Origin of the sequence: Butyrivibrio sp. NC2007, assembly GCF_000421405.1 — a bacterium.
GTDB lineage: Bacteria > Bacillota > Clostridia > Lachnospirales > Lachnospiraceae > Butyrivibrio.
Genome location: NZ_ATWY01000012.1, coordinates 57672 through 114959 on the forward strand (window position 1 = coordinate 57672; position 57288 = coordinate 114959).

The 57288-nt window shown below is 40.4% G+C and carries 67 protein-coding genes and 1 riboswitch (2 of these 68 running past the window's edge); of the genes, 26 read left to right on the forward strand and 41 right to left on the reverse strand.

The genetic code is table 11. The features are described from left to right. The 6 genes from G632_RS21230 to G632_RS0110670 form a co-directional block, all read left to right on the forward strand. On the forward strand, positions 1-1392 hold the 3' portion of the coding sequence (locus G632_RS21230) for an AAA family ATPase (RefSeq protein ID WP_022769132.1). 678 nt of this gene lie to the left of the window's left edge; only the last 1392 of its 2070 coding nucleotides appear in the window; its start codon lies beyond the left edge, outside the window; it ends in the stop codon at positions 1390-1392. A 63-nt stretch (positions 1393-1455) separates the two neighbouring features. After that, positions 1456-2397, forward strand: a complete 942-nt coding sequence (locus G632_RS0110650; RefSeq protein ID WP_022769133.1) for a hypothetical protein — start codon at positions 1456-1458, stop codon at positions 2395-2397. A gap of 76 nt (positions 2398-2473) precedes the next feature. Beyond that, positions 2474-2568, forward strand: a riboswitch (SAM riboswitch). Between the two features lie 109 nt (positions 2569-2677). After that, positions 2678-3283, forward strand: a complete 606-nt coding sequence (locus tag G632_RS0110655; RefSeq protein WP_022769135.1) for a hypothetical protein — start codon at positions 2678-2680, stop codon at positions 3281-3283. A gap of 146 nt (positions 3284-3429) precedes the next feature. Further along, complete coding sequence (locus G632_RS21235; RefSeq protein ID WP_022769136.1) at positions 3430-4245, forward strand: helix-turn-helix domain-containing protein; 816 nt, start codon at positions 3430-3432, stop codon at positions 4243-4245. Between the two features lie 11 nt (positions 4246-4256). Next, on the forward strand, positions 4257-4685 hold the full coding sequence (locus tag G632_RS0110665; RefSeq protein ID WP_022769137.1) for a hypothetical protein: 429 nt from the start codon (positions 4257-4259) through the stop codon (positions 4683-4685). Positions 4686-4766: 81 nt separating this feature from the next. Further along, entirely contained in the window at positions 4767-5213 is a 447-nt protein-coding gene (locus G632_RS0110670; protein WP_022769139.1) for a flavodoxin domain-containing protein, read from the forward strand. 47 nt (positions 5214-5260) lie between these two features. On the opposite strand, the gene G632_RS0110675 is transcribed toward G632_RS0110670, so the two are convergent. Both G632_RS0110675 and G632_RS0110680 read right to left on the reverse strand, forming a co-directional pair. After that, positions 5261-5638, reverse strand: a complete 378-nt coding sequence (locus G632_RS0110675; protein WP_022769140.1) for a type II toxin-antitoxin system death-on-curing family toxin — start codon at positions 5636-5638, stop codon at positions 5261-5263. Beyond that, the gene (locus tag G632_RS0110680) at positions 5635-5877 is read right to left on the reverse strand and encodes a type II toxin-antitoxin system Phd/YefM family antitoxin (RefSeq protein ID WP_022769141.1); all 243 of its coding nucleotides are present in this window, start codon (positions 5875-5877) and stop codon (positions 5635-5637) included. The genes G632_RS0110675 and G632_RS0110680 overlap by 4 nt, the downstream gene beginning before the upstream one ends. Positions 5878-6184: 307 nt before the next feature. Here G632_RS0110680 and G632_RS0110685 point away from each other — a divergent pair, with 307 nt between their 5' ends. The 17 genes from G632_RS0110685 (at position 6185) to G632_RS0110765 (ending at position 17700) form a co-directional block, all read left to right on the forward strand. Beyond that, complete coding sequence (locus G632_RS0110685) at positions 6185-7870, forward strand: hypothetical protein (protein WP_022769143.1); 1686 nt, start codon at positions 6185-6187, stop codon at positions 7868-7870. A 103-nt stretch (positions 7871-7973) separates the two neighbouring features. Then, positions 7974-8147, forward strand: a complete 174-nt coding sequence (locus G632_RS21995; protein WP_022769144.1) for a hypothetical protein — start codon at positions 7974-7976, stop codon at positions 8145-8147. Positions 8148-8234: 87 nt separating this feature from the next. Next, positions 8235-8933 carry a metallophosphoesterase gene (locus G632_RS0110695; protein ID WP_022769145.1) on the forward strand — a complete coding sequence of 233 codons (699 nt, stop codon included), beginning with the start codon at positions 8235-8237 and terminating at the stop codon, positions 8931-8933. Between the two features lie 17 nt (positions 8934-8950). Next, positions 8951-9748, forward strand: coding sequence for an NAD-dependent protein deacylase (locus tag G632_RS0110700; protein ID WP_022769146.1), 798 nt, complete (start codon positions 8951-8953; stop codon positions 9746-9748). 107 nt (positions 9749-9855) lie between these two features. Further along, positions 9856-10200: a DUF6465 family protein gene (locus G632_RS19685; RefSeq protein WP_022769148.1), complete on the forward strand. Its 345-nt coding sequence runs from the start codon at positions 9856-9858 to the stop codon at positions 10198-10200. Between the two features lie 118 nt (positions 10201-10318). Beyond that, positions 10319-10597, forward strand: coding sequence for an HU family DNA-binding protein (locus G632_RS0110710; protein ID WP_022769149.1), 279 nt, complete (start codon positions 10319-10321; stop codon positions 10595-10597). Between the two features lie 285 nt (positions 10598-10882). After that, on the forward strand, positions 10883-11134 hold the full coding sequence (locus tag G632_RS0110715; protein ID WP_022769151.1) for a helix-turn-helix domain-containing protein: 252 nt from the start codon (positions 10883-10885) through the stop codon (positions 11132-11134). A 29-nt stretch (positions 11135-11163) separates the two neighbouring features. Then, positions 11164-11583, forward strand: coding sequence for a hypothetical protein (locus G632_RS0110720; RefSeq protein WP_022769153.1), 420 nt, complete (start codon positions 11164-11166; stop codon positions 11581-11583). Between the two features lie 171 nt (positions 11584-11754). Further along, positions 11755-11964 carry a hypothetical protein gene (locus G632_RS0110725; protein ID WP_022769154.1) on the forward strand — a complete coding sequence of 70 codons (210 nt, stop codon included), beginning with the start codon at positions 11755-11757 and terminating at the stop codon, positions 11962-11964. A 16-nt stretch (positions 11965-11980) separates the two neighbouring features. Then, positions 11981-12988 carry a helix-turn-helix domain-containing protein gene (locus G632_RS0110730; RefSeq protein WP_022769156.1) on the forward strand — a complete coding sequence of 336 codons (1008 nt, stop codon included), beginning with the start codon at positions 11981-11983 and terminating at the stop codon, positions 12986-12988. Positions 12989-13016: 28 nt separating this feature from the next. After that, on the forward strand, positions 13017-13943 hold the full coding sequence (locus tag G632_RS0110735) for a hypothetical protein (protein ID WP_022769157.1): 927 nt from the start codon (positions 13017-13019) through the stop codon (positions 13941-13943). 160 nt (positions 13944-14103) lie between these two features. After that, complete coding sequence (locus G632_RS0110740; protein ID WP_022769158.1) at positions 14104-14355, forward strand: hypothetical protein; 252 nt, start codon at positions 14104-14106, stop codon at positions 14353-14355. After that, positions 14333-14866, forward strand: a complete 534-nt coding sequence (locus G632_RS0110745) for an RNA 2'-phosphotransferase (protein ID WP_022769160.1) — start codon at positions 14333-14335, stop codon at positions 14864-14866. The genes G632_RS0110740 and G632_RS0110745 overlap by 23 nt, the downstream gene beginning before the upstream one ends. Before the next feature lie 18 nt (positions 14867-14884). After that, positions 14885-15028, forward strand: a complete 144-nt coding sequence (locus G632_RS22000) for a hypothetical protein (protein ID WP_022769161.1) — start codon at positions 14885-14887, stop codon at positions 15026-15028. Further along, positions 15025-15516 (forward strand): flavodoxin family protein, encoded by a 492-nt coding sequence (locus tag G632_RS0110755; protein WP_022769163.1) that lies wholly within the window; start codon positions 15025-15027, stop codon positions 15514-15516. Before G632_RS22000 ends, G632_RS0110755 begins: the two co-directional genes overlap by 4 nt. 109 nt (positions 15517-15625) lie before the next feature. After that, a complete protein-coding gene (locus G632_RS0110760; protein ID WP_022769164.1) occupies positions 15626-16525 on the forward strand; it encodes a hypothetical protein in 900 nt (299 codons plus the stop codon). Between the two features lie 119 nt (positions 16526-16644). Continuing rightward, positions 16645-17700, forward strand: coding sequence for a tyrosine-type recombinase/integrase (locus G632_RS0110765; RefSeq protein WP_022769165.1), 1056 nt, complete (start codon positions 16645-16647; stop codon positions 17698-17700). Here the strand turns inward: G632_RS0110765 and G632_RS0110770 are convergent. The 4 genes from G632_RS0110770 to G632_RS19690 form a co-directional block, all read right to left on the reverse strand. Further along, positions 17677-19428 (reverse strand): putative bifunctional diguanylate cyclase/phosphodiesterase, encoded by a 1752-nt coding sequence (locus G632_RS0110770; protein ID WP_022769167.1) that lies wholly within the window; start codon positions 19426-19428, stop codon positions 17677-17679. The two genes, G632_RS0110765 and G632_RS0110770, sit on opposite strands and share 24 nt — an antisense overlap. A gap of 85 nt (positions 19429-19513) precedes the next feature. Then, positions 19514-20788 carry a PcfJ domain-containing protein gene (locus G632_RS0110775; RefSeq protein WP_022769168.1) on the reverse strand — a complete coding sequence of 425 codons (1275 nt, stop codon included), beginning with the start codon at positions 20786-20788 and terminating at the stop codon, positions 19514-19516. A 25-nt stretch (positions 20789-20813) separates the two neighbouring features. Next, the gene (locus tag G632_RS22580) at positions 20814-21044 is read right to left on the reverse strand and encodes an HTH domain-containing protein (protein WP_022769169.1); all 231 of its coding nucleotides are present in this window, start codon (positions 21042-21044) and stop codon (positions 20814-20816) included. Between the two features lie 13 nt (positions 21045-21057). Continuing rightward, the gene (locus G632_RS19690) at positions 21058-21774 is read right to left on the reverse strand and encodes a lecithin retinol acyltransferase family protein (RefSeq protein ID WP_022769171.1); all 717 of its coding nucleotides are present in this window, start codon (positions 21772-21774) and stop codon (positions 21058-21060) included. A gap of 94 nt (positions 21775-21868) precedes the next feature. Here G632_RS19690 and G632_RS0110790 point away from each other — a divergent pair, with 94 nt between their 5' ends. Further along, a complete protein-coding gene (locus tag G632_RS0110790; protein WP_155828877.1) occupies positions 21869-22456 on the forward strand; it encodes a hypothetical protein in 588 nt (195 codons plus the stop codon). Here G632_RS0110790 and G632_RS0110795 read toward each other — a convergent pair. From G632_RS0110795 to G632_RS0110915, 25 genes are all read right to left on the reverse strand, one after another. Beyond that, positions 22453-22755, reverse strand: coding sequence for a hypothetical protein (locus G632_RS0110795; RefSeq protein ID WP_022769173.1), 303 nt, complete (start codon positions 22753-22755; stop codon positions 22453-22455). The two genes, G632_RS0110790 and G632_RS0110795, sit on opposite strands and share 4 nt — an antisense overlap. Before the next feature lie 57 nt (positions 22756-22812). After that, a complete protein-coding gene (locus G632_RS19695) occupies positions 22813-23820 on the reverse strand; it encodes a helix-turn-helix transcriptional regulator (protein WP_022769175.1) in 1008 nt (335 codons plus the stop codon). Between the two features lie 60 nt (positions 23821-23880). Continuing rightward, positions 23881-24615 carry a hypothetical protein gene (locus G632_RS0110805; protein WP_022769176.1) on the reverse strand — a complete coding sequence of 245 codons (735 nt, stop codon included), beginning with the start codon at positions 24613-24615 and terminating at the stop codon, positions 23881-23883. Then, on the reverse strand, positions 24596-25054 hold the full coding sequence (locus tag G632_RS0110810; RefSeq protein ID WP_022769177.1) for a hypothetical protein: 459 nt from the start codon (positions 25052-25054) through the stop codon (positions 24596-24598). The genes G632_RS0110805 and G632_RS0110810 overlap by 20 nt, the downstream gene beginning before the upstream one ends. After that, positions 25047-25439, reverse strand: coding sequence for a hypothetical protein (locus tag G632_RS0110815; protein WP_022769179.1), 393 nt, complete (start codon positions 25437-25439; stop codon positions 25047-25049). Before G632_RS0110815 ends, G632_RS0110810 begins: the two co-directional genes overlap by 8 nt. A 13-nt stretch (positions 25440-25452) precedes the next feature. Next, complete coding sequence (locus G632_RS0110820) at positions 25453-26325, reverse strand: hypothetical protein (RefSeq protein WP_196802288.1); 873 nt, start codon at positions 26323-26325, stop codon at positions 25453-25455. Beyond that, a complete protein-coding gene (locus G632_RS0110825; protein WP_022769182.1) occupies positions 26286-27320 on the reverse strand; it encodes a TRAFAC clade GTPase domain-containing protein in 1035 nt (344 codons plus the stop codon). Before G632_RS0110825 ends, G632_RS0110820 begins: the two co-directional genes overlap by 40 nt. Then, the gene (locus tag G632_RS0110830) at positions 27310-27864 is read right to left on the reverse strand and encodes a YcjF family protein (protein ID WP_022769183.1); all 555 of its coding nucleotides are present in this window, start codon (positions 27862-27864) and stop codon (positions 27310-27312) included. The genes G632_RS0110825 and G632_RS0110830 overlap by 11 nt, the downstream gene beginning before the upstream one ends. A gap of 184 nt (positions 27865-28048) precedes the next feature. Continuing rightward, on the reverse strand, positions 28049-29317 hold the full coding sequence (locus tag G632_RS0110835; RefSeq protein WP_022769184.1) for an RNA-splicing ligase RtcB: 1269 nt from the start codon (positions 29315-29317) through the stop codon (positions 28049-28051). Then, entirely contained in the window at positions 29292-29888 is a 597-nt protein-coding gene (locus G632_RS0110840; protein ID WP_022769186.1) for a hypothetical protein, read from the reverse strand. The genes G632_RS0110835 and G632_RS0110840 overlap by 26 nt, the downstream gene beginning before the upstream one ends. Further along, a complete protein-coding gene (locus tag G632_RS19700) occupies positions 29885-30811 on the reverse strand; it encodes an ADP-ribosylglycohydrolase family protein (protein WP_081647141.1) in 927 nt (308 codons plus the stop codon). Before G632_RS19700 ends, G632_RS0110840 begins: the two co-directional genes overlap by 4 nt. 138 nt (positions 30812-30949) lie before the next feature. Continuing rightward, positions 30950-32812 (reverse strand): vWA domain-containing protein, encoded by a 1863-nt coding sequence (locus G632_RS0110850; protein WP_022769189.1) that lies wholly within the window; start codon positions 32810-32812, stop codon positions 30950-30952. Continuing rightward, the gene (locus G632_RS0110855; RefSeq protein ID WP_022769190.1) at positions 32796-33881 is read right to left on the reverse strand and encodes an AAA family ATPase; all 1086 of its coding nucleotides are present in this window, start codon (positions 33879-33881) and stop codon (positions 32796-32798) included. The genes G632_RS0110850 and G632_RS0110855 overlap by 17 nt, the downstream gene beginning before the upstream one ends. Beyond that, complete coding sequence (gene prfH / locus G632_RS0110860) at positions 33878-34507, reverse strand: peptide chain release factor H (protein WP_022769192.1); 630 nt, start codon at positions 34505-34507, stop codon at positions 33878-33880. Before prfH ends, G632_RS0110855 begins: the two co-directional genes overlap by 4 nt. After that, on the reverse strand, positions 34504-35352 hold the full coding sequence (locus G632_RS0110865; protein ID WP_022769193.1) for a hypothetical protein: 849 nt from the start codon (positions 35350-35352) through the stop codon (positions 34504-34506). Before G632_RS0110865 ends, prfH begins: the two co-directional genes overlap by 4 nt. Further along, entirely contained in the window at positions 35349-36446 is a 1098-nt protein-coding gene (locus G632_RS0110870) for an RNA-splicing ligase RtcB (protein ID WP_035782557.1), read from the reverse strand. The genes G632_RS0110865 and G632_RS0110870 overlap by 4 nt, the downstream gene beginning before the upstream one ends. 358 nt (positions 36447-36804) lie before the next feature. Further along, positions 36805-37281, reverse strand: a complete 477-nt coding sequence (locus G632_RS0110875) for a hypothetical protein (protein WP_022769196.1) — start codon at positions 37279-37281, stop codon at positions 36805-36807. Positions 37282-37480: 199 nt separating this feature from the next. Continuing rightward, positions 37481-38659, reverse strand: coding sequence for a replication initiation protein (locus G632_RS0110880; protein WP_022769197.1), 1179 nt, complete (start codon positions 38657-38659; stop codon positions 37481-37483). Positions 38660-38773: 114 nt separating this feature from the next. Then, entirely contained in the window at positions 38774-39235 is a 462-nt protein-coding gene (locus tag G632_RS0110885) for a hypothetical protein (protein ID WP_022769199.1), read from the reverse strand. Positions 39236-39384: 149 nt separating this feature from the next. After that, the gene (locus G632_RS0110890; protein ID WP_022769200.1) at positions 39385-40380 is read right to left on the reverse strand and encodes an ATP-binding protein; all 996 of its coding nucleotides are present in this window, start codon (positions 40378-40380) and stop codon (positions 39385-39387) included. A gap of 26 nt (positions 40381-40406) precedes the next feature. Next, positions 40407-41756 carry a replicative DNA helicase gene (gene dnaB / locus G632_RS0110895; protein WP_022769201.1) on the reverse strand — a complete coding sequence of 450 codons (1350 nt, stop codon included), beginning with the start codon at positions 41754-41756 and terminating at the stop codon, positions 40407-40409. Positions 41757-41782: 26 nt separating this feature from the next. Next, entirely contained in the window at positions 41783-42301 is a 519-nt protein-coding gene (locus tag G632_RS0110900) for a DnaA ATPase domain-containing protein (RefSeq protein ID WP_022769203.1), read from the reverse strand. Positions 42302-42303: 2 nt separating this feature from the next. Further along, on the reverse strand, positions 42304-43692 hold the full coding sequence (gene dnaA / locus G632_RS0110905; protein ID WP_022769204.1) for a chromosomal replication initiator protein DnaA: 1389 nt from the start codon (positions 43690-43692) through the stop codon (positions 42304-42306). Positions 43693-43709: 17 nt separating this feature from the next. Beyond that, a complete protein-coding gene (locus tag G632_RS0110910) occupies positions 43710-48170 on the reverse strand; it encodes a PolC-type DNA polymerase III (RefSeq protein WP_022769205.1) in 4461 nt (1486 codons plus the stop codon). Beyond that, positions 48167-48451, reverse strand: a complete 285-nt coding sequence (locus G632_RS0110915; protein ID WP_022769207.1) for a hypothetical protein — start codon at positions 48449-48451, stop codon at positions 48167-48169. The genes G632_RS0110910 and G632_RS0110915 overlap by 4 nt, the downstream gene beginning before the upstream one ends. Before the next feature lie 224 nt (positions 48452-48675). On the opposite strand from G632_RS0110915, the gene G632_RS21240 reads away from it, so the two are divergent. Beyond that, complete coding sequence (locus tag G632_RS21240) at positions 48676-49173, forward strand: SLOG family protein (RefSeq protein WP_022769208.1); 498 nt, start codon at positions 48676-48678, stop codon at positions 49171-49173. A 48-nt stretch (positions 49174-49221) separates the two neighbouring features. Here G632_RS21240 and G632_RS0110925 read toward each other — a convergent pair whose 3' ends face one another. The 10 genes from G632_RS0110925 to G632_RS21250 all read right to left on the reverse strand — a co-directional run bounded on the left by G632_RS0110925 (position 49222) and on the right by G632_RS21250 (position 56286). Then, positions 49222-49842, reverse strand: a complete 621-nt coding sequence (locus G632_RS0110925) for an HTH domain-containing protein (RefSeq protein WP_022769209.1) — start codon at positions 49840-49842, stop codon at positions 49222-49224. A 72-nt stretch (positions 49843-49914) separates the two neighbouring features. Next, a complete protein-coding gene (locus G632_RS0110930; RefSeq protein ID WP_022769211.1) occupies positions 49915-51015 on the reverse strand; it encodes a hypothetical protein in 1101 nt (366 codons plus the stop codon). Positions 51016-51070: 55 nt separating this feature from the next. Then, positions 51071-52426 (reverse strand): MBL fold metallo-hydrolase, encoded by a 1356-nt coding sequence (locus tag G632_RS0110935; protein ID WP_022769212.1) that lies wholly within the window; start codon positions 52424-52426, stop codon positions 51071-51073. A gap of 11 nt (positions 52427-52437) precedes the next feature. Further along, positions 52438-52890 carry a hypothetical protein gene (locus G632_RS0110940; RefSeq protein ID WP_022769213.1) on the reverse strand — a complete coding sequence of 151 codons (453 nt, stop codon included), beginning with the start codon at positions 52888-52890 and terminating at the stop codon, positions 52438-52440. A gap of 102 nt (positions 52891-52992) precedes the next feature. Next, the gene (locus tag G632_RS0110945; RefSeq protein WP_022769215.1) at positions 52993-53388 is read right to left on the reverse strand and encodes a hypothetical protein; all 396 of its coding nucleotides are present in this window, start codon (positions 53386-53388) and stop codon (positions 52993-52995) included. A 152-nt stretch (positions 53389-53540) separates the two neighbouring features. Further along, complete coding sequence (locus G632_RS0110950) at positions 53541-54017, reverse strand: hypothetical protein (protein WP_022769216.1); 477 nt, start codon at positions 54015-54017, stop codon at positions 53541-53543. A 16-nt stretch (positions 54018-54033) separates the two neighbouring features. Next, the gene (locus tag G632_RS0110955; RefSeq protein ID WP_022769217.1) at positions 54034-54681 is read right to left on the reverse strand and encodes a hypothetical protein; all 648 of its coding nucleotides are present in this window, start codon (positions 54679-54681) and stop codon (positions 54034-54036) included. Between the two features lie 109 nt (positions 54682-54790). Further along, complete coding sequence (locus G632_RS0110960; RefSeq protein WP_022769219.1) at positions 54791-55342, reverse strand: hypothetical protein; 552 nt, start codon at positions 55340-55342, stop codon at positions 54791-54793. 94 nt (positions 55343-55436) lie between these two features. Next, positions 55437-55865 (reverse strand): ImmA/IrrE family metallo-endopeptidase, encoded by a 429-nt coding sequence (locus G632_RS21245; RefSeq protein ID WP_022769220.1) that lies wholly within the window; start codon positions 55863-55865, stop codon positions 55437-55439. Then, positions 55843-56286: a helix-turn-helix domain-containing protein gene (locus G632_RS21250; RefSeq protein WP_022769221.1), complete on the reverse strand. Its 444-nt coding sequence runs from the start codon at positions 56284-56286 to the stop codon at positions 55843-55845. The genes G632_RS21245 and G632_RS21250 overlap by 23 nt, the downstream gene beginning before the upstream one ends. A gap of 163 nt (positions 56287-56449) precedes the next feature. Here G632_RS21250 and ftsZ point away from each other — a divergent pair, with 163 nt between their 5' ends. Then, positions 56450-57288, forward strand: the 5' portion of a protein-coding gene (gene ftsZ, locus G632_RS0110975) for a cell division protein FtsZ (protein WP_022769223.1). It continues 340 nt past the right edge of the window; only the first 839 of its 1179 coding nucleotides appear in the window; the start codon lies at positions 56450-56452; the stop codon falls past the right edge of the window.

Below are 57288 nucleotides of genomic sequence, written 5' to 3' on the forward strand. Positions count from 1 at the left end.
AACAACAGACTTCTTGGAAACAGGGTGAATAAGATCTATGAGATTACAGAGGGCTGTTACGACGAGGAGGAGTTCGTTCACACAGTTGATCATGCACAGGGCGGAGTTGTAGTGATAGACATGTCTGGGACGGAAGAAGACCATGGCAGCTATGCGTCAGCGTACCATGAAGTCATTCACTTTTTTGACAAGCAGATTGAGAAGTATCAGGTAAACACCCTGTTTATCTTTGTTGAGCTCACTGAAAATCCAGGGTTTTCAAAGGCTCTAATGAGTACAATCCAGGAAGATGTTGATATAGTCGAGCTAAGAGAAGGAACGGTAAATCGCGACCTTGCTGCTGATTTTATTAAGAAACAGATGAAGGAAAAGGGAATGAAGGTCACTGATGCTGATATTGACGTGGCGCTGCCTGATAAGCAGCTCTTTTCCGTAGGAGAGGCATACTCAACAATCAACAAGATCTATAAGGACAGCCTCAAAAAGATGCATTACCTGGCTTATGAAAAGGTCAACTACTATGACGTCAAGGAGAAGAAGTGTGAGATCGAGCCATATAAAGAACTTATGGGAATGATCGGCCTCACAGAGGTCAAGAAGACTGTTAATGACATTTTGAATTCTGCAAAGGTCAGAAAGATCAGAAGCGAGATGGGGATTGATAACTACAAGCCTTCCATGCACATGATCTTTACTGGAAATCCTGGCACTGCAAAGACAACTGTTGCAAGGCTGCTGGCGGACATTTTATATAAGGAAGAAGCCCTGGATGGAAATAGATTTGTTGAGTGCGGGCGTGCGGATCTTGTTGGAAAGTATGTGGGCTGGACAGCTAAGACCGTGAGGGCTAAGTTCGGGGAGGCCAAGGGCGGAATTCTTTTCATCGATGAGGCTTATGCATTGGTTGATGACAGTAACAGCTTTGGCGATGAGGCTATAAATACTATCGTTCAGGAGATGGAGAATCACAGGGATGATGTTATCGTGATCTTTGCCGGATATCCTGAGAAGATGAAGGCTTTCCTGGATAAGAATGAAGGCCTGAGAAGCAGAATAGCGTTTCATATTGATTTCCCAGATTATAAGGCTGAGGAACTGGGTCAGATTCTGGACCTTATGGCAGGTAAGAAGGGATATTCTCTTGCGGATGGTGCAGCAGATAAGTGCATGGAGATATTCCGTAATGCTTCTCAGAAGAAGGAATTTGGTAATGGCAGGTTTGTAAGAACACTTCTTGAGCAGGCAGAGATGGCCCAGGCCGGAAGAATAATGACGGAGAATGCAGGACAGAAAATCGACAGAGAGGCCCTGAAGGTGTTGACGGCAGAGGATTTTGAAGTCAATGCCGGAAAGGTCGGCAAGGAAGAGAAGAAGATTGGGTTTGCGATATAAGTGCCACAGAACCTGGATGTTGATTAATAATTTATGATAACATGGTAATAGGAGGTGGATCTTATGAGAGGTAATTCATATAACGATACTTTTTCTGTAACTGAGGCTGCAAACCTCATTAGGAGCACTTGTGGCTGCTTAGATGTTCAGATGGCAGACCCAATAAGTGAATTCCTTGATGATAATCGCAGAGACGAAAAAATAGAAGACATCATTACTGCACTTTCTGAATTTCCGGAAAAGCTTAAAGATTATGGCTTTAGGCATGAATTGAGTGTTATCCCTACAAAAGCCCGGAAAAAAACACCTTGTAACAACCTCTTGTGTTTTGGCTTGGAAGAAACTAAGCTTTCTCCGGTTTTCTCAAAAATTGATAAAGCAACAGATGACATGAAAGATGTCTCCGGTTTAAAGAACGTTATACTATTTACTGATAAGTGGAATGAAAAGGCTTTCGAAAAATATGAGGAAGTATTTCTGGAAAAAGCTAAAGATAACGATATATGGTTTGTGTTCTACATGATATCAGAAGAGGGGCTTACTCAGATTCCATTTTTGCCGAATGTGAGATATACGTTTGATGGTATAGAGGAAGCAAAAGAAGAACGATTAAAGATTAAAAATGTACATAAAAAGAGGGAAGAGGTCATATATCCATACAGTCTGTCCCTTCATGTCAACGACTCATGGAAACCTATGGATGGATACGAATATGAGTTTTATTGCGAAAGGTTTGAATGGGTAGAAATACCGTATTCAGGGGAAACTAAGCATGGTTCTTTTTCTAAATCTGCTTTAGACACATTTCTTCGAAGCATTTACCACATTTTTAACGAAAGCGATGAAAATTTCGCATCTTTGAATTATGCCTCCGACGGAATTGTTTATGAGCTTAAGATAAATGGTGAATCGAAATTATGGCATTTTAGTGATTTAGAAAACAAGGACACCCCGCGTGGGCGGCTGGGTCACGCGGTATTAAGGTTTATTAGTAAATGTAAATAAAACATAATAAACATGAATAAAATATAATGTCAGTTGAAACCGGCAGAAAGTAATGTTATATTCTAATCAAATAAGAAACCTATGAAGAGTGCGCGAGGGACAAGCCCAATGACCGCACGACAACCTGCCACGAATACTAGTGGTAAGGTGCCAAAGCTTGATCGATGGGTACAGACTACTTCGTAGTAAGGACTCATCGAGACGATGGGTCTTTTTTGTTGGTTCACCAACGAAAAAGATGTCTTTTGTAGCCTCTTTATAGTAGATAAGGAGGCTTTTTATGTCTAATGAAAGAAGATTGAAAGAAGGAACATCAGCATTTTACATTTATGATGAAAAGATCACATTCTCTAGTGAAGATCCGTTTATTAAGTGGCTACGTGAGGAAGGGTTTGAATACGAAAGTTTTGGTCATGGGAACGGCCCACATGCTTTATATGTAAACATCAATTCCAAGGTTTACACTAGAGGGATGGCAGGCGTTGGATTAGCTCCTGTGGTGGGTAATCATGCAATACATATTGATGAGTTTAAGCAGATATACTTCATCTTTAAGAAGTACGAAGGACTAGCTATGGGGTATTATTCCTGGGAGCAGCAACGTAAGTTAGATGAGTATCTGAAGAATAAGGATGCGATTGAGGCGGAGAATAAAAGAAAAAGAGAAGAACGAGACGCAGCATATTTCGGTGCCGATCCTTCTTTTGAGGAGTACTGTAAAGATTTAAAGACAGCATTGCTGGATGATTCATGGTATAAAGAGCATTATACAGAAGAAGAAATTGAATCTGAAATCGAATATTTTGAAAAAGATGTCAAGCACTGTTTTGAAAGGGAAGAGCATCCGAATAGTGTGGCTGCAAAATGGTGGATAATTACATTTTGATTGGGTAGCCAGGTAAGATTCAAGTTCAGCTTGAATCTTTTCTTGAAACATAAATCTGTACTCGCTAGAATTAAGGTGGATTCGGCAATAAGATGAAGATGTAAGGAAGAGATCTCTTTTACCAAAGCAACTTATGGAGGAATCAAATGAGTATAGGAACAAATATCAAAAGCCTCAGGGAAGATAGAAAACTCACACAGAATCAGGTGGCAGATGCATTGGGAATAACTTTTCAGGCTATTTCTTCCTGGGAAAGAGATGAGTATAAACCGGATACAGACAAGCTGATAAAGCTGGCAGAATTCTTTGATGTATCAGTGTCAGCTATTGCTGAAGAAAAGAGCAATACCTTCAAAACCAAGGAAGTTATCTATGACTGGGAGCATATGAAAACCTATGTGAAGACAACTGCCAGGAATTTCAAACTTTCCAATACCTTGAAAGCTGTTGATTATGCAGTGGATGCTCACGAAGGACAAAAGCGTAAGCGTTCTTCAACTCCATATATTTATCATCCGCTCAATCTGGCCTGTCATGCACTGGCAATGGACATAAGGGATGATGCAGTGGTAGCTGCCTGTCTTCTTCATGATGTCATAGAGGATTGCTCTTCAAAACTTGAGGATCTCCCGGTTGATGACGAGGTAAAAGAGCTTGTGCAGTTGCTCACTTGTGAAAAAACCAATGATAAGAATCGGGAAGCAATAATAAAACCTTATTACAAAGCTATCGCTGGAAATCCTAAAGCTGCATTGATAAAGTGCATGGACAGATGTAACAACCTTACTACGATGTCCTGGGGATTAAGCAGAGATAGAATCTACAGGATGATCAAAGAGACAGAAGAGTATTATCCTGAGTTACTAAAAACAATTAAAGACACCACTGAGTATAACAATGCTGCGTGGCTTCTTAAGTATCAAATGGAGAGTATGCTGGATATTTATAAGAGACTGATGTAAGGAGGTGACCTATGATCGTACGCGGTAGCTATGATTGGAAACCTGCCGACAGAAAGCTTTCGGTGCAACGGCATATAAATTGGCTTGATGATAAAGCTGATATCGTTTGGATGGATTATGATGAATGGCGCAAAGATCCTATTATTGTCAGCGAGAATGCGGAAAACGTTCCAAAAGAGATAAAGGCCTTTATACCAAAATGGAGGGAAAGAGCGGCCAGTGTGCTTAATGGGCCAATATCGTATTTCTGCCCTATAAAATGGGCTTGCTCAGATGTATATTACAAAGGTGAAAAGTACCGTGTTGATACTGGGGTTATAGGTGGAGTAACTGATCACCTGACAATTGACTGGTTATTTGAGTACATTGAAAGAGATATAGCCGCAGATCTATATTCCATCGGTGCTCTTTATGTTGAATACAGGGGAATGGTCGATTAGTAGCTGCGACAAAATTATGTAGAGCCGTGTTACTGTCATGTGATATCATTAACCTATCATTTTAGGGGAGTGAAAAGTGTTTTGAGCAGTTGTATTATCTATTATTCCAAGCATCATGAGAATACCAAGAAACTTGTTGATGCCATTAAAGCGGAGCGTCCAGAGGTTGATCTTATTGATGTGACGCAGAAGCGCGAGCAGGATCTTCATGGATATGATGTAATCGGTTTTGCCAGCGGTATTTACTATGGAGAGTTCGCTGAGCAGGTTTTAAACTTCGCCCGGGTAAACCTTCCACCACAGAAAAAGGTCTTTTTCATGGCCACTTGTGGGAATCCGATGAAGAGCTATTTCAAGGGAATAAGCAAAATCGCGGCTGATAAGCAGTGTGTTGAGGTTGGAAAGTATCTTTGTAAGGGATTTGACAGCTTTGGGCCTTTCAAGCTTGTTGGTGGAATTCAGAAGGGGCATCCTACGGATGAAGAGATAATGAGTGCGGTAGAGTTTTATAATAGTATTGTTTTATAGAGAGCATAAGTGTGGGCGGTGCGTTTGAACGTACCGCCCATTATTCATTAGATTTGATGGTCCATTACCCACTGCAAAAGATCTTCATATTCCTTCTTGCTTGCAGCAATATCGAGGATGATCTCATAAAGTTCTTTCTGCGTGTATTGGAGCTCAATTCCGTTAAGTGCCAGGAAAACGAGCATGGTATGAGCGCCAATTCTTTTGTTTCCGTCCTCCATGCAGTGGTTCTTGATAAGTCCGTATCCTAATCGGGCAGCTTTTTCCTGGATGGTAGGATACAGCTCTTTTCCATCAAAGGTCTGAAATGGATTTTCGAGAGCTGAGTCCAAGAGGTCATAATTCAAAACCTTGTCGCTGCCACCAGTTTGTTCAACAAGCTGCTTGTGCATCATGAGGATCTGTTTTTGAGTAAGTCTTTTCACTTTGCCAGTACCTCATATGCTTCTTTGTTTTGTGCCATGAGCTTCTGTGAAATGGCAAGAACATCTTTATCAAAGGCTTCGCTGGTTTCTTCTGTTTTTCTTATGTCTGTGATGAGAAAGCAGGGAGTATTATTCTTGAGAATAAGCGCTGCGCCTTTTTCCTCTACAAGTTTAGCTACTTTTGAAAAATTACGGTTGGCTTCTGTAATGGAAACCATGATACTTGTATCTACTGTCATAGGAAGTACCTCTCTTTCTATGATTAAATTATAAACAAATAGTAGGTATAATTCAACCTACAATTATTTGACAATGCTTCGAATGTGTTCAATACATAAATTAAGCCGTAGCTCTTTTTGCTGAGAGTTACGGCGTTGTTTTAGGGAGGAGCCACCTGAAGGGGGATTCAAGTGGCGTGTGTTATGAAAAAGTTGTTTTCTTATGAGGGGGCCAAGAGGTTTTGTTCCTCTTGATGTATTTATCTTATAGCTTATACTTAAAACCAGATTAAAAATCATATTAACAATTTGTAAAGAAGGAAAATAGATGAGGTTTAAGAGCATTTTATGCGTATTTGCTACGGTGTTGATGGTTTCAGCCTGTGGCAATACAAATGTTTCAAGTGATAATGAGGCTGCTGATTCAGAGTCTGCCCAGTCGGAAGTTAGCGAGGCAAATGAAGAGGGAAGCCTTGAAATAGCCGAGGAGGCAGTTTCGATAGAGGTATCCGACGATGAGTTAAGGGAGTTTACAGCTCTTTTCAATACAGCAGAGTACAACGGATTTCTGACAGAGTCATTTAACTCGCCGGAGGAGATCAACTGGGAAAGCGTTCTGGAGTTTGGCGCCGGGCTATCTGTAGAGGGTATTAACGAAGAAGAAATTAGCGATTATCTGGAAGCAACCGACCAGAAAGAGCTGTATGGAGATCTTTTTGTAATAAGGAAGAAAGACTTTGAGGATTATGTTGCAAAGCACACTGGATTGAGCAGCATTCCAGAAAATGCACTTACCTGGGATTATGTTGAGAAACATGAGTCATACTATAAGGAACACTGGGCAGCCTATCAATCTACATACACATGTGTTTCCGGGGAAAAGAACGGCGACCATTATGTGCTGAGGTTCAAGGTCAATTCCGAGGACCTTCCGGGATCTAATGCGGGAAAAAACTATGGTAAATGGGCTGACAGAGTTCTGACGCTTACAAAGTCTGGAGAGAATGCAGTGGTAGAATCAAACGCTATCCAGTGGGATGACTATAGCGATGAAGAACAGTCTTTTGAGGTAGAACTTCCGCAGTTCGATGGGCCTGTACGCTTTATTACATATTCTGCAAACCCTGATGAGTCGGATATTGTCATTGTCAAGGATGGGAAGTATCTGATGGATCTTTATACCTCGGTATATACGGATGATGGCAATGGTTATTTGAACAAGATTCTTGCAATCGGATTCCTGGATCTAAACTGTGATGGCATGAAGGATATTGCCATCGTGGGAGACTCAGATTACGGCAAGCACGTACTGCTATATGAGGCTGTTTCTACAAAGTACTTATTTGAGTATTTCGCAGATTTGAATGAAAAGAAGATGTCGGAGCTTGGGGCAGAATTCACTATACCAAGTCTTAAGGCTGCGCTTCTTGGAGGGAATCCCGATGGTACTTTTGCAAGTTATAAGGAGCTATATGCTCAGCTTGCAAGAGTCTACCATGTAGCACGAGAGGGTTACAAGTATGATCTTATTTATGCAGATGATGACGATATTCCCGAGCTTGTAATTGATGTTCCTGGATATGGAGCGACTCTTTATGCGTACGATAACGGAAAGGCGCATTGCCTGATGAATGACTGGGCTTATGGGGCAATGGGCAATGCCGGATATTCATACTTCCCTGGAACGGGCGTTTATTACAACGGAAATGCAGACCATGCCGGCGCGATATACTATGAGTCATACATGTCCAAGCGTGAAGAGGGTGAGCTTGCCACAGATTACTGGGTGAAGCACATAAACTTTAATGATCTTGATGGAAATGGCTGGCCTTCAGAAGATGAGCTGGAAGCATCCGGGGAATATGTCGGATCCTCAGAATACTATAACGAAACCAACAAAGAGATGACCAAGGATGAGATAAAAGCAGTAATTGACCAATATAACAGTTACGAGATGAAGGCAATTACTGGTGTTATGGAGTACGAAGAGTTACTTACTGCTCTTGGAAAATGATATCCTTTTGAACTAAACTGCCGGTTCCCACAAAGTCAAGACGTTATTTCTTTTTCCTCAGATGATAAAATAAAAAGGAATTTGTTGGAGGGGGAAGAGAATAATGAATCAGCTTGATAAGGAGATTACCGTAATCAGGGCGGAGGCCCAGTTTGATGGCATGGAGGCAAAAGAAATTGCTATGCCGGATTATGATGACCAGCCTTATGGCGATGATAACGTGTTGGTCAGGTCTTCGAAAAGAAGAGCATTTCTGGCGTCAGCATCGATGTTATAATTTAGAAGCAAGCCCTACAAGGAGGGCTTTGGAGCAGAGGCGGTACCATCCGGTGCCGCCTTTTGCAAAACTAATAAGGAATAAGAAATGGCACTATATGCTCTTGGAGACCTTCATCTTTCCTTCCAGACGGATAAAAAGATGGATATGTTTGGGAAGGTATGGAGAAATCACGAAAGAAAAATAGAGAAGAATTGCAACAAGCTCCTTACTGAAGAGGATACTTTGGTACTGGTTGGAGACCACAGTTGGGGCAGAAATCTGTCAGAGTGCGAAAAGGACATGAAGTTTATTGAGGATCTTCCCGGTAGAAAGATTCTTTTGAGAGGGAACCACGACATGTTCTGGGATGCGAAGAAGACGGAAAAGCTAAATCAGTTATATGATGGAAGGCTGCTGTTTCTACAGAACAATTTTTATACTTACAAAGACTATGCTTTGGTAGGGACAAAGGGCTATTGCTATGAAGGTCTTGATACGAGAGAACATGCGGATATGCTGGTTGAGCGAGAAGCGAAGAGACTAAAAGAGTCTTTTGAGGCTGCAAGAAGAGAAGGATATGAGAAATTCATCATGTTTCTTCATTATCCGCCTACATCTCTATGGGAAAAGAGAAGCAGATTCACACTTATGGCTGAGGCATATGGAGCAGAGCAGGTAATATATGCCCACTGCCATGGGAAAGAAAGGTTTAACGATAGCTATAAAGGGATGCATAATGGTGTAAAGTACTCGCTTGTATCAGGAGATTATCTGGATTTTAAACCACAATTGATTCTTGAGTAGAATAGAAGGACACATCGATGATACCGGATTTTTCGTCACTTAAAGAAAAAGAAAGATTCTTCCAGGACCTTACGGATGAACAGAAGATCGAGGCACTTAATGATATGATCAGTGCTTCGGAGCATATTGTGTTTCTCGGAGGTGCTGGAGTTTCTACCGAGAGCGGAATCCCGGATTTTAGAAGTAAGGATGGGTTATATCATAGAAAAGATAAGAAATTTAGCGCATATCGTCCGGAGTATCTTCTTAGCTACGACTGTCTCCATAAAAAACCGGCAGTATTCTTTGATTATTTCCGAAAAAATCTTGATTGCAGGACAATAATGCCAAACGATGCGCATTATAAACTGGCTGAGATGGAGTTAAAGGGCAAACTTGATGGCGTGATTACTCAGAATATCGACGGCCTCCATCAGAAGGCTGGCAGTAAAAAAGTAAGTGAGATTCACGGAAGTGCCCTTAGAAGTTATTGTGTAAGTTGCCGGACAGAGTACGGCCCTGACTTCATCTTTGAAAACACCGAAGAAATACCACATTGTCCTAATTGCGGAAAGATGGTCAGGCCTGATGTAACGTTATATGGAGAGCTTCTTCCGCAAAATGATTATGAACAGGCTGTTGCCTGGATTAGATATGCGGATTTGTTGATTATTGGAGGCACATCTCTGGAAGTCGGATCTGCTGCGCAACTTGCGCACATATATCATGGGAAATACCTTGTCATAATCAATAAGGGCAAGACCAAAATGGAAGGAAAGGCGAATCTGGTATTTCATGACAGCATTGGTAAGATTATGAGCCAGATTATAGTTTGAGCGGTTGTAGATTATCCTTCCTGCATTACACTGTCTTGTATTAGCGTATTAAAGGGACTATTATGGATTTATCGTTGTTATATTTTTTATGAGAGGAGTTTATGAAAATGGCAAAGGCAAAAAAGACAAACACAAAGGCTACAGCTAACAAGGCCGCTACTGCAGCAACAAAGCTGGTAGAAACAGTTGCAAAGAAAGCAGAAGAAGCAAAGAGCAAAAAGGCATCTGCTAAAAAAGCTGAATCTGCAACAAATGTTAAGACTAATGTAGTTCTTCAGTATGCTGATAAGGATCTTTCATACGATGAGCTTGTACAGAATGCAAAGAATGTCCTCAAGTATGATATGAACGGTGATCCTGAAACAGTAAAGAAGATCGATCTCTTTGTAAAGCCTGAAGAGAATAAGGTTTACTTTGTTATGGATGGTGTTGAGGGCAGCTACGACCTTTAATCTGCCAAAACACATTATTTGACAGGGTACAGTAGTTGTACTACGCTTATTTAGTAGGTTTCTTGGCTTTCACGGCCAGGCTTCCATACAAGATTTTCTTTTGAGAGGAGAGAACACAATGAACAAAACAGAATTAGTTGAAGCAATCGCAAAGGACACAGGTCTTTCAAAGGCAGCATCTGAGAAGGCAGTTAAGGCTTTCGTTGATGTAGTATCAAAGGAGCTTAAGAAGAAGGGCAAGGTTCAGCTTGTTGGATTCGGAACATTCGAGACATCTAAGAGAGCAGCTAGAACTGGTAAGAACCCTCAGACTGGTGCAGCTATCAAGATTCCTGCAGCTGTTGTTCCTAAGTTCAAAGCTGGTAAGGCTCTTAAGGATGCTGTAAATAAGAAGTGATACATCGGGCCGGAACTGTGATTGGTTCCGGTCGTTTTTTTGTTGAAAAACGGTGACGTCAAATAATAGGTAGAAAAAGGTAGATTAGTTAGAAATGACTATCTATCTTTTTTTTGCGTATCTGCTTTGGTACGATTACATCATCACAAGGAACAAATGTGATAACTCCTTTCTTTCAATGTGTGTGTGTTTGCGTTTACAAAAGGACCATATATATTCCCGATAACTGATCTGCATGGGTGCAAATATGGCTGCAGGTCAACCAACAGATAACGAGGTCGAAGGATGAACATAGAAAAAAGAGATAAACTGAACAGTTTAATCAAAAAGGCGGGGTATAGAAATATGAGACACTTTTCTGAGGAGCTGGGAATTAACGAAGCGAATCTCTACTCCAATCTTAAAGGAAAGTGGGGAATGTCAATCAATAGGATGTTTAAAGTAGCAAATCTACTTAAATGCCCAATCGATACAATAATAGAAATATTCTATCCGGAAGAATATTACAAGAATAGTACATTGTCACAGACAGATTAACAAAAATTCAGAGCAGGAGGATTAAAGAAATGAGCGATAATATTATTAAGGCACCAAGCATATATACGAAGAATGATGTAAGAAAGGATTTTGGAGCAGACGGAAATGACCAAAGGGCTATTTGGCATTATGGAGATTATTACATTTGGTTTCTTCATCTATCTAAGCAAAGGCCTACTGGTGGATGGATATCAACGGCAGATAACGGAAGGATCAATATTTGGTATCAGGATGCTAATAATGCCATGATAATCGAAATGGCATTGAAGGATGTTCCGATCAAGAAGACAGACGGAAAGTTACTTCTTGTCTTTGCTTCAAATGATGAAAAGTCTGAATATGAATTCAAAGGTGTTTTCAAGCCTTATGACACAGACGATGGGGTAATAGATCATGTTTGCAAGCGGGTAAGTAAAGGTTTTGATGTAGATGAAATGATTCCAGTGTGAAGCATAGCAGGATATACCGAATAGAGCAATCTTTAACTTTATTCATGTTTTTGATACGATAATATCGATATTAAGTTAACCGGTTGCTCTTATTCTTCAGAACAATTCTCCTATTAAAGTGGGTTTTGCATAACTGGGAATTGCTTCACCTTTTCTGAGAAAGGAGCAACGATGGGACAGATTATCAAATTTGAAATCGGGTGCAGAGGATGTGCATATTTGGAAAGGACTGGAAAACATACTTACACTTGCAGCACAAGAGTTCATATGGATGACACACCTGTAGTCCCGATAAGAGATGGCAAAAAAACAACTGATTGGGATATCTGTTCAGGAGAGCATTATCTGAAGGCTATTAGAAGAAAACGTTACATGCCTTAATAAATTGGAGGTAATCATGGCGATAAGTAGACAGTTTAAATCTATTTATGAAGAAAACGAAACGGAATATGTTTTTTCTACCAGAGCGTTTAGACAGGCGATGCAACAATATGTCAGCATGCGTAACAAAGAGGATGACGATAAATATACTCAGGAAAAATTTCTATCAGAAGTTGGGGAAAAAATAAACAAAAGCCCCGAGGCAATTAAACAGTGGATACGTGGGAACAATGGTCCTAGCGATATTGGGGTTGTGAAGGATATTGCTGAGATTTTTGATGTTGATTTCAAGCGAATGTTAGTTCCTCGTAAGATTTTAAGTGACAAAGATAAGGAAATTGATTTTAAAGTGACAGCAAATGACGAAAAAAGCGTTGTAATGCAGTTCCACGCAATTCTCTCAGATTTCATTTACGATTACATAGGTGGTGACTTCAGAGATTTGTTTATTGATAGGCGTTATGGCGTATATGCAGAAGATATTGATAAGGATATAGCTGATTTTATCTTTAATCTTTATAAGCAGTTGGAGAAAGTAGCTTTGGCGCTTTCAGTTGACACTTATCAAAAATTGCATCGCTATATTACCGAATGCAAGGTGTTCGCATATAACGGGATGGATGAAGCCACGCCGCATTTGTATGGCTTGGTTATGCAAAATCCCAGGTGGATTGAGGCAAATCCATATCTAAAAACAATAGCGAATTACTCCTATAGTACATCGTTCGAAGATACCCTGTTCTTTTGGAAAAAAGATGAGATAGAGGAATTAGTTGAACCGTTTAAGAAGGAAGCATCTTGTGATTATATAGGCTCAGCTAGTATGGGATTTTGGAGTGACTATCGAGGAGAGCATGTAGGACTGGGGGTTGATGAAGCGGATAAGGCACAGTATATCAGTGGTGATGATGTTTGGGAGTATTTCTTTTATGAACCATACGAAGCTGTCCCGATGGAATTAGCAAAAACTCTTACAATGTTGTTTAGAAAGGACTTTCCTCAGTTTTTTGGTGCTTCAGAATAAGTGGAAGAGTTATTCAAAAGGAGACACGATGGCAAAAAGTAAGAATTTCAGAGTTTATGAAGACAATGGAGAACGATTTAGATTCTCAAGCATAAAGTTCAGGACGGCAATGAAGGCATTACAGGTTGAGCGAAAGACTAATTCTGGGAAAAAACCAGCACTTAATGATCTTTATTTTGAAATTGGCGATAGAGTTGGCATTGGTTCGGAAGCTATAAAGCAATGGTACAATGGCAACAATGGGCCTGGAGATGTGAGCATGATTAAAGAAGCAGCAAAAATGTTAGGCGTTGATATGAAAGATTTAACAGAGGCTCCCGATTATATTGGGGCTACAATAGAAGAAAACTTTGTGCCGTTTGGTTCGGATGAAAAGACACTTGTAAGAGATATGTATAGGTTGTTCGTGAATTATATATATTGGTTTGTGGGTACAGAGTCAGAAAACAATGCACTTCTTTTAATGGAAGATGCTTATGATGAGGAGTGTAAGTATGTGTCAGGAATGTACAAATATCTGGACAGCATAGCGTTAGATATTAGCCATGAGACGTATCTAAAGCTCAGAAAGACTATAACTGAACTGAAATTTATTACGGAACCACATATGGGCTATTGGTTTCCTAAGACATGGATAGAGGTCAATCCTATTTTAGGTACAGATGATTTCGAGGTTTTACAAAAAGATATAGCAAGTAATAGTAGTGTTATCGGCTATTCAGAGTATATAGAGAATCCTGAGCAGGTCATGCATATGTTTTTAGAAGATATGCCAGAACTTGTGAGCAGAGTAGATGAACTGCATGAGGCTGGGATAGACAGTGAGTATGGAACATTGCAGACGCTAGACAGGAATCGCATAAGCATTAATTACTACATTTATGAGTTAATAGTAAAGGAAGCAACGCTATCATTGGCGTTGCTTATGAAGAAAAGATTTGCCAACCTTTTCTAAACAAGGCAAAGTTTATAACCGAATATACTTTATCAAAAAGCATTTACAGCGTTTTTCCCAAATGGCTCATTCCGCTCACTTTGTGGGCGGATTTTTTGTTACAATTAGAAGGTAGTACTTTTAGAATTAAAGCTTTTGAGTGATATAAATAAGGATAAAGATGGAGCAACAGAAATTCTTCTATAATATATGCAGCGACCTGTGGAGCTTTTCAAAAACTCTGAACAAAAGTAGCAGTGAAATGACAGATGAGGACTGGTCCAATGCGATTCAGCTAATGGATAAGACCGCGGAGAAATACCGCAGCCTTGGTGAAAAGGAGCATGATCTGGCATATTCATCGATGATGGGGATACTGAATTATATTGAAAGCAAAGGGAAGACAGAAAATGGGTCTAACAGAAATCAGTAAATATATAGCACTTATACTCCGACACAAACCGGAAACGATAGGGATCACGCTGGATGAGCATGGATGGGCGAATGTCGATGAACTCATCGCAGGCATTTCCAAGGAACACGACTTTAACATGGAAATGCTTGAAGAGATTGTCAGAACTGACAACAAGCAGAGATACTCTTTTAATGAAGATAAGACTCTGATCCGAGCTAACCAGGGACATTCCATACCGGTAGATGTGGAACTTGAGAAAGCGACACCTCCAGACATCTTATATCATGGCAGCGCAGTAAAGTTTGAGGAATCCATAGATAAAGAAGGCCTTATTCCGAAATCCAGGCTGTATGTGCATCTTTCAAAAGACTATGACACTGCTGTCACAGTTGGCTCTCGTCATGGCAAACCTGTCATCTATAAGGTCAAGGCAGGAGAGATGACAAAAGATGGGTATGAATTCTTCCTGTCAGAAAATAAAGTCTGGCTGACAAAAAGTGTACCGGTGAAGTATCTTGAAAAGATTTGATTACGGGAAATAGCTGCTATGAAGAAATTACCTGCAACTACTGCAAAATCTGAGATCAAAATAAAGGAAAATCCCAAGGCTGAAGCTATTAAGAAAGCTCCGGATGAAGTAATTGCCATGGCAATACGGGATGCTATGCTAAAGGAGAAGGAAAAGAGATGAAAACAATTATTGTTTATTATTCACTTGAGGGGAACACTGAGTATGTAGTAAATGCAATTTCAGGTAAGCTTTCTGCAGATGTTTTGAAGCTTGCTCCAAAGAAAGCTTATTCAGATAAGGGCTTTTCGAAGTTTTTTTGGGGCGGCAAAAGTGCTGTTATGGCTGAGACACCTGAACTTGAGCCATATAATGTTGACCTGTCACAATATGATCAGGTGGTTATTGGATTCCCTGTATGGGCCGGAACCTTTACTCCGCCTATCAGGACATTTGTAAAAGACAACAAGGCTGCACTCAAGGGAAAGAGAATATCTGCTTTTGCATGCCAGAGTGGAGCCGGTGCAGAAAAAGCTTTTGCAAAGCTTCGCGACTACATTGGAATAGATGAGTTCTATGCCAACATCATTCTTATCGATCCAAAGGCTAAACCATCAGAACAAAATGACCTTACCATCGATACATTTTGTAAGAAGCTTCAAAACGAGTAAAAAATCGTTAAAAGATTTTGGCTTTCAGGGTGGGATTATTCACTTTTGAATTCTGAAAACGCAATACAGAGCTTTTGAAAAGATATTTATCTTGAGGTGTTCAATACCTATGTTTGAAATAGATATAAACAAATATAGAAAATATGCTACTGCAAGCGGAACTTATGAGTATGATGGCAGGGAATATATATTAGAGTTTCCGGTGAACCCAGAAACATACAGAAGACCGTTTTGGCCATCATTCTGGGACAAGTTTGATGCAAAGCGGGTTTTCATAGACATTTATTATCTGGATGAGCATGCTAACTGGGCGGATGCAGAAAAAAAGGCGGAAGCTTACTTACAGAATCATCTTGATGAATTGCTGGAAAAAAGCGCAACAAGGATATACGAAGATTATTCTTCCAAGGGGTTTACAAGCTACTATAAGGATTATAGAGGCATCTGGAGATTCGATAGAGAGGATAAAGGGCCAAGGATATACTGGCGCCTTACAGATGACAGTTATCAGGAAAGGTATATGTCACTACGAAGGAAACTGTCAGTACCCGGAGGCAGGAGGCGCTATATGTTTTCAAAGTTCCTTAAGGTCATTATTGACGACCTTAATATAACAGACTTTGATACTGCGCTTGAGATGTTTGAGCATGACCCGGACCGGTTTTCATTTCCTCCTGTTGATACGACCTATTTTGCAGGCTATGATATGAATGATCCGATCATTACGATATCGAAGCCTGATATTGTAAGGCAGACAGGCAACAAAAACACCAAGACCTTTGACTTTATAAATGTTGAGATCCTATTAAGGAGTACCCTCACATTTACTGACTTTGATGAGTTTATCAGGGAAAACCTTTACGACTTCAACAAGAGAGTTCTTGAAGCAATAGGCGAAGATAGGCGATACCAGCGTTTTGGAGTGCCAACAGAATTTCTGTCTCTTTACAGCATTTCAAAGCATGCAAGAACCGGGCTGAGGTTCAGCTATGAGATAAAACGTATCTGAGTGGAGGGTATAGAGGCGCGGGAACACCTGTTCGTATGCGTATAATTTAAGTTATATTTGAAAGTACGGGAGCCAGATGGTAGAATATAGGTATAGACGTTCAAAACGAGGTATTTATCATGGAAAAGCCAGTTGCCAAGACCAACTCAGAAAAGCTATATGCTGTATTAGCGGAACTCCCGGAGTTCACCAATAATTTCTTTTATTTCGGATCTGCCAACAGATCAGTGCTTACAAAGCTGAATTATGCGCTGGATCTTAGATATTTCTTTGAATATGCAGTTAATTTCTATAGTTACTTCCCTGACAAATCGGTAAAAGAGCTATCACTGGATGATCTAAAGATGATCACAGCTGTTGATATAGATAACTTTGTAAGTTGGATGACTGAGAATCAGCATCTCAAAGATAAAACCCTGGCCAGACGCAGAACCTCTATATCTGTGCTTTTTGAGTATCTTATTAATACGGAAAGAAAGCTTGATTATAATCCGGTTTCAGGATCATCATCAATTAAGATTGATCTACCGGAGACTGTAACATACCTGACCTTTGATGAGCAGAACGTACTTCTAGATTGTATTAAGAATGGAACCGGCCTGACCAAGAAACAACAGGCTTATCATGAGAAATATAAAGAACGTGACCTGGCGATTGTATTTCTTTTCCTCGATACCGGACTTAGAGTTTCCGAGCTGCAGGCTCTTGATGTGGATGACGTGGTGATCTTCGAGAACCCTTATCACCCAGAGAAAAATGAGTGCTATGTCAACGCCCTTAGAAAAGGTCACAAGAGAAGCAACAACACCTCTAAAGTGTATTTTTCTGATGAATCCAAGGATTACCTTAGGGCATACCTGGATTTACGAGAGATGAAGGGCGAGAAATTCAAGGAGGGGACTCCTCTCTTTATCACCCTGGAAGGAACTAGACTCTCCATCCGCGAGATCCAGCAGATGCTGAAAAAGTACGTTAAAGCATCCCTAAACCGCAGTGATATCAGCGTTCATAAACTCCGTTCCAGCTTTGCCATGGAGTTTTATAAGCATGAGAAAAATATCCTCGTCCTCCAGCAGCGCATGGGCCATAAGTCCATGGCAGCCACCAACATCTATGCTAGGGCTAGCGACAAAGAGGAGGCGGTTAAGGAGTCAAGGAACTGGAGAAATAAATGAGTCCAATACTACCTTTCTCGCATCTTCCGGCGATAATGGACGTCCCCAGATAAATCCCTGCACATAATCGCATCCAATAGCTTTCAGCGTATCGAGCTGATCCTGCTGTTCAACTCCTTCAGATATAACATCGATTCCCATTATATGACCTAAGGATATTAGTGCCGCTACGTATTGTTTAGAAGAATCACTGCTATTCATCTTATCTATGAAAGACTTATCTATCTTAAGCAGATTAGCTGGAAAACTGTTCAAATAGCTTAGAGATGAGTATCCTGTGCCAAAATCATCAATTGCAATCTGGATACCCATCTTTTTTATTGCTTCAATGCACTCAAATGCCTTATCCATAGACTCAATCATTATTGATTCAGTAATTTCTATTTCTAGGTTTTCCGGCTTTATACCACTTTCATCCATGATTGTAATAAGTTCATCCAAAAAGTCCGCTCTCATCATATGCTTCACCGAAACATTGATGCTTAGCATGATGTCAGCTCCGGTTTCTTTTATCAGATTACCAATGAATCGTGCTGATTTTCTAAATACAGAACTGTCTATTTTATCAATAATCCCGATACTCTCGGCAACAGGAATGAACTCACCTGGACTGATAAAAGAACCATCATTATCTTTCATACGGGCAAGCGCTTCGAAACCTCTGAGCTTATGCTCCATATTAAACTGCGGCTGAAGGTTATAAAAGATAGTGTCGTTTTCAATTGCAGCTCTTATTTTTGACTCTAGTTCAGCTGTATACAGGTTATCCATCATAGCATTTGAAAACCGCATAACTTGCTGCAGTCCTGCGTTTTCTTTTGCCTTTAACATGGCAATATTTGCATAAGTAAACAGCTCGTCTACATCTTTTGTATCACTTGGAAATTCTGCATATCCAAAGCTTGCCGACATGCTTATGCTATAGTCATGTACTTCGATTTTATCTTTGAGTGCACTTGCGTATAGATTGATTGTTTTTAATATGTCATCCTCTGTGAGGTAATGCCTTATCACAATAGCAAACTCATCTCCTGACAGGCGACAAATAAAATCAAGTGTTCCAGAACTTCCATTATCTGCAATACTCTTCCAGCGGGAAGCCACTTCGATCAGGACCGCATTTCCAACATCAAAGCCCATGGTATCGTTGATTCCTTTAAATCCATTGAGGTTCACCGATACTGCAGCAAAGGGAGTTCCTCTTTTTATGAAGTCCATGACAAGTTCAGAACATGCAAATCTATTAGGGAGTCCGGTAAGCATATCAGTTACTGCCTGCTCACGTAACTTGGTCTGGTACTTATCAATTCTTATGTTGTTTATAAAAATAACTATTATTGCAATTATGGCCGCAAGATTCCCAAATACTCCAGGAATGCTAGTATAGGTCTTTCTTAAAAATATACCCATAAATATCATGGGAAGCTGTAGTAACAAAACTGTGAGCGCAGTAAAGAATCCTTTCTTCCCATAATAAACGGTCAAAAGGATTGCTACTATATTAGCAATTGAGGAAATAACTCCAGCGAACGTATAAATACTGATATCGATTCCGTTAATATTTACAGAGCTTTGGGACTTAGCCACGAAAGACACCCCAAAAGTGCAGGCAAGATAAATAATAAGCAGCACAAAAAAACCCTTCGCAGGAGCACGTTTTTCTATATATAGCTGTTCGAGTGTCTTTTCAAGAATTCTCTTTTCAGAAGCCTTTTTGTCTTTTTCCATGGTCTATTTTCCGTACGAAAATAATCGATGATTCTGTTTTCATTTTATCATCATGCGGAAAATCATTCCATTTAATATTCTTTTCCTAGAAGTCACAATTTATGTCATGCCTAAAGCAGAATTCTCGTATCCACCTCCACTCTTCCTCTGAGCATTCAGTATTAAACCTGTGATAAGCTTGAGTAACCTCTTGATCATAGATTTCAATAGTAATGAAGGGCTCATATATGTTGTCTTCTCTTCTAAGAAACATAATGGTTGTATCGTTTTCGATATAAGCCTCCAGATAGGTCATCAGGCAATTACTCATGTATATAGATTCTTTGCAAAAATCATTTATCGTCTGAGGATACCTGATAACATACCCATCATAACGCTCCTGCCATTTGTAATCTCTTTTTCTATTAGACCTTCTAATATCCTTATCTAGGTCCTTCCTATAAGTAGTCAGATAATGTAGAAGTTCTGAAATCTTAGAAGAATCCAACTTGGGCAGATATGCAGCGTAGAATGGATCAACCTTCACAAGCGCTTTAGCTCTTTCATTAAGCGTTTTCTGCGCTGTCTCTGAATACATAAATCTTAAAAACTGTGCATGGATCCAGATGTTGGTCAGCTTTGCCTTCTTCGATAAGAATAGCCTATATATCTCTGGATTAGTCAGGTTTCCTTTCTTCAATCGTAAAAGATATTCGCATTGGGCATCGTTTAAAGGATCTTTGAAGATATCAGGATACTGGCTATTCAACTGTTTTAGATATTCCCGGTATTCTTTGTTTGCCAGTAACTCGGCGCCGTACTCAGTATTCACTGCTCTGATGACTCGCATGGGAACATGATCATAGATTTCCGATGGATTTGTTGCCAGAAGATTGATTTCATGTGCTTCAGGAGCCCTTACGGCCAGCTCATCAACACCGGATTTATACAGAAGCTCTTTGATTGTGTTCTGGGTCATGCAGTGGTGGATATGATCTAAAAGACGCATTTCATGAGTGTAATATCTTTTTAAGTGCCATTGCGGATGCAATTCTGAATAGTACTTGTAGATATGATCAAAATCAGCAGAACAAAAGCGCAGTGGATACTCACTTTTCAGACATTTTCTCTCAAACTGCTCCTCTATTTCTGTACTCCAAGATAATCCCTCATGAAATGTAAACCTGGAGACATTAAATATCTTGTCTTCTGGATCAATTATCTCCACAAGAAGCAGGTCAATGTATGCTTCTATCGTTATAAACGTAAGCAGTGCTACTCTCTCATTGATTTTTCTTGCTTCTGCAGTGGCTTTCAGGATATCTTGTTCACTCAATTTTGGAGCGATCCAGGAGTTTTCTCTTGATAGCACATCAAACATACTCTTTTCCTCATACCAAAAACGATCATTTAAGCCTATATGTATTAGTTTTATTGTCAAAATAGACACTTTTGTAAGATTCATCCCGAACAATCTGGTTTGCATAGAAAGCTTTTATATCATCCAAATCGCGCTGTATAGTGCGTTTGCTAACCCGGAATTCAGTCGCAAGTGATTGAAGATTTATTTGTTTCCCGCTTCTCAGATACTCGTTTATACATAATAGTCTCGCGGCTTTTTCTGTTGACTTTGGCATGTTTATACTCCCTTTATACTAAAACGCTTCGTCCTACCCAAAATCTTTTCCAAAAATCATCTACCTGCGAGGACTCGCGCAGGCCTGTCTTACACCACAAAGCAAAATGTTCACAATTGTTGAATGCAAGGCTGTATTCATCCTCTCCAAGGCGAGTATAGGCACGGTCTACCGTTTCTTTTGCAGAATATAGATGATATCCTTTTAGATGCCTTAGCATCGCCTTGAGCTCTGGGAAAATTCGAAAGGTACTGCGGAAACTAAGGTTCCCATTTTGTGAAAAGAGATTTATGCTTTTATGTATAGGATCGGAGCCATCTTCCGGAAAACTCAAAACTTCATAACAGGTATCTGTTCCGAGAAATTCTGAAAAGTCAGCCTTATGAATAGTACATATCCATCTGTTTTTATCATCCGCTGTAGTATCCATTCCATAATGAATAACTTTACCGTATCCTATGTACACGGCATAATGTGAGTAAACACCGCCAATTCTTTGAACCGCAATGATGTCACCCTTTTTACATCCCTTCCATGGTTTTACAAATCGTTCAAAGGCTTCCGTCATATCCTGAACGCCACCCCAAGCAAGCCTGATATCCTCTGGATTTAATATCCGCGCATGACCTGTTATAACGTTTTGCTCTAGTTTCCACCCCTTATCACTTCGTAAGGTGTCCCACATAATTTCATTGTTCATAACTTTTATTGGAATGTTGCTCAGAACCATCTATAGTACTCCTTATCACAATTATTGGCTTCTGTTATTGATTGTTCTAGTGGTAAGGCAAATATATCATCAGCCCAAGACGTATAATGTCCAGGTGAAAAAATATAATACAGATATGAAAAACAACAGCCTAATATCACAAAAAATAAGTAAAACTCTGAGCGAAAAGCTTGCTTCCGAGTACACTTTCTCTCGGAATGACTATGCTAGCGAGACAACCCCCTCAGAAATCATAAATCAGGCATACAAAAAAGCCTCTGATCTGTTTGATTCAGAATCAGAGACTTCAATTGTTACTTTTACTTTGAAATTTTACATGCAGCATATTGATGAAGCGATCGAGCTTTATATAGATGATATGGATGACTATCAAGCCATATCAAAGCTTCTTCAAGCTTATTCTAAAATAAACCTGTTTATGCGCGAGAGCAACGACTCCTTTGAATCCATGTTAGCAAAAGAACTATTAGATAACCAGGATTATTACAGGCTTTTTCCAATTAATTATTACAAAGAACTATATCATACATCTGATCTTGATATAGCTTTGGCGGAACTTACACATGATGTAAATATACGGGCCTTTACATATTATAATTCCGCTCACAAAACGTATTTGGATTACCTTCCTGGATTGGAAGAAATAATTGTTGGATTATTCCCATCGTTGGATCAGGATTAAATACCATACTTTTCTTCTATTTTTCTCAATCTTTCTTCAGTTTTTCTATCACTAATGTCCTGAAACAAAGACATCTTTACTGTCTTATCTTCTTCGACATATTCAAAAGTAAGTTCATTCCAGATTATGTAATCCCATACAACCCATCCGGGCTTTTCAAACATCTTAACTGGAATTCTTTCCTTAACTATTCCATATGGTTTTTCCCTTGAGCAGATTTTGATTCCCTCGCCTATTATTGGTCCTAATATTTCAATGATTTTTTTTATGAATTCAGCTTCACTGCTGGCATTACCCATAATATATCTCCTTTTTTGCTTAGTATTTCAACCATATACAGATAGTGTTCCAAAACCTCAGCAATATTTTTTGAGCATTTCTGTCAGTATTTCCTTGAACTCTTCTCTCATTTCTTTCGGACGAATAATCTCTATTGAATTACCTTGGCTCAATAACCACATAATAATTCCCTTACCGTATACTTCCGCCTCAATTAAGCTTGACTCTTTGTCTTCGGAAAGGACTTTAGCAGTCGGTAATCTGTCCAAAATTGCTTCCAAGCTCCGCCCAGTATACTTAAACTGGAGACGCATCAGTTTTCCGGGGAACATGAACTGAACTTTTTTCCTAAACTCCCCTTCTTCAAAACGATTTGCATAAATAATAGCAAACTTCTCCCCAATTTCTCTATAGCTCTTTATTCTGTCAATGCGAAAAATAGCGGGATAGTCATATTTTCTTACATAATCCCGTTCTTCATTTCTTTCTACAATAAAAGCATTAAGGTAGAAATAATACTCCGAAAATATAATGGCAAGTGGTTGAATAACTCGGGTTACCACTTCTTTTGATGCAATCTGCTTAGCATAAGTTATTTCTAACAGGTTTGTCTGCTTTATTTCCTCTCCCAAAGTCCATAATTTATCTTTGACAGTAGATTTATGATGCAGCTCTACATAATGATATTTCTCGTTGGAAATAAGGTCAGAAACAAGCTTTATGTTCTTTTGAGGGACACAGCCCGAAATGAGTTTATCTAGAATAACGCTAATTTCCTTTTTGGTAAAAGCCCTACTTTCAAGCAGAATCTTGCTTACAGCAAGTATCTCGTCATTTGACATAAGAGAACCATCAGAACCAATCATGACAAAGCCTTCTTTAGAACGATCATATACTATTTCACGGACTCCTTTCGATTCACCTGCATGATCAGCAAGGTATTCTCTAATACTATTTAAGTCACGCTGAATAGATCGCTCATCAACACCAAATCTAAGCGCTTCTTCCTTTTTATTAAGAATTTTTCCTTCGCATAAGCGAACGTACATATCTAAAGTTCTTAGGTTCTTAGATTCTTTGCTCATAAAATCTCACCGTTTTTATGGTTTCTTTTTAACAAGTAAGATGACGTAATTTGCAATAGTTTATCCTTCTATTTGCTTAGTTTTTTCTCCTTCAATCGCATTAGCATCAATTTGCGTAGAAGATAGGCCTGTCAAATCCCCTCCACATAACGGCTGGATATACTTATCGGTATTCTTTAATACTGTGCTAGTTATGTCATTGATATTATCAGTGAGTTTTTTCATCGATTCTTTCATATCAAGAACAAATGCATTTGTCTCGTTCACTACATTTGCCATCATATCTGTGTACGGCTTAATCATTGTATTTTTCAACTCACTATCCTCTGGATACATTTGTTGAATATCATTAATACCCTGTTGGGCATCATGCAAGGTCTCTAGTTGTACCTGTCTAAATAGCCTTGACTTTTCTACAATCATTTCCTGTGCTTTAGCTTGGAGCTCTATAGACATACTTCCTACAGCATTACCAATTTCCACCGCTGCTGACCCCATGTTTTTCTGATAGTTTTCAATGGCATCCAAAACAGCTTTTTGTCTCTCAAATTCAGCATCTTTCTCCCACTGTTGCAATTCAACTGAATCTTTCATTCGTTTTTGTTCCAGATCAACACCCAACTGCTGCATTTCTACTTCCAATTTATGATTTAGCTCCATTTTTTTTCGCTCAGTTGCTGCATCTATTTGTTTTAAAGGTTGCCTAAATCCATCGCAAATTACTTTAATAGGCTCATAAACTATATCATCCACCTTATCAAACATGCCAAGAAACTTAATTATTGGATTTGCCATTTTCTTTCCTCCTCTTATTTTGCACTTTAATTAGTAAATCGTTGAATTTCAAACGGCTTCGATTGTGATCCGCCTCACGCCCTATTTCAAGGATTTTTTCATTCATAATAACTTCATGTTCAATTAGGTTCACTCCGTGACCGCCAATCAAAGCATGGATATCAAGCATTTCAAGACTGCTATGCCATAGCAGGTCAAGCTCATGACAATTTACCCCATCATATTTACTACTATATTTCTCCATCATGTCTATTGTTCGTTTCTTTTTCAAATTATCTTTATAGACATTAAAAGACGCTGTCGTATTATCAAGTTCGCTTTCACAAAGTATGTTTAACACATCATAATTAGTAGACTTATCATCAAAATCTTGTAGGTACTCTGACCTATATTCTCTGTGATATTCTAGAATATCACTAATCATTTCGCGCTTAATCATCAATAACTTCCTTTAGTTTCTGTTTAATCTCTACAATTGATGCATACGAAAACTCAGTCAATATTTTTTCACTTGCTTTAAAGCTTTCTTCCATACGTACAGCTAACTCTTTAGTCCACTCAGTTGCCATATCATTTGGAATGCCACTATTTTCCATTGTTTTCAGTACATTTGTAATCTTCTCACCAAAGAATTGCGTCCTCTCCAGACGCACAGCAGCAAGCATTTTCTCAATATATTCAATATCTTCTCTATACTTGTCCAATAGCTGAGCACAAGCCTCTAAGTATTGCATATAGCTCTCAGCTTTTTCATTCCTCAATTCTGAATCAACCGCTGATTGTTTATCAAAAGCACTTACCTTGTGCATATCAATGTTTCCCATTTTGCGCCTCTTATCAATAGATTTTAATCAAAAGAATTACAAATGTTATCACAATTAAAATACTAAGTATAATAATGACTCTTACTATCTTTTTTTTTTGCGATACTATTTTTTCCTTTATCCCTTTAAATAATTCTGTTCCTGCTTTTGATTGCTCACTATCAATCTCCTCATTAAACCTAAGTATTTTTTTCACATGCTTTGATGTAATAATTCTAAATGGAGAATGATTGATAGCTTCTATCCCATAATAATTCGAGCAGAACAAATATCCATGATTCACATCTCCACACCGCGACATAACAGCATAGAACAAAGACTTATCTGCCTCATGTGAGCATTCGTAAATACTTTTGCCGCAGCATACTACCTTGTTCCCAAACAGTTTTTCATGGTATTGTCCTGTTCTTACATTTACTCCTGTACTAATATAGTGATTATTGTCTTTGCTAAACCAGCGGTCACTGTTTACTATGTAATCTTTAAAAACATTAAAGATTACTTCATCAAAGTTCTCGATTGCATCCCCTCTTTTTAATGATTCACTAAAAAAAGAAACTCCTAAAAATGCTACAATGTTCCGTCCCTTTGCATCACACACATATTTCGAATAATCATCCTGAGTCGGTAAGCTTGACACATATCTCTTTAAATCGATTACTATCCCTGCGCTAGTGTATCCATTTTCAGAAACAATAACTCTTCTCATGTCATCAAGCATATTGGCATAACTAATTGAGTCAACAATATACTTTCTGACATTCTCAATTACTCCGGGTTCATTAAAGATTTCAGGGCATACGTAAAAACTCTGAGAATAATCCATATAATGGCTTCTGGAATAAATTAAAGGGAACACTTCCATATGTTTCTTAAATCCTCCCAATCAGCACCATCCAAACCAAGATAAATGTCTTTTGATGCACTAATGCAATCCAACAATTGTTCTCGCTCATTTATTGAGCTTTCAATATCCTTTTTCAGTTTGGATAACGCAGTATCCATCTTCTTTATTTCTTTTTGTTTCTCTGCAACACGTGATTCTCTATTGAAAACAATGATTCTATCATTAAGTTTATCAATCTCTTTTTTTAAATATTTTTGCGTCATGCTATATACATGTTTCTTGTGCTCATAATCTTCAATCTGCTTCTCTATTCTTTGACCATAGCCACACCATAATGCAAAGAACAACGGCCTATATACATCTTTATCATTAGGATCAAAAATAAAAACGCCTTTAGAATCATCCTTAGTGCCTATGCATATTGGGCAAATAAAAATAGGAACTTTAATACTAAAGAATGGAAATGATTCTCGTATAGCATCGAAATATTTTTGCTTGTACTTTGCTTCACAAGTGTCATACTTTGTAATCACTATACAAATAGGCGGCAAAGTCCCCTTCTCGTCCATATATCTGTCAAAGAAGGGATTTAAGGAGTATACATTATCTTGGATTGTCTTTACCGTCTTTTCCTTGTCATTAGATAGCCACGTCCCATCAACACATACTAAAATACAAGTTGACTCATTCACAATCCTAGCTAAATCTTCATACTCATCTTCATTTTCTAATCCATATTCTTCGACCACTTTTCCACGATAATCATACCAATTGAATCGAAATCTCTCCTTATGCCCATATCGTAAAATAAAGGGATACGTAGTAGAACCACCAGTTCCTGGAGGGAAATCACCATTACTAAGTTCTTTACACATTACATCCAATGACATTCTTTGCGTTTCATCTGAACAGGAAATACTGAAACCACTCAAAGCTGATCTAAAAGAGTAATACAATCCTGCCATAAAGCACGTTTTTCCAACCTCCTGCGGCCCCAATAACAAATAGGTGTCTTTTTGCTGATTATTCTCCATTTTCGTCCTCTTGATTTTTTTTCATTTCTTCACTGAAATATTTCTTCATTTTTTTTGCAGTTTGTTTAGAAAACATTTCGTCTTCCGACAATTTCCCCAACTTTACTTCATCGCAGATTTTTATAAATGCCATCCCCAAAGAAAGAGTCAGCGCACCTGCAGTAGTTGCAGAGATTACTCCCCCAGCAACGCTTCCAGCTCCCGGGATCATTTTAATAACATTTGTAGCAATAGTTTTCCCTAAAAGAGCAGTGCCTCCAGCACCAATCACTTGTACTGCAAGCATTTTTAGCCCTTCTTTTTTTACTTTAATCTTATACAAGGCACAAATAGAAGACATCATTGCTACTTGTTCACCAATCAAAATAGGCATATCAGCAAAAGGAATTGGTATAGCACCTGTTCCTGCAGCAGCTGTAGTAAATCCAAGAACTATCTTTTTAGCATCTTTATCAAGTTGAATAACTTCATTCATGCTATTTTCAATTTCTTTGTCGTCCAGTTCTTCAGTATCCAACTTTTGGCTATTTTCATTTTCCGACATAATGTTTACCTCACAAAGCCATTTCTAAAAAATGGTCCATTTCTCAAAATCTTACAACTATTATACCATTTGCCAATCATATATTACCTTTATATAGTTATCTATATATAAATATTCTATAAAAATATAAACGTCAAAAAGAAATATACTAATTACGTGATACATTTCTTTCTGACGTCACACATTACTTCTCTATTTCTTTCTCAATCTGTCTTGTAGTCTTCTTGACTGTGGTACTGTTGGCCTTGAAGTTATATACCGGCTTTATAATCTTCACAATATCAGCTGTAGGCTCGATATTATCTACGATATCGCCCATGCCCTTATATGCGAACGGACTCTCATCCAGAGTTGAATGATTAACACAGGTAGTGTAGATTCCTGCTTCACTCATTGCCTTCTCAAACTCTTCTACTGTGAATCTGTTGAATGCCTCCGTCCTGGAGAATCTTCTTCCAGCACCGTGAGGAGCCGACTGGTTCCAGTCATCATTGCCCTTACCAATGCAGATTAAGGATCCGTCTCTCATATTGATAGGAATAATGAGCCTTTCATCCTTCTTGGCAGATACAGCGCCCTTTCTTACTATGTTGCTGTCATGATCAATATAGTTATGAACAGTTGTGAACTCGCCTAGAGGCTTGAAACCATAGTTATCAATGATCATTCTGGCAATCATGTGTCTGTTCTCATCAGCAAACTCCTGGCAAATCTTCATATCATATAAATAATCCTGGCTGTACTTGCCATGCAAGAAGCAAAGATCCAGTGGGAGATCCGGAGCAGTCTGTCTAAAGTTACGATGTAGCTCCTTGATTACCTCCTGAATCTCTGATCTTCTACCTGCAGCCTTATACTCTCTCTTAATCCTGTCCTCTTCATCCCAAAGTGCTTCCTTGCCAGTGTGGAGGCCAACCGCCATCTTCTGATAGATCTCGCAGACTCTTGTTCCCAGCATTCTGCTTCCGGTATGGATTACAAGGTAATGGTTTCCATCATCATCCCTGTCAATCTCGATGAAATGATTTCCACCGCCAAGTGAGCCAATAGCTCTTTCCATCTTCTTAGTGTCCTGAAGCTCACGGTAGCACTTCATCTCCTGAAGCTTGGGAAATCTCATAAGACGTCCTTCATTAACTTCTCTTCCGGAAGGAACATATTGCCTTATAACCTTATCAAGCCTGTCAAAGTCGATGGCTTCCTTGCCAAGTTCTACTGTCAACATTCCGCAGCCAATATCAACTCCTACCACATTGGGAATGATCTTGTCTCCCAAATCAGCTGTAAAACCAATGACACAACTCTTTCCGGCATGGCAGTCAGGCATGATTCTTACCTTTGAATCACGGAATGGCTCCTGATCCAGTAAGTCTCTTATCTGCTCAACACAAACATCTTCGCAGTTATCTGTGAAGACCTTTGCGGTATTATACTTTCCTGTTATCTCCTTCATCCTTATCACCTTTTACCCATAATAAAATGCTTTCAAGTTCATCAAAGTCGTACTCTGTCTGATTGGAGTTTTCCTCTGCCTCTTCACTCTGGTCTTCGGTATCCTCTTCTTCGTACAACTTTTTCAGTTCATCATCTGCAGTAGAATATCCCATCACTACTGCTATCATCGAATCTGCATATTTTGCTATGATATTTGGTACGCTAAATACAGCAATATCAAGCATCTCATCCGTAAGAACTGCATCTCCTTCCAATGCCAGACTCCTTATGTAGCGAACTTCATCTTTGCATAACTGCCACATACCACGGAACATATTGCAGTTAATTCCAAACAAAAGAGATTCCAATTCTTTCTTGGTTTCCGGCTTAGCTTTTATGTTTGGATATCCCACAATCTGGCAATCATCTCCGTCTGAATCAACAAGGATTAGGCAATCCGCCTTCTGAACGATCTCGTTATCTATACAGAAACCATAGTCAAAACGCATTAGTTCTTCATTGTAATCATATTTCAATTCTTCCTTGTCAAAGTATTCAGCTATCCTATTTATAACATCACTTGCGTTCATTCCAGATTCCTTCCTAATCCTAATTCCTTCAAGTACTCTAAAGGATTGAATTTACTATACTCAAACTCAACCGGTGGCTCTTGGAAATCAGGGTTTTTCTTCTTAACAACTACTTTGTTATAGAACTCAAAGTCTCTTGGCTTTAGCTCATGCTGATTTGCAATATTTTCAATCACACCCACTCTCATATGATCCGGGATCTTATATACAACTTCTGCAAGAGCACCTGCCATGCATGCTATTGTGTCGCTATCTCCACCTAGAGAGATAGCATTGAGAATGACTTCCTCATATGACTCGCCTTCCAGGAAGGCAATAATTGCTTCTGGAACAGATTTTTGACATGAAACCTCAAATCTATAGTTCTTTTTGATGGCATCAAGCTTTCTGTCCAGGTCATAGTCAAATGTTTCTGAGATATATGCCTTCACTTCCTCCTTGGTTTTACCACTCCTAAGAAGATATATTCCTGCCGCTATTGCCTGAGCACCTTTTATTCCCTCTGGGTGATTATGAGTAGGCTCAGCGGTTATCCTTGCTATGTTAAGAGTATCTTCCAGGGAATCAAACATCCATCCAACTGGTGATACTCTCATACCAGAGCCATTACCATAACTTCCATAGGGTTTTCTGTTTGGATCAACCAGCCATTTTCTAAAACGCCCGCCATAACCCTTACGTGAATATGCGTTACCATAAGCAACCATTACTTCTTCGCATTTATCATAAAAATGCTTTTCATAATCTTCGGTCTTGCTAATAAGCTCGTCGTAGCATATCAAAAGTGCTTTAGATATAGCTATTGTCATTATGCTGTCGTCTGTTGGGGTGCTGAATCTGCTCAGCTTTATCTTGCTTTTGTCTTTTTCATTGTCAAATTCATATATGCTCCCGTATACATCACCGATAATAGCTCCTAACATTCTTCTCTCCTCTTCATGCACATTGTCAGTTCCTTATATTTTTATTATACAAAACATCGCGGACACAATATGTCCACCATCAAATTTGCAACATGCTGAACGTCAGTATCTACCTGGCATTACAGTTCTTATACTATCTTACATATAAAAGACTTCTCCCTTTGCCTTGAACGGAAGTCTGCACCCAATAGGCATGATAAATGCGTGTTCTCTCTTGATATCAAGGTGCTGGTCAATCTCTCCATCTGTGATAATGAGTATTGGACCATCCTTTGGAAAATCCTTTGCGTCCTGAAGCATATCGGCCGCAGGCTGAAGCCTAGTACCGCCTCTTCCAATAACTTTTACTCTTCCGGCAATGTCTTCCGGTGTCATATAACCAGCGTCATAAGCATCCGCATCACAGAATATTACTCTTGCTGCAGGAACATCTCTTGCTGCAGAATAGCTTGCCACTGCACCCAGGGCCTTGCCGATATCTGAAGGTGCCATAGAACCTGAAGTGTCGATGATTACCCCAAAAGTCCTTGATGCTTCTTTACTCTCTGTTACAACATATCTTGCTCTTGGAATATCAGGTGTGCAGCTCTGTCTTCTGCTTGGATGAGCATAACTTCTGTGCTTCTCAAGAGGTCTGATATGTGCGTTGAACCATTCTGAAAGCTTTACATCCCAAGGTACAGGAGGCACAGCAAGCGCTCTTATCTCCTCGACAAGGCCAGCTGGGATGAAACCTCTGCCACGTCTGCCTGTCTCGTACTCAAGCCCCTGAGTAAGTGCATTCCTGTAAAACTCATCAAGAGATACTCCTCTTCCCGAGCCATCAAACATACTTGGAGCTCTTCTGCCCATGATGTCACCTTGGCCATTGCCTCTGAAGGTGTTCATCTTCATATAAGTCCTCATATCCTGGCATATCATATCGTAGATTTCTTCAGCAGACTTATTCTTAAGCGCCGGATCATACAGTACGCCTTCAGGCATAACTCCTATCTGCATTTCAAAAAGCCAGCCATTGATCACATAGTCTGTAGCAATGTTCCAAAGATATGTATCCCTTCCGGCAGATCTTCTGTGATGGAGCAGAGCTGCATGAAGAAACTCATGTGCCATGACAAATCTCCACTCCTCCTCTGACATGTTCTTGGAGGTATTGATGTAGATGATTCCTTCATAAGCATCCACTGCAGCTATGCTGATGTCATACTTCCTGCATTCCTCGATATCATCAACCACCTTGAATGATGCTGCAATAGCTCCAAGAAGTGGAAATGCATTTATAAACCAGCTGGCTATGCCTCTTCCAAAAGAGTTCTCCTCCTCATGATCAGAAACATAGTCGATTGCGTTTGATACGGATTTTGCAAGATAATATGCAAAATCACTGGCAAACTCATTCTTTTCCTGTCTGCCCCATCTGTCGATTCCGTACTCAATTGGCTTATCAAGGCCAATCATGTCCATAGAATCAAGGTCCCCTACGCCATAGATATTATTGTTTTCATCCCAGTGTTCTCTTACAAGATAGTCGTAAATCTTGTACTCATCTTCCATGATACTGAAAGGGATTGTTCCTACCGGTGACTGATTAAAAGGCTCTCCGAACTTGATGTCATGAAGAAATCTATCTACGTAGATATCGCAGGCAATATTCCAAAGCTTCGGATTAAAACTTGCTTTCTTAATCTTCTTTCCCGATGCATCCTCCACCATATATCCTGGTACCTTATCAAGGTCATAGTGTCCAAAGCAGTTGTGAAGAATGCAGTGAGCTATAGCGAAAGCCCACTGCTTTGGTGCAAGGCTGATTTGCTTGTTTACAAGGATTGTGCCATCTGCTTTTGAACATGCGGGTGTCTTTTTCCCAATCTCACCCTTCCCTGCCATCTCAAGGTAATAGGCTGCAAAATGGCTGAAAACCTCATTTTCATATACAAGGTCTATTCCTTTTCTAAGCTGAACAAGGTTAGGGTCTTCTCTTTCCTTATGCTGTTTTCCCATCCTTTTTCTTCTCCTGTGCTACAAGCCTAGGAAGATCTCTTACAATCTCAATCATGAACCACTCAGGAAGTACCTTTCCGTCATCAGCAGATACTACCATCTGTGCAAGCTCATAGTTGAGCTGTGCAAGTTCCTTTAAAAGAGACTTTGCTCTGTGTGCAAAGTACTGGTTCTTCTTGTCGATCTCAGCCTTCTTCTCAGGAAGGTCATGAAGAAGTCTTGCTCTGAAAGACTGTGCAAGGAAATAGAGAACATCTCTGTCCTCAGGCTTCTCAGGCCATCTTGCATCTCCCTTGATGATGTCTTCAAGAAGGTACTTATTATCAAGCTGCTTTACGAATGCAGCAAACATCCCGGCATGGCTGGGTGTGATGCTTCCGTAAGCAAGCATTCTGATAGTCTCGATCGGGATCTCTTTTTCCCCGGCTCCAAATTCCTTAAGTGCGTCGCTCAGCATATGCCATGACCTTGGTGTTGAGAATGGCTCTTCTGTCTTTGGAGGCTCTGAAAAAAGGTGATCAGGTCTCTGGCTGATATAATCAGTTACCCAGCTATGGATACCATTTCCATAAGCCCATGTGAGCCAGCTCTTTACGTCAGGCTTGAGCTGAACATGAAACATTCTGTTAATAAGTGCGCTGGACATTGTCTTGACTATTGCTGCATCCTGTGTTCGGTTTCCTGCGCCGATGACAATGCTGCCTTCAGGAAGGTGGTATTCACCAATCCTTCTCTCATAGATAAGGCTGTAAAAGGCTTTCTGTACCTCCTGAGAGCATGCATTGAGCTCATCAAGGAAAAGAACATATGGCTCCTTTCTTGCAATCATCTTTGGAGGGAGAAACTCTGATGTCTCTCCTCTGATCTGAGGGATACCGATAATATCCTCTGGTGCAAGCTGGCTTCCAAGAAGTGAAACGCACTCAAGTCCAACTTCCATAGAGAACTCCTCTACAAGAGCAGACTTGCCGATTCCTGGAGCTCCCCAGATAAAAACTGGTCTTGCAGGTGCAATATTAAGCAGAATATCCAGTAATTCTTCCTGATTTACTGTTACTGGTAGATTCATAAATCTTCGTTCTCCTCTTCTTCCTTTACGAAGTTAAACTTAAAGCTCTCACCTTCATAAATGCGCACTGGATTACCACGAACTATCTGAGCATGTTTACTCCACGCGCTGTTTTTCTGTTTATCCTTACTGTCTACGTTTGTCTGTTTGAGAACTGCAGAAAGCTTCTTGAGTGCGTCCTGCTTGTTCATAAACTGACTTCTTTCCTTGGTGGAGGACACGGTAATACCTGTAGGTAGATGAATGATCCTAACCCCTGACTCTGTCTTGTTAACGTGCTGTCCGCCCGGTCCTCCACTGTGGAACTTTTCGATTCTTATCTTGTCTTCCGTAATCTTCTCATCCACTTCATCAGGCTCTTCGATTATGCTTACGTCTACAAACCAGTTCTTTCTCTTGTGACCCGGTCTGTAGCCACTCTTGCACACCCATTGCATTGTGCCTTCAAGGGCTGACAAGTCCTGTTCTGAAGTAAAAATAATTGATGAATAGGCTCCTTCTACCTCTCCTTTCACGCCTGTAATCATCTCTATATCCGGAAATTCCTTTTGTAATGCTCTGAAAATGCCGCCTACAGCTGCTCTACATTCAACTGGGCCCATTCCAGAACTGATCTGTAATATCATGTATCTACTACCTCTTTCTTTGTCTTTTTCTTCTTTGCAACCCTGATATTCCTGAGGTCGCTCTTGGTCTTGGTTGTATCGTGTTCATTTACTACGAGCTTTTTCTTTTTCTCGTCAAACTTCTTCTCACTACGGATCTTTTCCATGTATGCCTTCATAGCCGGAACCAGTGATGTATCGTAAAACATAAATCCATAGCAGTACTTTTCGTTATAGCTGCCTCCATGCCTTGTCGCGGGCTCATAAGTAAGAAATGTTTCGTACGGTGGATAATCCTGGCACTTCACAAATTCATTTTCCAGTGGTCTGTCTGCCATCTTTCTGAGTGTTCCGTAACCTGAAAGATAAGCCTGTCCATCAAGAGCTGTGAACCATGTGTCAAATGCATCCTTCTCATATCCAACGCATGTTTTTTCTCTTACTTTGTAGTGCCAGAAGTCCTGGTCCTCTACCTCCTTTGCATGGGCATCAATTCTTTTTCTGTCATAATCGAAGGTATAAGTCTGTGGTGTCATCTTTCTGATGATCTGTCTGTATTCCTTCCAGTCACTGACATGAAGACCGCTCTTGTATGTAGTGAACACGACATCATGCTTGTAGTTAAGAAAATCCTCTTCGTTAAGCTCGTTTCCCTTAATGGGGAAATAGATTATCTTGTTGTGATCATATGTAAGCACTGCACATGCATATAAAAGTGCATATAAAGCTTCCCGGTCACCGATAAGCTCTTTTCCCCATTCACCGCCAACAGCGTTCCAGTGAATACCAGAGGTATTTCTTGGAATAAGTATCGTATGCTCGGCATTTCGCAGCCTAATATGATACTTATCGAACTTTATTTTCAAGCATTGCCTCCTTTGTAGTTATAAACCGGCTTAAGGAGCTTTGTGATCTCAACAGTCTCCTTTACAGCCTCTTTGATGTAATCAATATCCCTGTAGGCAAAGGGTGCCTCATCAAGTGTGTCCTTGCTGATGCAGCTTGTGTAAATTCCCTTCATGGAAGCCTTAAACTCAGACACTGTGTGGCTGGTTGTAACCTTCTCTCTAGATGAGATTCTGCCTGCCCCATGAGGTGCTGAGCTGTTCCACTCATCATTGCCTTTGCCGATTCCAAGGATTACGCCATCTCTCATGTTTATTGGTATGATCACCTCCTGATTCTCCTTAGCGGAGATGGCACCTTTTCTAAGGATAGCTGCTCCATTTGTCTGCTCAATGTAGTTATGGATGCAGCTCTTTTCATCTGTTACCTTCCACTTCATCCCCTTGCAGATTTCCTTCATAATGATGTGACGATTGAGCTCAGCGTATTCCTGAACAACCTGGATATCATGAAGATAGTCTGAAAGAAGCTCATCTGTAAGGTAAGTAAGTTCATATGGAACATCCTCTTTTCCGTGCTCCATTAAATACTTGTGTCCTTTGTCCATGTAATACTCTGCAACTTCCTTGCCAAGGTGACGGCTGCCACTGTGAATGATCAGATATCCCTCTCCATTCTCGTCTGCATCGAGCTCAATAAAGTGATTACCTCCGCCAAGAGTTCCGATACTGAGCATTGCCTTATCATCTCTGATGTGCTTGAAGCAGTTAAGTCTTCCAAGGTCAAAATCTGCCGCATCCCTGTGAACACTGTTTCTTACCTTGAACCCAACCGGAACGTTGTCTCTGATGACTGTGTCGAGCTTCTGGAAATCCTTTCTGATCTTTCCAATCTTTACCATGCTCATACCGCAGCCAATATCGATTCCGATAAGTGCAGGAAGAACCGCATCTGTCACTGTCATTGTGAGTCCAATAGGTCCAACCTTTCCAGGGTGAACGTCAGGCATTACACGAATCTTGCTACCCTTTGTAGCTTTGATGTCGCTGATCATCTGTACCTGAGCAATCGCATACTGGTCAACATTTCCGTCAGCGACATCCCCCATGCACATGATCATGGCATCTGAATATTTTCCTTTTACTGGTATCAAAATAAAACCTCCGTTGCAGGTGCTTGTGTAATAGAGTACACAAAAAACACCTCTAATCCTCAGAGGCCTAAAGTCTTGTCCTTATACCAGTCCTTTTTCTTTGTGTGAAATAGTTTTAGAAATAAAGACGGCGGACAATCATGCCCCTGTTGTCTATTGTTGCTATGTTGTTAGTATTCATCGTGTGTTTCATGATCGTCCTCCTTTCTTGAAATTCATTTAGAATCATGAAAAATCTTTGTTTGTTGTTTCTGATAATACACTATCATATATAGCGGACATTATATGTCCATGTCAATAATAATTTCAAAAAATATTTTTATCTTTTGAAATCATCTGTAAAACTCTTTAGTTCCAGCACGCCAACTTTAAGGATATTTGCCTGTATGAACAACTCCAATTCCACCTCTGGCGTAAAGAGCTCGCTTACATTGCTCTTATTGAAAAACGCCTTAAGAGGATCCATATCTTCAGAGGAAGCATCATCGATATCATAAGCCTCCATAAGATTCTCGATCGCACTTATCAAATGACCAATCTTGCCCTCCACCTGAACATGCTCACCCTCTGACAGTTCCTCAAAGATATATTCCAGGCACATGTTCTGGATCTCGGACCTCTTATTCCTCTTTATCAAGGCGTTGTATTTACCTGTAACAAACTGTCTTGCAGCATCGTACTTTGAATCCGCATCAACCAAGTAAAAATTGGCATCCCCAAACTCATCACTTAAGTACGACATATCAATATACTGGTCAAACAAATTCTGACCATCGAAATCCATCCAAAAAGTCATGTACTTATACTTTCCACGTTTGTCACTATAGTTTTGTGGCACTGGCGCGGTTCCTGGCACAGATGATACATGGCGCTCAGATTTAATTTCGTTGTGGGGATTTTCCACATAGACATCCCTTTTCACTCCAGCATGCGATCCTTTATGAAATCTGCTTTGTCTTAACATAGATGCTTTACTTGCCATAATTAACCTCTTTTCAGTTATCTACTAATAGTCTTTCCATCTCATCAAAATCGATGTTGTCTCTTTGCATAATATTGCTAAATGAATTCTTCTTTGAGAAAAATGGCTTCTTTTCCTGGTTATAGTATTCCTTCTTGATGCAATCCTTCATGAAGGCGATGGCATTATCAATAGGATTGCTATAGTTCAGCATATAGTTGTATGCTTTTCGGATCTTCTCAGCATCATACTCTGCAGTTGCTGCTATCTCGCGAATCTCTCTGAGCCTGAAGTTCTCATGCATCAGGTCATATAACTCGTCCAAAAGATCATCAGTCAATGTGGCTTTCTGCTCTACCGGTTCTTCCACAAGATCTTTTCTGGCAATGAAGAACCTCACACCAGTAGCTCTTTTGCCACTCTTCATAGGCTCATAGTCCATTTGGATGCAGGTCTTTTCGTTAAGCTCTTCTTTAGCCTTGCTCAGGACATTTCTGTTAAAGACCTTATACTCCTTGTACTTGTTGTTAGCTTTGTCTCCCATAGAATCTACGATTTCCCCAATCCTTTCGTAGTTGGGGTATTCTTTCTCGAGCTCTGCCTTGATCTCCTTATTTCCACCGGTAGTTATTATTCCAAGTTCCAGCTTTAATTCCACCAGCGAATACTCCAGGACACATTCGTTAATATTCTTCTTTAAGGCTTTTTGATAATCATAGGCCGACTTGAAAATCTCATACATTCTCAGAGAATATACACTCTTGAGGCTGAGAGTCTCTGCAAGGCTAAGCGTTGTGTATCCTTTCTTCAGATTTGTAATCTTATCAGTAAGGTAGTTGTTATACCTTAGAGTAAGAACACCCTTTTCAAAGATTGCATCAGTTACAACCTGGTGCGCCTCTATCTTCCCATTTTCCTTGTCCTTAAAGAGCAACTGCCATTGAAAAATGGTAGATCCTTTAATCTGCTGGTCACACAGTTCTTCAATGTGTTGATACAGAGACCCCGAGGTTGAGTTAAACAGCTTTCTGAGCTGCGTCCCCTGTATTGTTGCTACAACGTTGTTGGTCTCATCTATATGCATATTAAGCATTCCAACAGCAAAGAGCTTCTGGCTGAGAGCAGTACCTATGCCCATCGCATTTATAAGTTCATTTGACTTCTTATAGTCCTTGCTCCTAACTATAAGCTCGTTACGTTCTTCTGTTTTCATACTTCACCTCTCCCAACAATTCAAAATGTATACATCCCCTTAGAGTATAAAAAACAGAGTGGACATATTTTGACCACTCTGCGCATTTTTACAATAATCTTATAATTTTCTTACTCAGCCGACAGCTTCAATCGCCTCAGCCTTCTTACCAAGTAACCTTTTTTCAACATCCTTGGCATTATCATCATCAAAAGCTGTGCTCTTCGCCAAATCTATAAGAGCCTCAAATGTTGTATCTATGAGCTCTTCTACGGTTGGTGCAACGTTATACTCATCCACAGCGTTTTCTATGAATTCTTCATCATCTACTTCAAAAAAATAGTCATCCGGATCGTACTCGATATCATAGCCACCAAATATCCTTCGAAGGCTCTCTTTCCTGGTCTCTTCTGCTTCAGCAAGCTGCATTTTCTTATTAGATGTAAAGCTAACCATCCAGTCGCAAAAAGCTCCTTCTCCTTCAAGGAAAATTACTGAAAACCTCAGTCCCTTCAGTACTGAATCGCTAAATTCCTCCATTAAATTCCAATCATTCATAAAATCGGCAAACTTCTGAAAATCATAGTTACTGTCCATGACAAATACCTCCTAATACATCAACTATACTACCTGGCATTTTATCCTGGCAATCCTACCCCAAGGTGGGGTAACATCTTCATTTGTGATTATCCAAAGCACTGGAATATCCATGGTTTCTGCCTCTTCCGGGTACGTCGCATACCATATCAGTCAGTATTACTACGCTTACTTTCCAAGTCTTTTTTTGCAAGTTTCTTTTCCTTACGGATATCCGGTCCTGAAAGCTTGAGTATCTTATAATTCCCAGTGATCCTAGAAAAAATCCTGTCAGAATAAATACTCTGCAGACCCTCAAGAGAGTAATTTGTGGTAATGATTGTTGATTTCTTGCGATTTTTCCGTTCTTCAAGCAGAGAAAAAAGTTCTCTGCTCACGAAATTGCCTGTTATCTCTGTCCCAAGGTCATCAATAACAAGGAGGTCGCAGTCGTACAGATCATCATATACCGCCTTTAACCAGGCCTTGTTTTTGAAATCAAATGCATATTCCGAAATAAGCTCAAATAAGCCAATGGCGCCAAAGTAAATAACTGAGTTTCCTCTCTTTAAAAGCTCATCTGCAATGCAAATGGTCATAAAGCTTTTGCCCGTACCAACAGGGCCATATATGAAAAGGTTCTGATAGTCAGTGTTAAAGGAAGAAATAAACTCTTCCGCAACCTTTCTTAAGCCTCTGAATCTATCAAGATCCTCGCCCTTGTAATACGAATCAGTCATATTTGCAAAATTGCATTCCTGGGTCAGTGATCGAAGATTTGATTTGTCATATAAAGTCTCGATTATTTTCTGCTTAAAACAATGGCATTTTTCATTCCCTATGTATCCTGTATCCTTACAATCCTTGCACTTGTATTCGAAGTCCAGGTAGTCTGCAGTATAGCCAGACTTCTTTAAAAGCTCCGCCTTTTGAGCAGCTAAAGCTTTTAATTTTGAATCCAAAAGGTTTTTATCCAATTTCTCTCCAGCAATAATTCGTCTTCCAAACTCCACACTGGCAGTAGATGTCTGTTCATCAAGCTCCTTATATCCGGGGACATTATCATATATTTCTTGCAGCTTTTCCTCCCGCTCGCGTCTATGGCGAATGCGCAAATCTTCATATTGCTGCATAATGCTGTTGTATTGGTTATTAGTAAGTGGCATGTTATCTCCTTTACGAAACTGATAAACTATTTTCTCTCCATTGCAAGATTTGCAAACCTCGTATACTCTGGTTGCCATGCCAGCTTTACCGTTCCTGTTGGGCCGCTTCTCTGCTTCGCAATAATAATCTGGGCAACGTTCTTTTCTTCACAATCGTGATCATAGACATCTTCTCTATGAATAAACATCACCATATCAGCATCCTGCTCAATAGATCCTGATTCTCTAAGGTCAGACAGCATCGGGATATGATCCGTTCTCTTCTCTGTATCACGATTCAGCTGCGAAAGAGCAATAATCGGTATTTCAAGCTCTCTGGCAAGCGCTTTTAGCGATTTTGAAATCTCTGCAACCTCCTCCTGCCTTGAAGATGGGCCATTTCTACCCTGCTTATATTTCACAAGCTGTAAATAGTCGATAAAGACAGCGTCCAATCCGGACTGTGCCTTGAATTTTCTACACTTTGCCTGAATATCCTGAAGAGTGATTATAGGGGCATCATCTATAATGAGCTTGGACTTACTTATAACATTGGCACTATCAACAACACTGCTCCATTCTCCATCGGACATGTTTCCACTCTTAATATTTTCTGAATTAACACGGGAATCCATCGCAATAAGCCTGTTGACCAGCTGTACTCTTGGCATCTCCAAAGAAAAGATTGCAACGCATCTGTTATCATGTAGCGCCATGTACTCTGCCATGTTTAAGGCAAACGCAGTCTTTCCCATGGCAGGACGAGCAGCTATAAGCACAAGATCAGCCGAATGAAACCCGGTGGTCTTATAATCCAGATCAGTAAAGCCCGTTGCGACACCGGTAACATGCCCCTGCATTTTGCTTGCCTTTTCCATAAGGTTAAGTGCATCCATGACAATCTGGTCGATAGGGACAACATCCCCTGCGCTTCTCTTCTGAGTTACATCCAGTACTGTTTTCTCAGCATCGTTTAAAACCCCAATCACATTATCAGATTCTGTATAGCACGCGTTCTCAGCATCATTACATGCCTTAATCAACTTACGTAGCATAGACTTATTCTTTACGATGTTGGCGTAATACTTTACATTGGCTGATGTCGGTACTTTTTCTACCAGCCCTGCGATAAACTCGCCACTACAAACCTCAGGAGAAACATTCTTTTCTCTGAGTCGGTTTTGCAGAGTAACCGGATCAACAGCGCTTTCCTCTTTCTCCAGCTCTACCATCGTAGAGAACATCGTTCCCAGCTGTCTGTAATAGAAATCATCTTCAATCAGTATTTCAGCAGCTGTTTTGATTGCGCCTCTGTCAAGTATCATTGCCCCAATTACAGATTGCTCTGCTTCCTGATTATTCGGCGGAACCCGCCGCAATACATTTTCATCCTTCATTGTCTTCCTCCCTCGTATACTGTTTTTTAGTTCCTTATCCCTATTACCAGTCCCATTTCAAGCTTTCCTCTGAACAGTTTGTCCATCTCCCCCAGGTCAGTAGGCCTCCTGTCTGCTGAAAAGACTATTTGTTTTCCTTGTAAATAAAGGGAATCAAAGGTATTTATGAGTTCATTTAGGACCACTCGTCTTTCCATAAAATAATCAATGTCATCCACCAGAAGCACATCTACATTTCGGTACTTTTCGCGGAACAGTTTGATTCCTAGCCCATATTGGTTTGAAGAAATTGCGCTTAGCAGGTCGTTATCAAAATCTTCACCTCTTACATATAGGACATCCAAAAGAGGCTTTTTCTCGCGAAGGTCTCGCTCCATTGCCTTTAACAGATGTGTCTTGCCGTCATATCTTTTCCCATACAGATAAAGAGGATTAAATCTGCCACCTGGTTCGTTTGTGACTTCCTTAGCTGCCTCGAACGCAAACTTATTTCTTCTGTCTACGTCAAAGTTTTCAAATGTATACACTCTATTTCTCGCATACATAACTACTCCTTTTTGTTGAGGTTCAGCTTCATACAGATAACATCTATCTTTTGATTGACATCTTCATCTGTGGAGAGCATGTCGGTTATCCTCTCAATACTGTTCTTTACTGTTGAGTGATCTCTTCCACCCAACTCTTTTCCTATGCCAGCGAGCGTTGTATCCGTATATTCCCTGATTAAATACATTGCAAGCTGCCTTGGAAGAACAATATCATTACTCCTCTTTTTGGACTTAAGAAGATCAACACTCACGTTATACTGCTCTGCTACAGTGCTTATGATTACTGACGGAGGGATATTTCTTGCTCTTCCAACCTCGATATCATCCCGGAGAGCGAGCTTTGCCTCTTCTTCTCCAATGTGCTCCAGCTTATTAAGCCTTGAATAAGCAACAACCTTTGTGTAAGCACCTTCAAGCTCCCTGACATTAGAAACAACCCCATTTGCTATATACTCAAAAACGCTGTCATCAATATCAAGAATTTTTCCCTCATGGAGCTTTCGCAAAATTGCCATTCTGGTCTCGTAGTCGGGCTTTTGGATATCTGAAGTCAATCCCATCTCAAAGCGCGACCTGAATCTCTCATCCAGAGCCTCTATTTCTTTTGGATGACGATCCGAGGAAAGAACTATCTGTTTCCCATCCTGATATAAAGTATTAAAGGTATGGAAAAACTCAAGCTGCGTAGCCTTCTTGCCAATTATGAACTGAACGTCATCAATCAACAGTACATCTACCGTCCTGTATTTTTCATGCAGTTCATCTACCTGCCCTGTCCTGATGTACTCAATAACCTCATTGGTGAAATCCTCAGAAGTAACATATAAGACTTTCTGCTCAGGCGCCGTTCTACAGATGTAATTACCTATGGCTTGAAGAAGATGTGTCTTACCAAGCCCCGGTCCTCCATATAAAAACAGCGGATTGTATATAGCCCCTGGGTCTTCAGCTACAGCCACAGCAGCGCTATAAGCAAACCTGTTGCTACCTCCAACAACGAAGCTTTCAAAGGTAAACTTGGGCTTCAGGCTCGCCCTTAGCTGTGCCAGTTTCTCTTCAGACATCTTTTCTTCGTTTCTCGCTGTTACTTCTTCAGCGTCAAACGTGAATTCCACTGACAATTCATCTATCAGGCCGTCCAGCTCCGCCGCAGCAGCCATAGCTTCAACAAAAAAGCTGTAAAACCTGTTTTTAACATAGTCCATTGCCATGGCATTGTTCTGCGGAAGAAGTACATAAGCCACGCCATCTGTATATCGCAAAAACTCCAATGGCTCTATCCACGTGCCATAGGATATATTGGTGAGACAGCACTCCTTTCGAACTATCTGCTTAATTTCGTCCCACTTTTCCTCTATTCGATTGCTTATTGAAACATCATCAGTCATGGTCTTCTCCTAACTTCCTATTTCCCCATCAGATCAAAGATGCTGAGCTGACTCGATTCCGGAAGATCCCCAAACATACCAAGGCGATGCATAGTATCCATGACAACCTGTGGGCACTTGGTTCTTGCCTTAAAGTCATCCCTTGATGTAAATGGACCGTTCTTCGCAGCCTCAACTATCTGATCTGCAGCCTTTTCACCAAGCTTGTCGATACTCTTAAGGCTCGGCATAATCTTTTTTCCGAATACTTTAAAAGACCTGGAATCAGCCCTATAGATATCGATAGGCTCTACTTCAATACCTCTTTCATACATTTCCTCTGCCAGCCTCATAGCAGCAAGTTCATCCTCCTCAGCGGCTGTCATTTCATCCCCTTTTTCCCTGTACTCGGCCATATGTCGCCTCAAGGTCGTAAGCCCCTGGAACATCCTCTCGTAATTTATTGCCTTCGCTCTTATTGAAAACCATGCGGCATAAAATGCTTCCGGCATATAAACCTTGAAATAAGCGATTCTCCAGGCCATCATTACGTAGGCTGCAGCATGAGCCTTGGGGAACATGTACTGGATCTTCTGGCAGGACTCGATGTACCACTCAGGGACACCGTGATCCAGCATGTCTTTCTTCCAATCCTCCCAGTTGTTCTCCTTACCTGCAGCAACTTTTCCTTTACGCACAGCCTCCATGATCTTGAAGGACTCTGACTTATCAAGTCCCATATGGATCAGATAGACCATGATATCGTCTCTACAACAAATGCAGGAGCTAAGAGTTGCTGTACCAGCTTCTATAAGGTCTTTCGCATTGCCCAACCATACATCAGTACCATGAGAAAGACCTGAAATCCTTATAAGATCGGAAAAGGACTGAGGCGCAGCATCAATAACCATGTTCATGGCAAAGTCTGTTCCAAACTCAGGAAGCCCCAAACAGCCAAGCTTGGTACCGCTTATCTGCTTTGGAGTAATACCCAACGCCTCTGTATTCATAAAAAGAGACATTACCTTCTCATCGTCAAGCGGCACCTCCTGCGGATCTCGTCCTGTGCAATCATTTAAGAACCTGATCATCGTTGGATCATCATGTCCAAGAATATCTAGCTTCAGCAAGTTATGATCTATCGAGTGGTAGTCAAAATGTGTAGTGATTATAGGCGTATGCACATCATTAGCCGGGTGCTGAATTGGTGTAAAACTGTGTATGTTCTCTCCCACAGGAAGAACGATAATGCCTCCCGGATGCTGGCCGGTTCCTCGGCGCACACCAATACATCCCTGAGCGATACGCTCTACCTCTGCGTTCCTCTTTGTGATGTTCTCAAGTTCAAAGTACTTCTTTACATATCCATAGGCTGTTTTGTCCGCAACAGATGCTATGGTTCCGGCTCTGAAGGTCTGGCCTTCTCCAAAGATAACTTCCGTGTACTTATGGGCTTTGGCCTGGTATTCACCGGAAAAGTTAAGGTCGATATCAGGCTCTTTGTCTCCCTTAAAGCCCAGGAATGTCTCAAATGGAATGTCAAAGCCATCCTTCTTCATCTTGGTACCGCACTTCGGACACATCTTATCAGGCATGTCACAACCTGAGTTTCCTGAGTACTTCAGAACGTCCTCACTGTCAAAGTCACTGTATTTACAGTTGGGGCATAGATAGTGCGGCGGCAGAGAGTTAACCTCAGTGATTCCAGCTGCAAAGGCCACAAAAGATGACCCTACTGATCCTCTGGATCCAACGAGATATCCATCTTCCAAGGATTTCCATACGAGCTTCTGAGCAATAATGTAAAGAACCGCATAGCCGTTGCCTATAATGGACTTAAGCTCTTTTTCCAGTCTCTCTTCAACTATTGGCGGAAGCTGCTCGCCATAGATTTCGTGAATCTTTTCGTAGCATATCTTCCTGAGGGTCTCATCAGAGTTCTCGATAACAGGCGGACATTTATCGGGCCTTACAGGAGCTATATTTTTACATCTATTAGCAATTCTATTAGAATTTTCTATTACAACCTCTCTGGCCTTTTCGTCTCCGAGATACTCAAACTCCTTAAGCATCTCCTCTGTAGTCCGAAGATACAAAGGCGCAGGCTCCTCGTCATCCATACCCTTTATCTTCATGATGACTCGCCTGTATATCTCATCCTCCGGATTTAAGAAATGTACGTCACAGGTTGCGACAACAGGCTTGTCATACTTTTCTCCAAGTGCAACTATCTCGCGGTTAATATCTCTAAGGTCTTCCTCGGATGTGATTCCTTCAAATTTCTCGCTGCCAATCATGAAACGGTTATTGGCAATCGGCTGAATCTCAAGGTAATCGTAAAATTCTACTATCTTGGCAATCTCATCCTCTGGTTTTCCTCCAAGAACCGCTTCATACACCTCTCCTGCGCAGCATGCGGATCCAATGATCAGTTCCTCCCTGTACTTCATGATCTCGCTCTTTGGCATACGCGGTTTTCCATGGAAATAATCCAGGTGGGATTTGCTGATAAGGGTATACAGGTTAGTCCTTCCGATAACGTCAGTCGCCAATAGAATTACGTGATGAGACGGCAGTCTCTTTATGGCCTCTGGGCTAAGCTCCTCCAATTCTTTTAGCTTCTCCAGGTCAAAGATTTCTCTTTCAAAGAGCTTCTGCTCAAACTTTTCATATATCTGCGCAGTGCACTCAGCATCAGCTATTGCTCTGTGGTGGTGCTCATTTACAACTTCAAGCTTTTTACACACAGCATCAAGATTGTGTCTTGCCTGCTCCGGATAAAAAGCTCTGGAAAGGCCCATAGTATCTATACAAGTGAACTCTTTCTCAATCCCAAGTCGCTTACAGTTTTCCTTAATAAAACCGATATCAAAAGAAACATTGTGGCCTACAAGAACGCAGTCTCCGCAAAAATCCAAGAACTTTGGCAAAGCCTGCTCTATTGTAGGTTCACCAATAACCATGTCATCTGTAATGCTGGTAAGCCTGGTTGTGTAGGGCGGTATCGGAATCTTGGGATCAACAAACTGCGAAAAGCGCCCGATCACTGTTCCTTCTTTTATCTTCACCGCCCCAATCTCGATTATCTTGCCCTTTACAGGAGACAATCCTATGGTTTCGAGATCAAATACGACCAGGGTACTGCCCTTCAACTGCTGTCCCTTGTTGTTAAGAACTATCTTGAAAAAGTCATCAACAAGGTAGCCTTCAACTCCTAGAATCATCTTGAACTGGTCAATATCAGAATCCTTATGCTTGTCCTTATATTTCTGAATGTAGTGATATCCTTCTGTCAGTCCCTGAACAACACCGTGGTCTGTTATGGCTATACCAGGCATCCCCCATGCATATGCCTGAGCTATGATATCTCCTGCGCTTGATACACCATCCATGTCGCTCATTTTTGTATGGCAGTGTAGTTCAACTCTCTTTTCCGCAGAGTTATCTACTCTTTTCTCTGTGAAATCAGGAATCGTCTTTATGCCGGTAATGCTCTGCATAGACACTTCATGATCGAACTTATCCATCAGTGCCATTCCCTTGATCTTAAGGAAGGCTCCAGGATAAATCTTTTTCTCAAGCTCAGGCACAGCTTCAGCCGCCACAAAGATTTTGACCTTTATGCTGTCAGTAAAATCCGATACGACAAACATAAGAATCGCACGTTCATTCTGCTTATATGGCTTGCATTCATAGCTTAGAACCTTGCCTCGAATAGTTACCTCATCTCCATCGCCGAGGATATTCTCAATCGCAGTAGCCTCATCCTCAAAGTTCTTTCCATATATAACGTTGGGATCATCAGGAAGTTTGGATCTGACAAAGGATCCGTTCTTATAAGAGCCCTTCCCATTTCCAAAGCCCTTTCCTTTGGCCTTGGAGTCTTTCTTTTCCTTGGGTTCAGCCTCCGGCTTTTCTTTATCTGTCGCTTCTACTGCCTTAACGGCCCTCTCAACTACTTCTTCTGAGTAGTTGGCTTTGGTTGTTTCCTCTGAAGGCTCTTTATACTCAACACTCACAGAAGCTCCCAATCCACAACGCTCGTTAAATATCTTTTCAAAGACGCGGGCTATATCCTGAGCTTTCTTCCTGGCAATGACAGTATCTTCAAGGTAAATGACAACCTTATAATCCTCGCCAAACCAGAAGTCCGCCTTCCTAACCAGCGTGTATTCTATGGGGTCATAAGCTTTGAGCTCAACAAAGATACTGTCACGATACAGTTCAAACAAATACTCTGGAGTATACTGTGAGGACAGGTTGTACTTCTCGTAAATCTTTACTGTAACGGACAGCCCGGAAAAGAGCTGATCTTTTATTTCTTTTTCTAACTTATATATCTCTGGTTTCTCGATCAGAATGCTGCTGGAGATATAAATACGAATAAAATCCTGCTTTCTGGTTGATGAGATCTTATCTATGACGACATCTTTAAAGATGTCTTTTGTAGATGCATCCAACGCAAGCGTTGGAAATGCCTGCAAAAAAGGCTTATTCATGAATCATTTTCCCCCTCAACATCAATCTCCTTTATTTCAAAACCATCCTCGGAACACGAAATAACAAGCTTATCAAACACCAGGTATTCCCCAGGCCTTATCCCACTGACATATCTGGAGAGTTTTTCCAGATTAAGATCTGTAGACGCACACTGAGCAACCATATCGTCCACATCAGCGTACTGCCCGGGCTTAAGATTTTTCATATATTCCGAGAGCTTATCGAGATCAAATTCAATCTCGTCAGGATCCCATTTTCTCTTGTCCTTCTTTCTACCCATAACCCCTCCAAGCCGCATAAATACGGCATTCTCCCTCAAAACAAAGGGTGATAAAACCCATTGTTTAGTATAGAAAATGAGGTGGACAACTTCTGACCACTCACATTCATTACTGTTGTTATTTTTTGGTCCACTTATAGAACCTCGGTTTTATCATACTTGGCGGCATGAACAAATTTTTTCACATAGTGTTTGATACCCTTCTCATGACAAGGAGGGACCTGATGATGAAAGAAATAGATGTAAAGCATGCTTGTTCATTTACCGGTCATAGACCGGAACGCCTAAATCAATACAGTGAAGCGGAGGTTGTCAATTGGCTTGACCAGCAGATAGATGCCTCGATTGAGAACGGATATACCGATTTTATTTGCGGTATGCAAAGAGGAGTTGATATCTGGGCGGCAGAGATAGTCCTAAAGAAGAAAAATGAGCACGAGAATATAAGGCTCTTTGCCGCATGTGCGTTCCCTGGAATGGAAAGGCAATGGGAAAGCAACTGGATTGAAAGGTATAATGATATTTTCAAACTGGCAGATGACCATGTATTTGTTAGAAACAATCCCGGAAGAGCGGCTTTCTATGCAAGAAACGAGTGGATGGTCGACCATTCGTCAAGAGTGATAGCTGTATACACAGGAGCTCCCGGCGGTACCCTTGAAACAATAAAGTATGCTGCGGCCAATGGAAGAGACGTGATTCAAATTTGTAAGAAGGATTAAACGATGATGAGGATGCAGCGACAGCTGCATCCTCATCACTTAATCATTTCAATCTTCCCACACGCCTTCTGTAAAAAACGACTCACAAGCCCCAAGCTTCCAGCCTTTATGAGACATATCATAGTCTATCCACTCACCGGCCACGCGAAGTGTCTCAATATAACGCTGAACTGTTCTGGTGGATAGCTCCAAAGCATCAGCTAGTTGTTTTGTTGTGATATAGGGTCTGCTCTTGATCTCTTTTAGGATAAATAATGCATTTGCTAGATTAGAGCTAAAGTTCTCGTTCTTCTTGGTTTTCTTATATGCTCCAAGTAGAACATATTTAAGGTTCTGCGCCAGCGATTCATAGGAATCATACTCCAGCACCTGCCGTTTCAGCTCTGAATTCAGATCTGCATTACCAATCACTACAAGAGTCTCAGGGAATGGTGATATCTCAGTAAAGAACTCTTCAAAAGAGCCTTTGTCTATCTCAGACATCTCATTCCAGACAACAATCGCCACCATCTGTGGCATTGCAATGATATCTGTAAAACAATCCACCTTCATAACTTCGCAGCTTCCAGTTGGGACATTCTTTTCAACCTCTTTTGCCTGGTCATCGGTCAGTCCAAAACACTGGATTAGTCTGGCCCAGTTTTTGCTTAACCCGTTAATGGTCATCATATCTGCTTCCTCAATTCTGTATCGTTTTACATAGAATATCATTGTCCGGCGACAACAGGGTTGTCGCCCTGGTTATTTACTCTCTTTCTGTTTTTCCCATCTGCGTACTATCTCGTCTTTGTCTATATTACGCGGATCAAACTGTAAATAACCATATTTTACTTTTCTATCAAGTCTCTGATTCATCAATTCTATTACTTTTGCAATCCGATTATCCTTTTTTAAAAAGCTATGCATATCCGGAGTCAAAAAGTATGCTTGAATCAAATCTTTATTGTTCTTTTCTTCCCACAAGAAAGAAAATCCTCGGTAATTGCTTTTTCTGTTCCCCTTGCCAATTTCAAGAATATCCCCCATTACGCATGAATAAAAAAATAATTCCGAAATAATCCCTAATTTATAATTTCCCTCACGCTTTAATTCAAAAATGCAAATTTCATTATTCGTACGATCAATTCCCCATAAGTCAAATGCTCCTTCATTAAATATTCTTGTTGATTCATGGCAATCATTCTCACTTTCACCATAAAAAATGCCACAAGGAAGCTGATCATATGGAGATACATCCATCTCGGTCTTTGCACCTTCAATGGAACTAAATACTGTTCCTCTATTTATCCCATCAAGTACAAATCTTTTTTCCAAATGATTCTCTGTTATATTCTTTGTTTTTTTTATGTCTGCGTCCTTCATAGGAGCTACATATTGGAGTTGCTTTCTTTTAAGGGCTTCACTATATTGTCTCCCAAAATGTTCCACCTCAGCTTTGTTAGCCTCTGAAATAATGAATTTTTTATACAGTCTTTGCATATTCCACGCTCTATACAAAAAACGCATATAGTGCTGAATCCTTGATGCGAGCTCTCTCTTTATTTCTTCGTCATACAGATTTGAGAGCTTAAAGTCTGATGGTAAATAAAAAGCTTCAGTGCTCCTCTGAAAGTTCAATTCGATTTCGCAAGATTCGCAAACACTCCATACCGCAAACGCTATGCTTTCAAAATTTGCATAATCCGTCTGCATATTAAAGGTTGCACAAGGATACAATTCTTTGTTCTGCTCTGCAACGCCTAATGAAATAATCACTTTATTGGTACCATTCTTGTCCCACTCAATAGTATTAGCTTGGCTGTATGGCAGTTTTTCTTTACCTATCATAAACTTCTTGCTCATTATAAGACGCTCCATTCTCTAAATACTGTTAGGCCCATTTAATATGCATTATATTTCAGTTCCTAATCTTACTCTTAAGTTGCTCTCTTATAGTAAGACTCTTAAACTCCTCTGGCTTCTCTGTGTGCATTGGGATTATCTCATCCTGTGGATCAACAACATTTATAACCTGTGCAAGCATCCTTGGTGTCGCATGACCGCTGGTATGAAGATGATAAACCTCAATTCCTTTTTGTTCCTGCTTTTCGAAGAAATCTATCCACTCAGGATTAGCTGCCTTATTGCCATTTTCTATATACCCATCCCACATAGAATAGATGATAACAGGCATTTCCTTTATCTCTCCTGCCTTTTTTGCCTCCACAAAGGCATCTACATACTTCTCACAGAAGTCTTCAGGCTTGATAACAAATAAAAAGCCATATTTCTTCATGCTTTCCAGATGAGTAATGGAATCATCAAATGGTCCATATTTGTATTCTGCCTTAAAATTGATCAAATCAACATATTCAAAACGGTATACTTCTGAAAAAGCCCCCGCAGTATCACTGTATAGCCTCAGTTGTTTTAAGAAATACGGGCTATATACATACATATATCTTTTTCCGGGATATGCCGCCATTTGTGCCGCTTGGTAAAAACTTGTAAGAGAGTCAACATTAGTAGATGAGCACACAAGAAAAGCATACTTATGCCTACTGAGGTATTCGGCTGCCTTATACTGCATCTGCGGCTCTGATAATACCTTCTCTTTCGACCTGCTCATCATAGTTCCTTCTATTACAAGCGCATCTACTTTTCTCTTACCAAACTTGTGAACATAAGACTTTATAAGAGCTATCATCTTCTGCCCTCGTCTTCCATGTCCACGGAAATCCCCGGTATGAAGAGTTACGTATTTTCCAGTGTCTCTACTCTCGTCATTAGTTTCTATTAAAAACATGTAGGCATCATATGCTGAATGGTCCACGCTATAGGGCTCAATAGAGAAACCCGGTATATCCCTGATAATATCGTAGTATGAACCATTGTAATGAAAGCACCTTACACGCTTGCTCTTCAGTAACTCTGCCTCTTTTAAGTGTTCTTCTGCATTCGGAACCCTATCAGAATGCCCCAACGCTTCCTGAATATTTATCATGGCCTTTTGCGCAATTGGTCCCATATATAGGGGAATGTTCTCTGGAATCTCCATGATTCTTCCTACATGGTCGCCATGATAATGAGTAAAAAACACAGCATCAACAGGCTCATCATCCCAAGGGTATTCAAAATCTTTCTTGGTTTCGCTTCCAACCAAAGATGAGCCGTAATCAATCATTATCCTGTGCATCTTACCTTTATAAGTTCCTGTTATGACGGTAACACATCCGCCTATCTGATTGCCCTGATAAATTCTAATGTCAGTCATAGGTCTCCATTTCAAGAGGTTTCATATTCCTCATATCGCTCTACTGTCTTTGGATCTGTTAGATATGGCCTTATTATGGTTATCGTTCCAATATAGCTTAAAAGCCGCTCTTTAATATCTTCCTCCATGCTTTCGCAGTCACCTTCATACTTGTCTGCGTTATCATACACATTCATAAGAAGATCGCCACCCAACCACTGTGAGAAATATTCGATAGGTTTAGCACTTACAATTTTCTTTCGATCTTCATCAAAAGTCACCTCTATCCTAAAAGACGGATCTATAAGATTCCAGTGTTCTTCCCCACCGTAAGACCACATATTCACCTCATACATTCCATCTACAATATAGACCTTACAGGTAAATTCCCAGTCCTCATCAATAGTTATTCTCCCTCCGTATGGTCCAAGAAAATCAAATATTTGATTAAGTCCTTTTAGGATATCATTGCTATTAACGCTCATGTCTCAATCCTTTCTACCAACAATCATACTATTTATAGTCTTTCTGTATTATTAAAAAACAATTAAAATCCTCACTTGCTATTGTTCATTTATCCACAACAACTATTTCCCGCAATGCGCAATTTCCCAATCCGCCAGCCTCTGATAGAAATCGCGAAATTCATCATGAGACATAGTAGATGCGAGCATGCAATCTATATAGCCTTTGCCCGCATAGAGCATATCGCATACTCTTTTTTCTTCTTCAGTTTTTGCAACTTCCTCTTTTTGCAGGGCATAGAAGCCATCCCAAGGAGTTTCAAAACTAATATCAAGATGCTCTCCATGCCTACTGTCAGATAAATCATAATCAAGCACCTCAACATCTTTAGCGCCTTCGTTGATTAAAAAATACCGCATCACGCCCACTCTAGCCCTTATATTCCATGCATTGTCAAAAGACTTACAGTGAACATAAACAATACGCTCTTTCCCATCTACCAGCACTTTATATGTCATCCTTTATCCCTCTCGTATGAGTTTTTTCGGTTTTTGTACGGAACAGTATAAAAAACGTGATGGACAAAAAGTGTCCACCACGTCATCTAATAAACTTTTCATCACTCACATACCTGAAGCATGCATGAAACCTCTATTCCACACATCAGATGCTACCACCACAAATCAAAAAACCACTCAGAAAACAATGTAAATGCCTTGTTTTTAATATCTTCTCGCTGCTTCTCTTTTTCCTCATCTCCAAGGAACGGATGCGTCGCAGCTACTTTTTCTCCATATGCGTATACCTCATCAAAAAGCCTGATTATTTCAGATAGAATCTCATCCCATCGCTGAAATGCCAACTCACCATTAGGATCATAATCTTCAGATACAGTCATGTATTCATAGATTCTCTGAGGATAATCTAAATGCGATTCCTTAAGATGCTCAAGCATGGCTGGAACAGTCTTCAAAAACCAAGTGTCCATTTCCCAGATATCAGCCTCGCAAAAGCCATACTTGGCACGTTGATAAACATGTTTAGCATTTTTTATCCATCGCTTCACCTTGTTCGTAGGTTTTTCGTGAAGCCTTTGATACCGGGTAGTTTCTTCAAAGCAGGAATTTCCCCGTTTGATTTTACTCATATCCAGGTCCTCTTCTTCAGCCTCTATTCCCATAGGCAATAAGCCAAGAGGCCACGTCGCCATTTCTTAAGGTTCTATCATAATGAAACTGATCCAAACTAATAAGCATGTCCTCAAAGCCACGTTCAAACATCAGGTCCTCAGGATCAATGATATCCATTAGCGGATATACCATACTGACGCACTTTTCTAAGTCACCTGTAGCTTCTATCCAGCCAACACGTTTATCCCTAACATATGAAAGATGCTCATAAAGGGCTCTACTCACATCGTCCTTAAGATGAATGTTAGCCTGCCTGTCTTTTTCATCCTTAGCAACAATCCTCCTCGCCAAGAACGTCATCTTATTCCCTTGCCCTCCCTCTTCAAAGAACGCTGAGATTGCATAAACCTTTCTTGGGTCAAATTCACTTTCAGATAATTCCATCTCTCCATAATACGAAACGTACCAGGAGTAACCACCATATATGAAAAGATCTATATCCAATGGTGTCAGGTTTCCATCTATAATTTCAGGAGTGCCCGGGACAATCTTAAACAGCGGGTCCGAAACCTTGTACACGCCCTCATCCAAAACAAAGTGTTCTCCCAAAACTGCTCTCAGAGAGAGGTTCTCCAATGAACAGGTAATGAATTTGTCTTTTGATTTGATTAATTTCCTCATATATCCATGTCTCCTAAGCATTAGTATAGAATGCTTGTCGGACATATACTGTCCACATGCAACGTATGAATTGCAAACTGCCTACCCATACATCTATTCCTCTTTATCCTCATAGTTGCATCCTTTCTTTATCAGATTTAAAGGGGTCCGTATCTTTCTTTATCTTCGCAAGCCACTCCCTTATATATGCCTCCAATTCCTCATATGTTCTAAGCTTTTTCTCGTTTGCATAGATACATTGGGGATCTTCATCGTTCTTCTTTCTGCCAAACGGAACTAGCGTAAATCGTTTTTCTATAACCATAACCAGTCTGTACTCTTTGTAATAAACGTAGTTCCTCTTAAAATCTATCTCCATTATGGGTTCATGCGACCCACCGCCTCCAGATAAGCAGCAATAGCCAAGATCATACTCAGGTAAAACCTCATTCGCTATTCTTTCAAAAAAATCCTCGGCCTTATCGAACTCTGCAGCATAACGTTCAGTCCAAAACATGAAATAAGCAATGGCCCAGTAGTCCATCTTCAATAATTCTGACAGAGAAATAGGCTGACTCTTAATGCAAATAACAAGCGTATCCTCAAATCTATCCTTGTTATCGATCTGACTCCAGTAACTGGTTTGAACATATTTCAAGTACGGTGGCTGCTTTTTCTGCACTTCACTCCTCCTGGTTGTTTCTTCCCTTTTCCACACAATAACAAGGGGCATGCGACTTTTTTGTCGCATGCCCCGGATAGGACTTTGCAAATATTCACTTTTTCAGCTCTATGCTCTGTTCTACAATATTCTGAAGCAGGTAAGGCGGAATCTCTGTCATATCCACCTTCAGTCTTGCCTGGTCCTCTAAAAGCGCCAGCACAAAGAGATTTGCCTCATATTCTGACTGCATATTTATCTTTCCGCCAATATCAGCGAAGTAATTCAATGTCTCATCATGTAAAAAGATATGTCCCAATTCATGAGCACATAAGATCTTTTTTGATGCCTCCGTGTAATTAGAGTTTATAGCTATGTATGGCGCGTACCCACGAAATTTAACAGCCTGAGCTTTGAATCCCTTGAATCCATGATCGCGCTCTATTATTCTTATTCCCCAAATCTTGGCTAGCTCAAATGGGTCATTAGTATGATATGTATTCCTCAGTCCATTTGCAAAATCAACGATTTCCTGCTTTCTCATCCCCCGGAGCCCCCTTTGTCTGATATCTATGACTCATAACTTTTAAATGGCCCAGTAGCTCATTTGCAAATTCGACGATTGTCTCCTCATCCATCTGGTTAGGGTCATAACCACCAAACGCAGCAAGCGTCGGTGTTTTAAGAATAAATTCAATTGCTTCCTGCGGATTATCAAAGTGATTTGGCAGCTTTGCAATCTCTTCTTTGTCAGCGTCAGTGGCCTCTTCATTCCCCATCAGTTCAGCCGGTGTGACACCTAAGATCTTGCAAATCTTATCAAACGTTTCCACAGGAATCTTGCTTATACTTGATGCCTCATAACGATATATGGTCGTATAGGACACACCAAGCTGTTCTGCAATACTCTCTACAGATATTCCCAGTTCTTTTCTTTTGTTTTTCAGTCTTTCACCAATTTGCATATGCGTTACCTCGTCTGTGATACATCATACACCAAAATTTGCATTTATGCAAATTATTGTTGACATCGATTTGCATAAACGCTATATTGTAAATCATAAAATATTTGCATAAATGCAAATCGTTTTCACGCCACACTTGCACTTGTGCAAACGGGAGGTAGATATGCTTGAAATAAAAGAATCATTTGCAAACAGCAAAACCATGCCAAAAGTCATGGTTATTGGCATCGGCGGTGGGGGAAACAACGCCATAACAAGGATGATTGAAAAGGCATCCGATTATGTTACATATGCAGCACTTAACACTGATTCCATGACTCTGGATAAATGCCCAGCAACAAAACGGCTTCAACTCGGCACAAAACTCACTCAGGGATTTGGTGCCGGCGGCGACCCTACTGTAGGGGAGTCCGCCGCAAAAGAGAGCGAGGAAGATATCGCAGAGCTCGTCCATGATGCAAACATGGTAATCCTAACCTGCGGAATGGGCGGAGGTACTGGAACTGGCGCCATTCCCGTAGTGGCTCAGATATGCAAAAACCTGGGAATCCTTACAGTCGCTGTAGTTACAATGCCTTTCTCCTTCGAAAGCAAACCCAGAGTCTATGCAGCGCAGACAGGATTAAAAAAGCTTGAGCAGAACATCGACACTCTACTGGTCATTCCTAATGACAAGCTCCTTACCATCACTGATAAGCAGTTCTTTCTTGATGAAGCCTTCACCCTGTGTGATTCAGTTCTAAAATACACAATCGAAGGCATCACTAATATCATCTTCAACCACGGAACAATAAACCTTGACTTTAACGACCTCAGATCCACGCTTAAAGACAAAGGTTATGGCTTATTCGGCATCGGAATAGCTTCTGGAGACGAGACAATAGTTGATGCAGTAGAAAAGGCCATCAGCTCTCAACTTCTCGACACCAGAATAACCGGAGCATCCAATATACTCCTGAATACCAGCGGCAGAGTCGACCTTGTTGCTCTCAACAAAGCTGT

Bases quoted from the DNA above. Each gene is read 5' to 3' on its own strand.
- G632_RS0110835 (WP_022769184.1), bottom strand. From the start codon at position 29,317: ATGAAGGAGATAACAGGAAAGTATAATACCGCAAAGGTCTTCACAGAT.
- G632_RS0110930 (WP_022769211.1), bottom strand. From the start codon at position 51,015: ATGAGCAAGAAGTTTATGATAGGTAAAGAAAAACTGCCATACAGCCAA.
- G632_RS0110870 (WP_035782557.1), bottom strand. From the start codon at position 36,446: ATGTGCATGGGGGATGTCGCTGACGGAAATGTTGACCAGTATGCGATT.
- G632_RS0110890 (WP_022769200.1), bottom strand. From the start codon at position 40,380: ATGCCACTTACTAATAACCAATACAACAGCATTATGCAGCAATATGAA.
- G632_RS0110945 (WP_022769215.1), bottom strand. From the start codon at position 53,388: ATGACATATAAAGTGCTGGTAGATGGGAAAGAGCGTATTGTTTATGTT.
- G632_RS0110855 (WP_022769190.1), bottom strand. From the start codon at position 33,881: ATGAATCTACCAGTAACAGTAAATCAGGAAGAATTACTGGATATTCTG.
- G632_RS0110650 (WP_022769133.1), top strand. From the start codon at position 1,456: ATGAGAGGTAATTCATATAACGATACTTTTTCTGTAACTGAGGCTGCA.
- G632_RS21995 (WP_022769144.1), top strand. From the start codon at position 7,974: ATGAATCAGCTTGATAAGGAGATTACCGTAATCAGGGCGGAGGCCCAG.
- G632_RS21250 (WP_022769221.1), bottom strand. From the start codon at position 56,286: ATGCAAATTGGTGAAAGACTGAAAAACAAAAGAAAAGAACTGGGAATA.
- G632_RS0110740 (WP_022769158.1), top strand. From the start codon at position 14,104: ATGGAGCAACAGAAATTCTTCTATAATATATGCAGCGACCTGTGGAGC.
- G632_RS21235 (WP_022769136.1), top strand. From the start codon at position 3,430: ATGAGTATAGGAACAAATATCAAAAGCCTCAGGGAAGATAGAAAACTC.
- G632_RS22000 (WP_022769161.1), top strand. From the start codon at position 14,885: ATGAAGAAATTACCTGCAACTACTGCAAAATCTGAGATCAAAATAAAG.
- G632_RS0110715 (WP_022769151.1), top strand. From the start codon at position 10,883: ATGAACATAGAAAAAAGAGATAAACTGAACAGTTTAATCAAAAAGGCG.
- G632_RS0110850 (WP_022769189.1), bottom strand. From the start codon at position 32,812: ATGGGAAAACAGCATAAGGAAAGAGAAGACCCTAACCTTGTTCAGCTT.
- G632_RS0110950 (WP_022769216.1), bottom strand. From the start codon at position 54,017: ATGAGTAAAATCAAACGGGGAAATTCCTGCTTTGAAGAAACTACCCGG.
- G632_RS0110720 (WP_022769153.1), top strand. From the start codon at position 11,164: ATGAGCGATAATATTATTAAGGCACCAAGCATATATACGAAGAATGAT.
- G632_RS0110685 (WP_022769143.1), top strand. From the start codon at position 6,185: ATGAGGTTTAAGAGCATTTTATGCGTATTTGCTACGGTGTTGATGGTT.
- G632_RS0110710 (WP_022769149.1), top strand. From the start codon at position 10,319: ATGAACAAAACAGAATTAGTTGAAGCAATCGCAAAGGACACAGGTCTT.
- G632_RS0110840 (WP_022769186.1), bottom strand. From the start codon at position 29,888: ATGAACGCAAGTGATGTTATAAATAGGATAGCTGAATACTTTGACAAG.
- G632_RS0110655 (WP_022769135.1), top strand. From the start codon at position 2,678: ATGTCTAATGAAAGAAGATTGAAAGAAGGAACATCAGCATTTTACATT.
- G632_RS0110825 (WP_022769182.1), bottom strand. From the start codon at position 27,320: ATGGAGAATAATCAGCAAAAAGACACCTATTTGTTATTGGGGCCGCAG.
- G632_RS0110775 (WP_022769168.1), bottom strand. From the start codon at position 20,788: ATGTTTGATGTGCTATCAAGAGAAAACTCCTGGATCGCTCCAAAATTG.
- G632_RS0110910 (WP_022769205.1), bottom strand. From the start codon at position 48,170: ATGAATAAGCCTTTTTTGCAGGCATTTCCAACGCTTGCGTTGGATGCA.
- dnaB (WP_022769201.1), bottom strand. From the start codon at position 41,756: ATGAAGGATGAAAATGTATTGCGGCGGGTTCCGCCGAATAATCAGGAA.
- G632_RS0110815 (WP_022769179.1), bottom strand. From the start codon at position 25,439: ATGGGAAACATTGATATGCACAAGGTAAGTGCTTTTGATAAACAATCA.
- G632_RS0110735 (WP_022769157.1), top strand. From the start codon at position 13,017: ATGGCAAAAAGTAAGAATTTCAGAGTTTATGAAGACAATGGAGAACGA.
- G632_RS0110925 (WP_022769209.1), bottom strand. From the start codon at position 49,842: ATGATGACCATTAACGGGTTAAGCAAAAACTGGGCCAGACTAATCCAG.
- G632_RS0110680 (WP_022769141.1), bottom strand. From the start codon at position 5,877: ATGACAGTAGATACAAGTATCATGGTTTCCATTACAGAAGCCAACCGT.
- G632_RS0110760 (WP_022769164.1), top strand. From the start codon at position 15,626: ATGTTTGAAATAGATATAAACAAATATAGAAAATATGCTACTGCAAGC.
- G632_RS0110770 (WP_022769167.1), bottom strand. From the start codon at position 19,428: ATGGAAAAAGACAAAAAGGCTTCTGAAAAGAGAATTCTTGAAAAGACA.
- G632_RS21245 (WP_022769220.1), bottom strand. From the start codon at position 55,865: ATGAGAAAGCAGGAAATCGTTGATTTTGCAAATGGACTGAGGAATACA.
- G632_RS0110900 (WP_022769203.1), bottom strand. From the start codon at position 42,301: ATGTATGCGAGAAATAGAGTGTATACATTTGAAAACTTTGACGTAGAC.
- G632_RS0110725 (WP_022769154.1), top strand. From the start codon at position 11,755: ATGGGACAGATTATCAAATTTGAAATCGGGTGCAGAGGATGTGCATAT.
- G632_RS0110700 (WP_022769146.1), top strand. From the start codon at position 8,951: ATGATACCGGATTTTTCGTCACTTAAAGAAAAAGAAAGATTCTTCCAG.
- G632_RS0110730 (WP_022769156.1), top strand. From the start codon at position 11,981: ATGGCGATAAGTAGACAGTTTAAATCTATTTATGAAGAAAACGAAACG.
- G632_RS0110665 (WP_022769137.1), top strand. From the start codon at position 4,257: ATGATCGTACGCGGTAGCTATGATTGGAAACCTGCCGACAGAAAGCTT.
- G632_RS0110765 (WP_022769165.1), top strand. From the start codon at position 16,645: ATGGAAAAGCCAGTTGCCAAGACCAACTCAGAAAAGCTATATGCTGTA.
- G632_RS19685 (WP_022769148.1), top strand. From the start codon at position 9,856: ATGGCAAAGGCAAAAAAGACAAACACAAAGGCTACAGCTAACAAGGCC.
- dnaA (WP_022769204.1), bottom strand. From the start codon at position 43,692: ATGACTGATGATGTTTCAATAAGCAATCGAATAGAGGAAAAGTGGGAC.
- prfH (WP_022769192.1), bottom strand. From the start codon at position 34,507: ATGATATTACAGATCAGTTCTGGAATGGGCCCAGTTGAATGTAGAGCA.
- G632_RS0110755 (WP_022769163.1), top strand. From the start codon at position 15,025: ATGAAAACAATTATTGTTTATTATTCACTTGAGGGGAACACTGAGTAT.
- G632_RS19695 (WP_022769175.1), bottom strand. From the start codon at position 23,820: ATGAGCAAAGAATCTAAGAACCTAAGAACTTTAGATATGTACGTTCGC.
- G632_RS0110880 (WP_022769197.1), bottom strand. From the start codon at position 38,659: ATGAAAACAGAAGAACGTAACGAGCTTATAGTTAGGAGCAAGGACTAT.
- G632_RS0110795 (WP_022769173.1), bottom strand. From the start codon at position 22,755: ATGGGTAATGCCAGCAGTGAAGCTGAATTCATAAAAAAAATCATTGAA.
- G632_RS0110695 (WP_022769145.1), top strand. From the start codon at position 8,235: ATGGCACTATATGCTCTTGGAGACCTTCATCTTTCCTTCCAGACGGAT.
- G632_RS0110885 (WP_022769199.1), bottom strand. From the start codon at position 39,235: ATGGACAGTAACTATGATTTTCAGAAGTTTGCCGATTTTATGAATGAT.
- G632_RS0110745 (WP_022769160.1), top strand. From the start codon at position 14,333: ATGGGTCTAACAGAAATCAGTAAATATATAGCACTTATACTCCGACAC.
- G632_RS22580 (WP_022769169.1), bottom strand. From the start codon at position 21,044: ATGCCAAAGTCAACAGAAAAAGCCGCGAGACTATTATGTATAAACGAG.
- G632_RS21240 (WP_022769208.1), top strand. From the start codon at position 48,676: ATGATGAAAGAAATAGATGTAAAGCATGCTTGTTCATTTACCGGTCAT.
- G632_RS0110915 (WP_022769207.1), bottom strand. From the start codon at position 48,451: ATGGGTAGAAAGAAGGACAAGAGAAAATGGGATCCTGACGAGATTGAA.
- G632_RS0110830 (WP_022769183.1), bottom strand. From the start codon at position 27,864: ATGTCGGAAAATGAAAATAGCCAAAAGTTGGATACTGAAGAACTGGAC.
- G632_RS0110805 (WP_022769176.1), bottom strand. From the start codon at position 24,615: ATGGCAAATCCAATAATTAAGTTTCTTGGCATGTTTGATAAGGTGGAT.
- G632_RS0110810 (WP_022769177.1), bottom strand. From the start codon at position 25,054: ATGATTAAGCGCGAAATGATTAGTGATATTCTAGAATATCACAGAGAA.
- G632_RS19700 (WP_081647141.1), bottom strand. From the start codon at position 30,811: ATGTTAGGAGCTATTATCGGTGATGTATACGGGAGCATATATGAATTT.
- G632_RS19690 (WP_022769171.1), bottom strand. From the start codon at position 21,774: ATGGTTCTGAGCAACATTCCAATAAAAGTTATGAACAATGAAATTATG.
- G632_RS0110955 (WP_022769217.1), bottom strand. From the start codon at position 54,681: ATGAGGAAATTAATCAAATCAAAAGACAAATTCATTACCTGTTCATTG.
- G632_RS0110940 (WP_022769213.1), bottom strand. From the start codon at position 52,890: ATGAGCGTTAATAGCAATGATATCCTAAAAGGACTTAATCAAATATTT.
- G632_RS0110875 (WP_022769196.1), bottom strand. From the start codon at position 37,281: ATGACTTTTTGGATGGATTTCGATGGTCAGAATTTGTTTGACCAGTAT.
- G632_RS0110935 (WP_022769212.1), bottom strand. From the start codon at position 52,426: ATGACTGACATTAGAATTTATCAGGGCAATCAGATAGGCGGATGTGTT.